This window comes from Membranihabitans marinus (assembly GCF_021729155.1).
Taxonomy (GTDB): Bacteria; Bacteroidota; Bacteroidia; order Chitinophagales; family Saprospiraceae; genus Membranihabitans; species Membranihabitans marinus.
The window spans coordinates 1-57,671 of sequence record NZ_JAJQYA010000014.1 but is presented as its reverse complement, the minus strand read 5'-3'; the positions used below and the strand labels follow the sequence as shown (position 1 = coordinate 57,671).

Genomic DNA, 57,671 nt, shown 5'->3' with positions numbered 1-57,671 from the left:
ACGGCAGCTTCTTCCATGGCCTCGGGACGCTCATGGGCTTCTCTCAAATTCAGGGCTGGGAAACCCAAAATCGAAGACTCCTCCGAGATGGTTCCGCTATCAGACAAGGTTGCTTTGGAGGATTGCTGCAGTCTAACATAATCCAAAAATCCGAGAGGTTTTAACAATCTCACCTTAGAATGAAAAATAAGCCCCAATGCATCGATGCGGTTTTGGGTGCGTGGGTGGGTAGAGACAATGATGGGTAGGTTGTATTCTTCTGCTACCCGATTGATAATACTGGCAATCTTTTTAAATTGATGTTCGGGGTCGACGTTTTCAGCGCGATGACTGGAAACGACAAAATATTGACCAGTCTCTAATTCCAATTTATTTAATATTGTGGATTCTTGAATCCCACTTCGATAGTGGTTTAAAACCTCAAACATGGGGCTGCCGGTCTTTATAACTCTTTCTGGCGCTAGGCCTTCATTGAGTAGATATTCTCGAGCAATAGAACTATAGGTTAGGTTGATGTCGGAGATATGGTCTACGATTTTTCGATTGATTTCTTCGGGCACTCTTTGATCAAAGCAGCGATTGCCGGCCTCCATATGAAAGACGGGAATTTGCATTTTTTTGGCCGGAATGGCGCATAGACAACTGTTGGTATCTCCCAATACCAGAAAGGCATCGGGTTTTTCATCGATCAAAATGGGTTCAACGGCTGCAATGGCATTGCCTATCGTGTGGATGGCGGAATTGCCCGCTGCATTGAGAAAGTGATCGGGGCGTTTTACTCCCAAATCATTGAAAAATATTTCATTTAATTCGTAATCGTAGTTCTGTCCCGTATGAACCAATACATGGTCAATGGCCGAACTGTTTTCAAGAGCAGCAAGTACCCTGGACAATCTGATGATTTCTGGACGGGTTCCTATAACGGTAACAACTTTTAAACGTTTTATATTCATGGTTAATTTTTATACTGGGATAAAGTAAGTGTCTGCATCGGTGGGATCATAACTTTCATTGATCCAAAATAAAGTGGTGAGTATTCCTTCGCCGATATTTTTAATATTATGGGTGTACCAGATGGGCATATCCACAAAAGCGGGCTGATCCCCACTGATAATGTATTCTATGACTTTGTCATCGTCTATCTTTCGGATTTGTATCAATGCCTTGCCATCGATGACGGCAAAACGTTCGATCTTCCTGGTGTGAAAATGATTGCCTCGGGTAATGCCTGGCTTGGTGGTAGAATACGAAAACTGCCCTTTGCCCATACTGCGGACCACTTCAACAAATGCCCCTCTATCATCTTCGTGTTTGGTATAAAAGAAGGGGAAAAAATCTTCGGGAAGATAACTGCGAAAAGTATTGAATAAATCAATTTCAAATGGATCCATTAATTGAGGAAACTCTCCCTTCTCCATATAACATGCCTTAAAGCCTTCAAGCATGGCTAGGGTTTTTGAAACTTTAGCCGTATATCGAGGTCGGATTTCAATTTTCCCCTTGGACTTATTCAAAATAATCTCTGCAATGTCTTTAACCAAGTCATTGACATAGATCAGTGATACATCAGAATCTACAATGATCTCTACTTTCTCGTTGTGAATCAATCGATGACAGAAAGTGGCTATAAAGGAATTGTAATTGGGCCGACCAAAGGGGCCAAAAATATTGGGAATAATGAGGCCTGAAGTCATGGCATTGTTTTTATTAGCCCAGAGCTCTAAGACTTCCCTCCCTTTGAGTTTTGATCTTCCATAGGGATTGTCTTGGTATTCTTGTGTAGAACTCGACATAATAATATGAGGCCGACTGTCCGTATCTTCGCAGGCTCGAACCAATTTTTCTACAAGATCTATATTTATTCTATACAACTCATCGGCATCAGGATGTCTATTGACGGCCGCTAAATGTACAATACTGTCGCAGGATTTGACAAAGGCTTGCAATTGTATCGGTTCTTGAAAATAGGAGGACTCGAATGGGATAATTTCAATGTTCTCATTGAGTTGAAGATAATTGTGGAGATGGCGCCCTAAAAATCCCTTATTTCCGGTAATCCCTACTTTAATCATAATATTTATTTTTTGAAATAATCAATATCGAATCGGTAGTCGTCTTCTGTACTGCCCAGTAAATAATCCCCCATCACCAGTATTTGGGCATGATCTTCCTGGGCTTGTATGGCCGTGGCATAGCCCGCTGGACAATGTAAAACGTCGAGGTGTTCACTGTTGAGTTCAAACTCGAGCACGGAAGGTGTTTTTCCTTCTCGGTCATAGGTCTCAAAACTGTCAAATGGGACTACACTTACAATAAAAGAACCGGAGATGGCAGAAAACCATCTTTGCTCTATTTTATGTGCCTTCCACCCTCTATTGAGGTCGGTATTTATATTTTCAATGACATAGATTCTCCTCACTTGAGATAAATCGTAGTCATTGTTGTAGCGAAGTTTTCCCCTGTGGTCGGTAAATAATTGACCGGGAATGATATGTGGTACAGTCATTATTCTGGATGATAGTCAATGTTGGTTGCCCCGTAGATGTCTTGTTGAATAACGGGCAACTTTTTTAATAAATTTTTGATCCCTTCTACGTCTTGTCGTTCGGTATTGTGAGAATTGTAATCTTCTACTTCATCGATGGCATCACTGCCTTCAAAAAAATATCGGTTGTAATTTAAATCGCGATTGTCGGCTGGAATTCGGTAAAATTCCCCCATATCCTCAGCCTTTAGCATTTCTTCCTTGGTGCACAGAGTCTCATATAGTTTTTCACCATGTCTGGTCCCGATGATCTTCACTTCAGATGGAGAATCGTACATTTCTTTCAAGGCCGTTGCTAAATCGCCAATGGTACCTGCGGGAGCTTTGTTCACAAACAAATCCCCAGAATTTCCGTGTTCAAAGGCAAAGAGGACCAATTCCACCGCTTCTTCTAACGACATCAGGAATCGAGTCATATGGGGATTGGTAATGGTTATGGCATCTCCATTTTTAATTTGATTGATAAAGAGGGGGATGACAGAACCTCTTGAGCCCATAACATTGCCGTATCTGGTCAAACAGACCGAGGTGTCGGTTAGATTACGAGCCGCTGCTACCGCTACTTTTTCCATCAATGCCTTCGAAATGCCCATGGCATTGATGGGATAGGCCGCTTTGTCCGTACTGAGACAGATGACTTTTTTAACCTTGTGGTAGGCAGCCGCATCAATCACATTAGCCGTCCCCATAACATTGGTTTTGGTCGCTTCCAAAGGGAAAAATTCACAGGAAGGTACTTGCTTCAGTGCTGCTGCTTGAAATACATAGTCGACTCCGCGCATGGCTTTTTCTATGCTGTCATAGTCTCTGACATCGCCAATATAAAACTTCAATTTGGGATGATTGTAGCGCTTACGCATATCGTGCTGTTTCTTCTCATCCCTAGAGAAAATTCGGATTTCATTGAAATGATCACTGTCTAAAAACCGATTGAGTACGGCCGTACCGAAGGAACCTGTGCCTCCAGTAATGAGTAAAACTTTGTTTTTAATTTCCATGTTATTTATTATTAAATGCTTTGACCCAATAGATATAATTTTTCAGTCCCAATTCTATATCCACTTTTGGAGTGGAATTAAGGCTTCCCGAGCTTTTGATATATCGGCCAAATTATGTAATACATCACCTTTTCTTAAATTGGTATATTCACTTCTATGGATTGATTCAAAGATTTTTGGATGAATCTCTCCTGTTTAGGAATGATAAATTTACGACAGTTCTTTATCATGGCATAGCAGTAAGTTAACTTAGACAGGGTCAATTGATTTTTAAAACGAACCAAATATCGGAGTGTAGAATCATTGATGCCAAAATTAAGTATGATCAAATAGTACAATATCTATACCGTAATATTAAAGATCCCGCTTTCACTTTTGTCCAAATAGTGGGTAGAAAACGGCGTAAAGATCATGGCTATCATTATAAATAAAGTCAGGTAAGAGAGAATAACACCTGATTTGCGTTGATTTTCGGTATTTAATTGAGTTTTAATTTTAATTGGAAATCATTATTTTTATCAAGGATCTAGTGTATAGATCTGCCCCTTGACTATTTAAGTGATTGGTATCTTGCCAATAATCTCGGTCTGACATGAAACTTAACCATCTTAGATCGTGAGTATTCTCTGTATGTTTATAGTAATTACTATGACAGCCGCCAGCTATGTAATAGATTATTTCGCAGTTATACATTTTTTGGTAAATGGGGATAGATTCTATGAATTTTTGAATTAATTTTTGACTAAAATGATCTGCCTTATCTCCATTTCTTTGTTTTTTAGCCACTTTATATTCGTCCTCAATGAATGGTACGTATTTACGAATTTTTTCGGCTGGAAGATATTTATAGGGTCTCATTCTTATTTTTTGTAACCATTCAATTGAAAGAATGTCCGTAAAGAAGGCCTTTAAGAAATTTAGTTTCTCATCGGAATGACCATATTTCCATATCGTTTTAAGGTATTTCCATTTCGAATTAATTATAATCCAAGATTTTTCTGGATGAACATTTATATTATCCTTTGTTTCAAGTTGAATATAAATTTTTTTACCTCCTAGCAGTTTCCGTTCTCCTAATAGGTGAAGGTAATGTAACGATTCAAGTCCATATTGTGCCCCAGTTGCGACTACATGTACCTGTCTTCCAGTTAAGGATTGATATAGTGAATCGTTTAAATGGTATAATGTGTGTGAACTTCCTATAAATACGTCTTGACTTTTCTTTAGGTTGGTCACATCCTTGTCGGGCAACATTAATATGTTATTGGTTTTATCCCATATAGTCATGAGAAAGATTAGAACCAAGGTATAAATACCGAAATGTAATAGATATTTTAAAAAATGTAGCATTAGAAATTAAAATAGATAAAGGGCGATTTATTTTGAATAAGTGAGAAATAAATAATAATTAAGAAGGTTAGACTATCCACTACTGTCCAATTTTGAAATTCTATTTTTTTATATTTTAACCAATCAAGAATAAATATAATACCACAGGGAAATAGGTATTTAAGAAAATACAATGTGGGAATATCGAAGGTAATTATGATTCGCTTCAAATAATCAAATGCGATAAATAAATTATCCGCCCTAAAGAAAACCCACCCTATGGTGACTAAGAGAAAGGTTAAAAGGATGTTCAATATTTCGAAGGGCCGGGGTAAAAAATGATCCGTTGATATTTTTAAATATTTGCGATTGGTTTTATTTATAAATGCCGGTATAAATAAGACGGTGTGATAAAACCCCCATGCGATAAAAGTCCAATTGGCCCCATGCCAAAATCCACTGACTAAGAAAATAATAAAGATGTTTCGTAGGGCTATAGGTTTGCTCACTTTGGATCCTCCGAGTGGGATATAGAGATAATCTCGAAACCAAGTAGAAAGGCTAATGTGCCAACGTCTCCAAAATTCTCCAATATTTCTTGAAAAATAAGGGAAATTAAAGTTTGTCATTAAGTGGATTCCAAAAAGTTTTGCCACCCCTATTGCGATATCTGAATAACCCGAAAAATCTCCATAAATCTGAAATCCAAAAAAGACAGCACCAAGAACTAAAATGCCTCCATGGTATTGATCATGATGGGCAAAAATATCATTCACTATGGGGGCTAAAGAATCTGCGATTACTACTTTTTTAAATAAACCCCATAGAATTAACCGCATTCCAATGATGGCATGGTCGTAGTTGAATGTCCGTTTATGTAGAATTTGAGGAAGGAGATTTGATGCACGTTCTATGGGACCGGCTACCAATTGTGGGAAAAATGATACAAAAGCGGCAAAACAAAAAAAGTCTTTAGTGGGCTTAAGTTTCTTGTTGTATATGTCCAGAGAGTATGACATGGTCTGAAAGGTGTAAAATGAGATCCCCACAGGAAGTATAATATTGAGAGTCCAAACATAAGTTATAGGAAAACCCATACCTGCCATTAAATCAACCCATGAATCAATAAAAAAATTGAAGTATTTAAAGAAACCAAGGAGGCCAAGATTAAAAAATATAGACAAGATGAGCCATCTTTTAGCAGTCTGGTTGTTTGCAGTGTTAAAGATTTTTAGTCCAACAAAATAGTCAACTATGGTACTCAATAATATAAAACCTAAGAACCTCCAATCCCAATATCCATAGAAAATATAACTGGATATCAATAATAAGAAATTTTGATACTTTAAATTGCGATTGCATACAAACCAATACAGTAAAAAAACCGTTGGTAAAAAGAGTAGAAATTCAAAGGAGTTAAATAGCAATATTTAATTTTTTACAGTTAATATATTTTCGGTTCGAAATTTAAAATTTCTCATAGCAAGGATTTATATCCACATAGAACTTTATTGAATCACATCTATTACCTTTTGGTTTAAAATTATCAGGAAGACCTATTATTTTATTTTTTCCTTATTTTTTTTGTAAAAAGGATATTATAGGTCCTCATAACATTGCTATATATGGTCAAGCAGACTGATCCCTCGGGTCGATTTCGAATCGAAACAATTGCTACTATTTTAACCTAGAGATTAGCGACATCACTAAAATTGGCCATGCCCATTGACTGGCTTTAGTATCTCTAAAAGAAAAAAATCGCAGGAAGGTACTTGCCTCAGTGCTGCTGCTTGAAATACATAGTCGACTCCAAGCTTGGCTTTTTCTATGCTGTCGTAGTCTCTAACATCGCCGATATAAAACTTCAACTTGGGATGATTATACGGTTTACGCATATCGTGCTGCTTCTTCTCATCTCTGTAGAATAATCGTATTTCATTAAAATGAGCGCTATCTAAAAACAGATTTATACGGCCGTACCGAAGGAACCTGTGCCTCCAGTAATGAGTAAAACTTGATTTTTGATTTTCATGTTAATTCTTATTAAATGCTTTAGCCCAATGAATATAATTTTGCAGACCTGTTTCTATATCCACTTTTGGTGAAAAATTCAAGGCTTTTCTGGCTTTTGAAATATCGGCCAAACTATGTAATACATCACCTTTTCTTACATCGGTATATTCTACTTCTATGGATTGATCCATAGATTCTTGGATGAGTTTAACCAATCGATTGATGGTGATCTGGGTCTGAGAAGCACAATTAAATGCACCTGAAATTCCATGGGATTCAAAGGCCTTAATATTCGCTTGTACTACATCGTCGACATGGATAAAATCTCTGGTTTGTTCGCCATCGCCATAAATGGATATTTTTTTATTTTCCAAAGCCAAAAATACAAATTTGGGGATGACATTGCCATAGGCATCAAATCTTTGATTTTTGCCATAGACATTAAAGTATCGCAGGCATATTACTTCCATATCGTATAGGTGACCGTAGGCCAAACACTGCTTCTCCATGCATAATTTACTCGCCGAATAGGGTGATTCCGGATCAATAGGATGGTCCTCTTTAATGGGCACTGTCTTTAGTTCTCCATATATTCCAGCGGAAGATGAAGCTACTATTTTTCTTACTTTATGTTTTCTAGCAGCTTCTAAGATGTTTAAGGTCCCGATAACATTGATTTGTGAGTCTAAAATGGGATGATCGATCGACCTTTTGTTGCCCACAGATGCCGCAAGGTGAAAGATGGTGTCAAAATTTCCATTTCGTATTATCTTTTCCACAGCTTCTCCATTACAAACGTCTTCTTCGAAAAAGGTGACATCCAAATCTCTGATATTGGATTCGTAACCCGAAGATAGGTTATCGATCACTGAGACCGAATGGCCTAAACGGATTAATTTTTCTACAAGATTTGATCCTATAAATCCTGCACCCCCTGTTACCAATAATTTCATGATTGTTTTTTTTGTAATTGAAAATTATGTATAAATTCTTGAAAGGCATCACTGTGATTTCTATAATCAAAGTGGACTTCAGCCGTTTTTCTAGCCGCCTCTCGCATTTTATTTTTTTCTGCTTGCGTACTTTGCAAGGCCAATAAAATGCTTTCTATTAGTGATTCTAGACTTTCATCTTTACAAACAATTCCTTGGTCCATATGGTGGACGTATTTTGAAAGGTTGCTGGTATGATTGAGAATGACTGGTGTGCCTACGGCCATGGATTCCACCAATTTAGTCGGGAAGCCGGCTTGACTTACCTTATTAACTGGTCTTTGCAATAAACTGAAATCAGCATTCCTGGTGATGGCTATGGCTCTTTCTTGTGACACTCTACCTTCACTAATAATAAAATCCGGTATCTCAAGGAGGTTTCTTTTTAGAATGGCCTGAAATTGCATTAGTCGATTCTTTTGAATTCCCGCTATATGTAAGACTAGAGATCTTTCATATGTGGGATGATTTTCTACTATTGCAAAGACGGCTTCTAAGTAGTTGTTGAATAAGTCCTTTCTTCCCGGATTGCCTGTGTAAGACAGGACAAGAATGTTTTCATTAGCATGTAAATTTGGACTAACGTTTTTTGTATCTATTAATGGGGGTAATTTTATTGTGTTTTCAACCTTCTTTCCGTAATATTGGGAAATATAATCACTGATAGCAATAACATTATTACAACGAGGAATTAATCTCCTCATGGCATATTCTATATTCCAATAATAGGGATTTAACCAATGCTTCCATCGATTACTGGCCTGATACCATTCCACCGTATCAAAAGCCAATGGTATACCATTATTTCGACAATAGGGCAATAGCTTTATTAGAAAAGGTGAGTAACCACTGTATAGGATAATGCCTTGAATATGGAGTTCTTTGTGATCATTCATCCATTGAATCGAATGATGGCCTTGCTGGATGTATTGCTGGATCTTTCCTATTTTAGATTTCGTTGCTGTAGAATTAGTTTCTACGGAATAAATATTGATGCCTCGATATGTTATAGGCTGAGAAGAATTTATTTTTTCATTACTTGGACTGCCGAGGATGATGACCTTGTATCCCGCCTTTTGCATACTCATACAGTTGTAGAGCACTCTACTAAACGCAGCACTTGGACTGGGGCAGGGAATGGGACTTATATATAATATGACTTTATCCACCAACAATCTTGGTTTTAAGTTGATTGACTAATTTTTTTATCATGTTCTTTTCTTCCGTATTCATATATATTAGGTAAAGCGTCCATATACATATGGCAATATGTATCCCTATCTTTATAAAAAAAGGAAACCACCGATCGGCTACCATGAAACTCAAACCTATATTGGCAATACCGAGGATAAGTATGGTGGGCAGAATAGCGATCCAAGTTGATAGTATGAAATATTTGATATCGAGAAGTTGTTTGATATGGATATAAGTATTGATAATGATATATCCCAATAAGATACCCACTCCTGTAGAAACAGCAGCTAATACAATACTTTGATGTACTTTAAGAAAGTAAATGGTAAAACCGATATTGATCAGGGAAATAAAAAAGATTAACCTGGCTCGAAACCAATACAATCCTTTGACTTGCAATACCGTATTTCTGATATTGCCCACAACTTCCAGACTCTGTGGTATCATAATAGCCAATAGTACATAGTAGGATAAGGTAAAATCTGGGCCCAACCACAACTGAATAAATTCATAACCATATAAACCTAGGGTCGTCACGATCAATAGTATGCTCATTAATTGAATTCGCCCCACCTTAATGTACAATCGACTGCGTTCTCTAAGGTCTACATTTTGGTCTAATTTATCTATAAAATTGGGAATCATGACCCTAGAAATAGATGTGGAAAAACTTAAGATGTACTTTTGAAAGAAGATGCCGGCAGCATAGATGGCTACCATGGAAGCTCCCAAATACGAACCGATAAGGATATTGTCCAATTTCCAATAAATTTGTTCTACTACGACGACTAAAAATATGGGACTGCTGTAATTTAGCAGTGTCTTTATCGTCTGTGTAGAGTATTGTAATAGAGAATAGGGGAATTTTAATTTTCTCTTTACGTAGTAAATCTTGTAAACAATACCTAGGATATTGATTATAGCAGATATATAGACTACAGCCACTAATTTGTAACCGAGGAGTAGAAATACAACTATTAGGCCAGTGGTTAATAAATAGCTTATGAGCTCTATCCACTTCAATAAGGCAAATTTCTCATAGGCCATTAAGATGGCTGAAAAGGGATTCATTACTATCGAGAATAAAGTACTGACCAAGGCGATTAAGAAAGTGATTTCTAATAAATATATTTCCCTTCCATCCATCGACTGACCAAAGAAGGTATCTAGGTTGAAATAAAGGAGGGTCCCAATGCCTATTATCCCAATACCGATGCTAGAATAGAACAAATTAATTCCAGCTAAGATTTCCTTGCTCTTGGGTAAGTTCAATTGATTCTTAATTTGAACCAAGTATCGAATGGTGGAATCATTGACTCCGAAATCTAAGATAGCCATATAGGATAAGATTGATACGGTTATATTAAAAATACCGTATTCACTTTTGCCCAAACTGTGAATTAAAAAGGGCGTATAGACCATGGCTATCGCTATCTTTATAAACAAAGTAAGATAAGATAGGATAACACCAGATTTTCGTTGGTTCACCATGGTTTATTTAATTTCTAATATGATTAACTTTTTTAATGCGGGACTTTGTTATTTTGTGTAATTGAATTGAAAATAATTATGTTTTTTATAGATTAAAATGTGTTGTTTGTTAAATTATTAATATTGAATGTAATTGTTCTCATTTCTAATAATAAAATCTGATATTAAACTTCGCCCGTGGTTGTTCCAATGTTTATCATATCCAAAATTTGTTTTGTATTTGGATTTTGAAAATATATTAGTAATGTCTAAGACTTTGGCTAAGGAATTTAATTTTTGAATTATTAATGAATCTATTTCACTTGAATCAATAATAAAAATGACCTTTGACCAATCTATATGGCTATTATTAATTAATTGATTGATATTATGTATTTTATAATTAGGTTTGTCTATGTTCTTTGAATGAAATCTAAATTTTTCTTTTATTGTTTTTATATAGCCATTATGATTTAAAAACATAAGGAATTTGAAATTTCTATAAATTGTTGATATTAGTGTATTTGTTCTTTCTTTCTGATGATTGCTTATCGTATAAGTAGACCTATTGAAATCAGAATTGTTTAGGTATATATATATTCTATCTAAAACTTTAAATTTTGATTCATTTGTTTCTATTAAATGAATAATACTTGCAAAATCATATCCAGAAAAACCAAATTCATAGCAAATAATTGGAATTTTATTCATGATTTTAATTCCAATGGATTGATCTACATCTTGATTAAACCCTTCTATATAAGAATCCCCAAATAATCCAATTTTTGTGGTATCACTGTGATTAAAAGAGTAATTTAAAGTTGAATTAAACCCAAAATTATTTATTCTATATTTTGATACTGTTTCTTTTTTTGTGCCAGTATAGAAATAGCCTTCTTGAAAAGGTACCCATTTTTCATTACCATAGTCATCTATCATTCTTAAGGGAACATCATTGTAAAAATGTAATATTCTAATGATAATTTCTAAAAATAATAATAGAAATATAGTAAAACCTAATGTTTTTAATATAAAATATTTCATTTTTAAAATTGAAAATATATAAATGAGACATCTTTATGTTCACTACTTGCAATAAATATAGCAAAAACTAGACTAGCGTATAGGCTATATCGTAGATATTGGTATTTATTGAAATACGTTATGATTTTGTGTTTTTTATGTAAGATATATTCTACAGTTAACATGATTGACACAGCAAAAATATAATCAATCATTCTTCGATTTTCAGGATGGTGATATATTGAAAAATCAAAGTTTAAAATAATTTTTTTAATAATATCGATAGCTATGGAGATATTATCAGCTCTAAAAAACACCCATCCTATAGTTACTAAAAGAAAAGTCGTAATAATGTTAATTAATTCTTTATAATCTGGGAAAAAATGATCTGTGTTAGTGGTTATATACTTTCGGTTCTTTTTATTTAAAAAGGACGGTATAAATAAAGCGGCGTGGTAAAACCCCCATGCAATAAAAGTCCAATTGGCACCATGCCAAAACCCACTGACTAAGAAAATAATAAAGACGTTACGTAGGGCGATAGGTATACTCACTTTTGATCCTCCAAGAGGAATATAAAGATAATCTCGAAACCATGTAGATAAGCTAATGTGCCAACGTCTCCAAAATTCTCCAATATTTCTTGAAAAATAAGGAAAGTTAAAGTTTGTCATTAAATGGATTCCAAAAAGTTTTGCCACACCTATCGCAATATCAGAATATCCTGAAAAATCACCATAAATTTGAAATCCAAAGCAAATAGCACCTAAGAGTAATATACCACCATTGTATTGGTCATAATGGGCAAAAATATCATTCACTATGGGGGCTAGAGAATCTGCGACAACTATTTTTTTAAATAAACCCCATAGAATTAATCGCATTCCAATGATGGCTTGGTCGTAGTTGAATGTCCGTTTATGTAGAATTTGAGGAAGAAGGTTTGATGCACGTTCTATGGGACCGGCTACCAATTGTGGAAAAAATGATACAAAAGCGGCAAAGCCAAAAAAGTCTTTAGTGGGCTTGAGTTTCTTGTTGTAAATGTCAAGAGAATAAGACATGGTCTGAAAGGTGTAAAACGAAATCCCAACAGGAAGAATAATATTGAGAGTCCATGTATAGGTAATAGGAAACCCCATACCTGTCATTAAATCAACCCATGAGTCAATAAAAAAATTGAAATATTTAAAGAAACCAAGGAGACCAAGATTAAAAAATATTGACAAGATGAGCCATTTTTTGGCAGTATTTTTTTTTGCATTGTTAAATATTTTTAGTCCAACAAAATAGTCAACTATGGTACTCAACAATATCAAACCTAAGAATCTCCAATCCCAATATCCATAGAATATATAACTGGATATTAATAGCAGGAGATTTTGATACTTTAAATTGCGATTGCAAACAAACCAATACAGTATAAAAACTGTTGGTAAAAAGAATAGAAAATCAAATGAGTTAAATAGCAATTTTTAAAATCTTTATAGTTTGGACTTTTTAAAATTTATTAAAGAATTGTACAGACTCTTCTATAAATTCATCCTCATAAAAGGGGTTTTTCTTCGCACAATTGGTTTTTAGGCGATTGATATCCTCCGAGGTATATTGGAATACTTTTTCTAAGGAACGAGATATGGTAGTTATCTTATTATCCTGAATTAATATTCCGTTTTCCCCATTCTTAATGTATTTTGACAAATCACCGGTATTGTTGGTGAATATGGGAACCCCCATTTCAAATGCTTCTTTTACCTTGGTAGGAAACCCATATCGACTCACTCGATTGTCCGGTCGAATAAATATTGAAAAATCTCCTTGACTAATGAATTTTATGGTTTCATTGTGGGGAAGTCTACCTAAAAAGCGAATGGAATTCTTGCATTTCTCTATAGCAGACTTTAAGGATGCATCATTTTGTAAAGCGGTTTCCTTATCGATTCCAATGATGGTAAATTCATAATTTTGATATCTATCGTGTAATTTTTCAAAGGCTTTAATGACAAAGTTTATATTTTCCTTGCTAAATTTTCTACCAGGGTAGCCGGCATAGGTAAATTTAATTACATTATTCTTTTTATTGACATTATTCCTTTTACCACTTTTAATGCTAGATACCTGTGGTAATGCTATAATATTGTGATTTGAAAAATTTTTTCTCATGGCATCGACAGCCACTATAGCATTCTTACATTTAGGGGAAATCCTTTTAATTCGCCAATTCGTCAACCACATCCGCAATATTTTCTGTAAGCTTACTTTCCCATCGATTAAATACCATTCTGTAATATCAGGGATTAACACGATGTCTTCTTTTTTACAGTATTGATATAGATTATAAAACGCTAGCGGGGCGTAGTTGTAGGCAATAATGGCTTTAAGATTTTCTTTCCCGATTTCCTCGACTTTGGCAATGATTGGAGTGATTTCACGGTCTCTTTTTATTTTATCTCCATTAATCAGTGAATAGTCCCAATATTTTAAATTGTTATCGATCTTAATTTTATCGACTATTAGTCCCCCTATATGAATGGTATAATTGAGTCGTGAAAATAAATGAGCAATATCTCTAACTCGAATAGCGGAAGCATTTTGATCTGGTAGTCTAAAACCTCCTACATAAATAATTTGATCTTTATTCATGATTTTCAATTATTTGTTCGAGACGATTTATTTTTAAGTTATCGTCTTTGATGATTGCTGGTAAGATATCATTTGTCAATTGTTTGATCAATGTTTGATCTATAAGGAGTTTTCTAAGCCCCTCTATAATGGCTTCTTTATTATTTTCAACAATTAAGCCGTTGACTCCATCGGTGATTTGTTCGTGAATGCCAGAAAATTCGGTGGCGATCACCGGTCTGCCCATAACCTTGGCCTCGTTTACCGCCCCACATAATCCTTCGTACTGAGACAAGGTGGCGGAAATGTCGGCATAGTAGTAAAAGGGATAGGGATTGGATTGGGGACCGAGGAGGATAAAACTTTTCTCAATACCGAGAGATTTTATTTTTTCGGTAATTAGTGCTCGGTCTTTGCCTTCTCCTACGAGAAACCAAAGATGGTTATATCCTTTCTCTAATAATGCTGCATGAACCTCAGCCATTCTGATGAGTCCTTTCGCGGAATCACTTAAACGCCCTACGGAGACTATTTTGGTAAGATTTCCGTAGGATAAATAGGGATTGGCTTGATTTTTTATGGCTGCCAACATCTTGTCAGAATTCAATAAATTGTGAATGACCAGCGCTTTTTCTTCCAGCATAGGGAATTGCCGAATTAAGGCTGCCTTACTTTCCTGAGCCACACAGACATAGTAGTCTATCTCATCATGGTATTGACCGATAGACTGCGCTATCTTTTCTGGATTGTGAATCTTACTAATGTCATTTCTAATCATATGAATTCTGACATTACACTTAATATGTTGCGTAACTATCTTGGGGGATAGTCCCTGTAGAGATACTATGGCCGCTTGAAAGTGGATATGGCGCAATTGTCTGAGTCGGAATTTTTCAATGATTTTACTGTATAGATATAGAAAGGCATCAAAAGTGTATTTTATTTTTTCTATAAGGGTTTTGGCCGATTTAAATTTATTGCCATAGGGCTTGGGCTTGAGATGTATTATATTGACCCTTGGGTCAATAAAAGATTCAAAATCTCCCCCGCCAGCATTGAGCAATAAGGTGACCTGCCAACCTCGATCACAAAGAGCCTTCATCAATTTGGCTGTCGATCGTTCGGCACCCCCAGTATTAAAGATGGAATAATGAAATAGTACGGTTTTAGTCGATTTTATGGACATGGATCTTTAATTTGGTTTTTAGATCTCAACTGAATATTATCTTTTATCGATCCTGCGTAATTTTCATTATAAGCATTAGTTGGCATTAGATTATCGGTGATTTGGTTATTTACACTTTCGATAAGGACTAATCCATAGCGCAATTTTTTTTCTTCAATTAAATTATTGTTTGAAATTATACTATTCTTAGTATATTTTAACATTATTGCCATATCACTTTTTCGACCACAATTCTTAAGGAGATTTCTTGAAATTTGGGTGCATTCAGTTCCTTGTATCTCTATTCCTTCTTCTTGGGCATTTTCTATGTAATTGTCGGTAATTAACGCCTTCTCAGCAGTTATAAAAATGGCCCGGCCCCCGGTATTGTTGCGCAAGGTATTGTGCTGGATGACGGCATTTGCTGTATTGACTAAATTAATACCGCCGTAGCCGCCTTCGATCTTGCAGTTTTTTACGGTGACATTCTTGGCCTGTTCTGCATAGATGCTGGCTCCGTTGTCTATAAAGGTGCAGTTGTCGATCGTTGTACCCTCGATTTCAGACAGCTCGTATTTTCTAAGATAATAGTCTTTGGAAGCCGACAATAAGGTGACGGGATTGGCTCCGTAATTATAAGATAGAGTAATATGGTCTTTGTCGACGACTTCATAGACTCTGAAGGTATATCGATGGTTATTGACCATTTTCTCTTCCGTCTTACGCAATGCGCGCAACATAACAAGGTCGTGTACTTTTAATCCATGGTTTGGAGCATGGATTTGATTGGTTTTTAAGTCAACGGATGTAATGGATACTTTACTCGTTCCCGTCCCGGCCAAGTCGATATTAATGCCCATTTTATTTTTAGTAAAGTTGCAACTTGAAATTAAGGACTTGTTTGCTTTTGCAATTACAATTCCAGCTTGCTCTGTATGGTTGGTAAATCTACAGTTTTTAATTATGGTGTTCTCTACCGTGGTATTTTCATTTTCTTCTAAGTCGATGCCAGCTGCCGGTGGGGCTCCGTGCGTATTGTCGATATGACAGTCTATAATCTGTGTACCAATGGCATCGACTACTGAGATGCCTTGACGCTTCATATTGGAGATCTTACAGCCTTGAATTACGTGGTCTTGTCCCGTACCCGTCGTAGTTCCCGTACCGATATAGATACCGTCCTTGCCCGTACCGTCTAATATCAGGTCTTGGATGATGCATTTGCGTCCACCCAATAGGTAGATCATAGATCTCTGGGAGTCTCTTCGCTGTATAAGTTTGGCTCCATTGCCTTTGATTATGGTGTTTTCGATATCGTCGAATAGAAATATTCCGCCAATGTCGTCGATGGATTGTATAACGATGGCTGGGCTCAATTCAATGACGGTATTAGAGGGTAAGGGAAGTCGCTGATTAATGCGATAGGGCTGTCTGTCTGCTTTGGGCATGATCATTACCTTATTGTTTTTGGCCTGATGAATCATTTGATAAAGGGTGGCTGTATCTTTATTATAAGAATCATCTACCACGGTTAGTGGTGTGTAACAAGATACACAGATGGCGAGGATGAGGATTTTTATATAAGTCATATTATTTATAGTATTGGAGCAATTGTATCCATAGGATGCTTAATCGATACTTCCATTGCTGGATGGAATTTCCGCCGTATATTTTTTGGAAGGAACGTCGAATAATAGGATCTTCTTCTGGCAATTCCAAATGAAAAGGACTGGGTTCTGAGGAGATAGCACTGTTAAAGTGAGCGTATGTTTGGGCTTCGGAAGTATTGGAATGGGTGCCCGATCCGTCCCAGCCTATGTGTTTTAGTCTGGAAATTCGAGGATAAATGGTCATTAGTCCTGAGTTAAATTGGTGAAAACCAAATTTAATCGACCATGAAGTAGAATTCATCTGGATTTGCCGATGGAGTCGCTTAACTCGATCGAGGCCGTAATTTCCAAAAGCCCATTGTTGGGGTAAATTGAGTCGAAAGGCTTGATACTGACGACAATCCCAATCCACAGTCGACCATCGATTACGCCAAGTTCCCCATCCTAGAGAAGAATTTCTATTGGCAATATAAACGTCTTTACTAAATTGTTTTTCGAGGTTGGGGATGGGAGAATATCCGGTGACTGAACCAATATTGGTCTTATCTCGATAATAAATTAAACACTGGTTAATGAAACTTAAAAAATCGACGGCCGTTATTAAATCGTCTTCTAGGACAATGACTTTGTCGTATTGATTAAAAACTTGACTAACGCCGTCTTTAATAGATTGAGCTAAGCCTTTATTGATCGGTGACTCAACAATAATTACCTCCTTAAAGAGATCTTTATTTTTAACCTTGTTGATGAGTTGTCGGACTTCATTTACTTTATTCTCTTGAGCCATGGATTTTGGCCCATCGCTAAAAATATAGAGAATACTATCTTTGGCTAAGTGATTCTTGGCCAAGGCCTCTATCGTCTGCCTACTATGGTCGGGACGATTGTATACAAATAAAATAATGGGGGCTAATATCATATTGGAATTTATTCTAAAATTTGTCGATAACAATGGAGGAGTAGGGCTTTATTCCCTTCTCTATCATGGGTGAGGTTGGCCTTTTGTTGTCCAGCTAGGGATAATTGTTTCGCCAATTCCGGTTGGTTAAATATCCGATGAATTTGATAGGCCAACATGGCGGCATCGTTGCTTCGATAGTAAAGGGCTTCTGTTTCGTTGTCTGCCATAGATTGTATTCCGCCATTGTAACTCACTACGCAGGGCGTGCCTATCATCATGGCTTCGCCTAGTGTATTGGGACTGTTCTCGATAATGGAAGGCAGGACGTAGACATGGGACTTCTGCAAGTAGGACGCCATTTCCGTCTGGTTCAACAGTCCGGTAAAGCTTACATGGTCTTCGAGGTTTAATTTTTTAATCAATCTCAATAAATAGGCGGGATAGCCCCAGATTTTCTTCCAATCTTTAAAACTTTTGGCGTAGGGTTTTTCGCCCGCAATATGTAGTGTAATGTTGGGATATTTTTTCTTTAAAATCGAAAGGGCCTCTATCACAAAGTGGGCCCCTTTTCGAGCTATTTGTGCATTGCCCATAAATAAGGTATAGGGTTGAGTCTTTTCCAACTTCCATTTCTCGGCTTCATAGAAGGCCGGTCTCAATGTTCGCGGGCAGTGAAAGTACTGCGCTTGAGGATTGAGGGCAAAGGCATGACTTTTGTCCCAGATTGTTCGACCTAAGATATAATTTGTATTAGCTATGATTTTTAATTCAGCATTTATTCGTCTTTTTAGGATAATATTTTTATTTATGAAATTTAATAGTGTAAATATTACGTCTTTTATATAATTGGTATTTAAGGTATCAACTTGTCCCATTTCATATTTATTAATTACAGAGATCAATCCTTGAATTGAAACCAATTTTGACCCTTTATAATATTTTAAAAATCTCCATTTAAATGCCATCTCTGAACCCTCGATATGGATTAAATCGGGTTGAAAGCGATGGAGGACTTCTTCTACATCGGCTTGGAGACAATCTCTTTTATCCTTGGGATTTTGAGGAATTAAAAAATACGTAACTTCTGATACACGGTATTCTGCCAAAGTTTTTTCACCCAGACAGACGATTCCTAATTCTAAATCTCCTTCTTGTTTCAAGCTGTTAATGGTTTCATGGACCCATCCACCAAAGACGGATGGAGATAGACCGAGGTGTGTGGATAGGTCGGGTTGGATCTGATTGACAATCCAAAGGATTTTAAATTTTTTTAATGTCATTATGTTGAATATTATCTTGTGTAAGTATTATAGTTAATGGGTATAAAATAAATAGGATAGGAGCAAAATTAAAGACTGCATTATTTAATCCAAATATTAACAATATTGCAATTCCTATAGCAAGTGATAATTTCCCTTTTTTTTCATATCTATAATACTGTAAAACTTGCCAAAATATTATTGTTAGGAATAGTATTCCGCCACCTACCCCAAATTGAGCAAAATGGTCTAATATCATTGAATGTTTACCTAAATCGGCTTTGGATAGTGTCCCAAATATAGGGTTGTGTGAAAAATATTCAATACTTCTTAAATATCGTTCAACTCTATCGGCTAAAGTGCCAGATACCTCGCTAGATTGCAAGCTGACGTTAATATCACGTATTTTTGCATAATAATTAGTTCCAAATGTTAATTCGAGTAATTGGAAATAGTATCGATTAATCAAATAGGGAATACTTATCCCAATCGTTGTCATTAGTACTATAATAATTGAGTTAATTATTATTTTGTTTTTATTGAAAAAAAATAGAATGGTAATTATTGTTGAAATTGATATTATAGCGATGCTATAACCAGATAACAGGATAACGATTGAACTAATTGCAATATTCAGTAGTATACTTGCTATTAGGTATTTACTATGGTTAAGTGGTTTAAGCTTTTCTCTGTTTAAATATAAAATTATAAGACAAGGAAGTAAAAAAACCATGCTATAGGCAAAGCCGTAACCGCCTACGCCGGAAAGGGCCAATTCCTTGGCCGCTCCACTGGACCGGACAATGGTGCGCATGACTTTGGGATCTTGCCATAGAGCGTAAAGTGATCGTAGCGACCATAGGGGATAGCTCAGTAAAATCGTCCACAATATGGGGACGAGGTCATAGACAGAACGCTTAAAATGACCTTGTTGAAAGACTAAAAAAAGTAAGAGGATGTAGATCTGGATATTTTGGACAATGGTGATGCCGTCGTCGACAAAGATCTCGAGGATAGATATATAGGCCAGATAAAAGAAGACCGCTATGCTGGGGTAGGTTGGGTATTTAATAATATTTCTTTGCTGTTGGGTTTCAATGATCAACCACAGCATTAATGCCATAATGGCCAAGAGTCGAAAGACCAAAGCATAGCCCAAGGGCGGAGCCGTACACCATAATGATATATAGATGAGGCAGGCTACTTGAATCTTGGTCCCTGTAATGTTAAAAGGCAAGGCTATTAGTTGTAGTATTGGATATACCATTGAACGAAGTCGTGTACACCGCGATCAATGGAGGTTTGAGGTTTATACTGAATTCGATCCGTCAATGGCTGAATGTCGGCATAGGTCGATACTACATCTCCGGGTTGAATATCTGTATATTCTTTAATGGCCTTGCGACCAATTTCTGCTTCTATGGCATCGATAAATTTGCTAAGTTGTACTGGCTGACTATTGCCAATATTGTATATGCGATAAGGTGCTGAAGAAGTCGCAGGATCTGGGTGTTGACCGTCCCAGTCTTTGTTGGGCTGAGCGGGTGCATCCATTAATCTGACTATACCTTCTACAATGTCGTCGATATAGGTAAAGTCTCTAGACATGGCTCCGTGATTGAATACTTGAATAGGTTTGCCCTCAATTATGGCCTTGGTAAAGAGGAATAATGCCATGTCAGGCCTTCCCCAAGGACCGTAAACGGTAAAGAATCGCAGTCCAGTGGTAGGAAGATTGAATAAGTGACTATAGGTATGGGCCATTAATTCATTGCTTTTCTTACTCGCTGCGTAGAGGGATATCGGATGGTTGACGGCGTCGGCAGTGGATAAGGGCATCTTTTCATTGAGGCCGTATACGCTGGAGCTACTGGCATAGACCAGATGTTGGATCTGATGATGTCTACTCGCCTCCAGTATATTGTTAAATCCAACAATATTACTCTGGATATAGGATGAAGGATTAATCAAGCTGTATCGAACCCCTGCCTGAGCAGCAAGATGACAGACTTGATCGAAGCCTGTATCCTCAAATAAATCATTAACCGCTGGGGCATTAGATAAATCTATTTGGATAAATTGATAATTGGGATATAGGTTACTAGGCAATAATTGTCCCTCTATTATTTGAGGTCTTTCAATCCCACATTGTTTCAGTCGATCGTATTTTAACTCTACATCGTAATAGTCATTGATATTGTCTAAGCCTATCACCTCATGGCCGGCCTTTAAAAGATGCAATACTACATGGTAGCCAATAAATCCTGCTGCGCCGGTGACTAATATTTTCATATAAGTGATTCTGATATTATTTTTTTAACAAAGAAAAATAGGCTGGATAGAATACCGCCTAGGATGAATCCCATTATGGTTTGAGTAATTGGACTTTTCTTACTTCCGGATATGGGGGGAAGGGGGCGGTCGATGACTTGAAAAATGGGCTTTTGATTGTCCAACATAAAGTTGGCCGTTTCATAGTTTTTCACTACTTCGGCATACATGATGGCCAGCACTTGATTTTCTCTATTCATTTTACTGAGTTGGGTCAAATCTTTGTTGAGATATACGCCCAGTGATCGATCTTGCATACTGGCCATATTTGTCTCCGTTCGGTTGAGCAGTAACTCAATAGAGTCTTTGCGTGATTTTAAGACATCAACCGTGGTTTTTTGTTTTTCAATGGATTTGTCGATATAAAATTTACTGAGATTGTCGTAGTGTAATTCCAAACACCGCTGGGTAATATCAGGGTCTTCTGCACTTCCCGTCATGGTGACAATAAAACTTTCGTCGTCGAAGGAAATTTGAACAACCCCAGGTGTTTTGGCCTGATCTTTTAGGATTAAGCAGCCATAGAGTGCCTTTAAGGCTTTGTTGACATTGATCTCATCTTCTGACTGAACCTTGGTTGGAATATAATAATTTCGTAGTTCTTCATTTTCCTTCCATTTCTCGTGGAGGTTGAAATGATCAATTAAGAAATTAGCTAATCGATCCGTTTTTCCCTCTATTTCTGTGGAATCGAGGAGGGTTGCATTCACTATGTTTTGGGATTTGGCAAGGGATACTAGGCGCTCAAAGTTGAGGGTGTTGGAATTGCCCAGGCCCAGTCCCAATTGACTGAGGACAGATGTTGCTGAGGATGTAGATCCACCTTCGTCTTCATTGACCATAAAGGTGAGTTGACTGGTGAATATTTTAGGTTGCATATAAGCGTAAACCCCCATAGCTAAGCCCAATAGAATAGTAAATAGTAAAATATATTTTCTTTGATCCCAGATGTAGAGGGCAAATTCTCGAACCTTGAATATAAGTTCCTTTAAGGTTATCTCGTGGTCCATATTTTCGTTTGCTGCCATATAATGGTTTAAATTTTTAGAGCAAATGGGTGTTTGAGGTGAAGATACTATATTAATATTTCACATTGATTTGGTATCATGAGATATACAATGCGTTTATTATTCTGATGTAGCAAGGTAAAGGGTTATAAAACAGTTTTGCTTAATATTTGACACGGCTTCGCCCTTGATGTGTCCAGCCATCTTACCTATTGTTAAGTTATATGTTTATCTTCCTTATTGAGGATATAGTGGCCTCAATAAGTTTTTATCAATATCGATATTCAGCTGCATGCCCATGGAATGCAATTGAACCGTAAAATATTTTTTATTGACTTGTTCCATCAATATCCCTTGGACCCCAGTGAGGGATCCACCAATAACCTCTACTTTTTTCCCAGGCAGTAGACTGAGTTCCTCTACCTTAACGGGTAAAAGGTCACCGGCAATACGCTTTAAAGTATTGATTTCGGCCTCGGGAATAGAGATTAAGTCTTTCCCATTTTTTAAAAATCCCAAGACGTAATTGGTCTGCAAGACCTTTAAATAGGACTGCCGATCGATATGTACAAATACGTATTGGTGAATTAGGGGCTGTTGAATCATTCTTCTTTTCTGCCCATATTGACGACTCAAGGTCTGCAGTGGAAGATAAGCCTCAATGCCTTTTTTCTGCAATTGGTCGACAATGTATTTTTCCGTCTTATACTTGGTGCGTACGGCAAACCATTTACAACAAGTATTGGATAGGTGATTAATATGGCTTATGGGCAATCTACTCATGTCCTTGTTCCCAGATTAATAAAAAATCTTCTTTATTTCTTTTGTCCATAAAACCCAAAGCTTCCTGGGGTTCTAGAATTAGATATCTGACCTTGCGCTGGATAATTTTTTCGACTTTGGAGATTAAGTGTATTAAATAAACTTCATCAACAGCGCCGATCAATAAGATGTCGATAATGTCGCTGTCTCTGCCCTTGGCAAATTCTCCCAAAACATAGACTTGATTGACCGAGCCCAATTTTTTAACGACATTGGAAATAATCTTATCAATGCCCACTTGTTTGCGGACAATATTATTAATTTCTTTAAAAAGGGGGTGTTGGGTGTTGGCTTGAAATATTTTTTTGTTGCCCTCAAAGAAAGAGGATAGTAGACCAGCACTTTCCAAACGATTGAGCTCTTTTCTAATTCCATTGGACGATTCCTCAAATTCCGATTCCAAGGAACGGAGATAGGAGGAGGTATTGCTGTTGAGAAAAAATTTCAATAACAGCTTAATACGTGTTTTTGATGAAATGAGTGCTTCTATCATCTGTTTCTTATATGGGTACTAAAAGTACTCGATTTATACTAAAACGGAATAATTTTAACGTTTATTTTGAGGCTGAAAATAAAATCAAAAATTAGTTAGACTGAGGGATTATGTTAAATCGGTGTGGAGTCCACATTCCGTTTTATTTTGACCCTGCCATCGACCTTCACGGCCCATTTCGTCGATCCACGATACAGTACAGGGAACACAGCCGATAGATTTATAGCCAGCATCGTGTAGGGGGTGTTTGGGCAAATCAAAGGCATGAATGTAGTCGTATATCATCTTAGAAGTCCAATACAACATGGGATGGTAGCGAATAATGCCGTTGTTGGTTTCCATGACGGGTTCAAATTTGGCCCGAACCTTGGATTGGTCGGCTCGCACCCCATTGATCCATACATCGTATTCTTTGAGTACGCGATCCATAGGCATGACCTTATTTAGATGACAGCAATAGTTGGTGTCGGAGTTGTAGTAAAACAGACCAGTACTGTCCATTTGTTGGGAATGGGGAATATCTGATCTTTCTATCCGTACATTGAGTCCCATTTTCTCAATTAAAGTATCGCGAAAGGCAATGGTCTCGGGAAATAAAAAGCCGGTTTCCAAAAACACTACTTCGATATTGCGATCGTACATGGACAATATATGTAATAAGGGCACAGACTGGGTCTGAAAAGAAGAACTACAGACCATGGAACGGTGGTGGGCCTGAAATGTGGCCAGTTGATTGTGTACCGATTCAATGAGTTGTCTAAAGGCTTCTTGCTTGGTCAACATAATGATATAATTTACTTTAGGTTTTTAACTAACACTATAGTGGTCACTAATGTTGACAAAATAGTGGTCGTAGTCAATGTGGTCTGGAGAACCTGTCCCCAATCTACTTCTTTGCGTTCTCCTTTTACCTTTTCTGGTTTCATATTCATCAGTACCAAACTGCCCGAGGTCACGGTGGGGTATTTTCTAAAGATCCACAATCCCTTTGTCCCTGTTATTTTGCCATTGGGGTAGATGACTTTTAGGGATTTGCGATCTGCCTTGGAGGCAAACCCCCCGGCGTAGTTGCGCACATACCAAGCCGCACTCCTGTGGCCGTCAAAGTTTACATTTATTTTTTCCCTGCTCAGTCCGGCCTCGTTGATAAGTGATTGACTTCGGGTAGCTGTCAAGTCGATGGCCACAAGATTTTCTCGTTTGGGGATGTGAATAATGTCGCCTTTCCGCAGGATAATATTGGAGTTGTGGTGTTTATTGGACATGACCTTATGGAGTGAAATCACGACATCTCCCGTAATATTGCCATCGGTACGGATGAGGGTGGCGGCTTCCGGGAAGGCATCACCCAATAGTCCACCTGCTCTGCGAATCAATTGATCGAGTCGTTCCGGTCGCTGTTCGAGAACATAGGGGCCGGGGTATTTAACTTGGCCAGTGATTTCAACCAATTCCTGATAGCGGAAATCCGGTATGGTTCGGATAATGACGATATCGAAGGGTTCTAGTTGAAAGTTTTTGTCTTCGGCATCGACTAATTCCCCCGATGTATCTAGGGCTATGGTTTTGACCAAGGTTTTTGGACTTTCGCTGCCATTGAATTGGAGGCGAAATACTTCTACTCTTCTCGGGTTGGCACTGAATTCCAAACCTCCAGCCATTAAAAGGGCATCCTTAAGGGATAGGGAAGGGTCGTAGACGTAGTTGCCCGGGATTTTTACCGAACCCACGATTCGAATATCGAATTGATCCTTGTAGGTCTCTGAATTGTATATTCTGATTTCATCCCCCGGCTGTAGATCGAAGGTCTCGTTGCCGGATAGAATGGCGTCGACATCGATCATTTCGTATTGTCGAATGAGGGGATCTTCGATATCTTTTCGTACGACCATACCATATCTATTGGCTTGGGGTAGGAGTCCTCCGGCATCGATGATGATGTCTTGAAAAGTCAGGGACTCATCGTAGACAAAAGTCTGGGGATTGCGGACCATACCCACGATGCTGACATCGTATTGTTCTTCGTAATATTCCACGTTATAGGCCTGGATTTGGTCTCCCGGTTGCAAAACGAGGTTGGCATTGGAGGTAGGAGAACTGATTGCAGCATTGAGATCTAGTGGTATATATTCAATGTCTAGATTGTTGTATATAGATCGTCTGGACAATAGTCCCTTTCCTGTGGCATTGGGCAATAGTCCTCCAGCCATTTCGATAAAATCGGAGAGCCGGATGTTGGATTGACCATCAAAGGATTCGGTAATCGGATGACGAACGGCACCAGATATAGATATGGCTCTGGTCTCATCCATAAATCGACCGAGGCTATAGATATTGATCCGGTCTTTGGCCTGAAGGAGGATGTCGGCTTCTTGTCCAGCTAATATGGCATTGGGATTGAAATAGATCAATTGGGCAGATCCATTGTTTTTGGTTCGAATTAAATAAGCAAAATCTCTGCGCGCATATTCTGCAAACTGTGCTTTTTCCAATACGGTAGACAAATAGGTGTTTGCCGTACTGGCGTAATTGCCGGGAAATAATACGGCCCCATCTATACTGACAAATGATTTTAGTTCATTGGCTTGGGTCTTAATGGATATGTTGTCCCCATCTTGGAGGTTGTAGTCTGCATTGGATTCCAAAAGTTGACCGAGGTCGAGCTCGAGAAGTTGTCGTTGATTTTCACCCTGGCGATTGATGGTGATGAGGTCGGTATAGGCATTGGACAGTAGTCCTCCGGTGAGTTTGATCAATGCTTGTAGACCTTCGTCTTCCTTCAATTCGTAGCGCATGGGGCGTTTTACTCCACCAGATATACTGACGATCTTTTTGCTAAAAGGCACATATATGAGGTCGCCGTTGTCGATGGGATAGTCAAACCGAGTAAGGGGATCAGATAAATACTGGTAGACATCGAGTTCATGGGTTTCTCCATTTTCTTTAACTAAGCGAATTTTACGGATGGATCCATTGGCCTTCGGACCACCACATGCTACCAGTGCATTGAAGGCGGTATTGAGGGCGGAAATGGTATATGATCCGGGTTGGGGAACTTCTCCAAATATGCTTATGGTCACGGTTCGAGCCGTGCTTAGGACGACGGAAAACTGTTCGGGAGTAAAGGAATAGCGCTGGCTAAATCGATTTCGAATTAGGGTGCGCGCTTGTTCAATAGACAGACCTTTTAAGAATATTTTGCCCATTTGACTGGGTTGGATATAGCCATCCTTGCCAATGACGTATTGGAAGTCTGCCTGTGACCGGCCGAAGATGGATATTTTTAATTCGTCACCGGTACCCAATATATAGTTGGGCGGGGTAGGGATATCATCGGTATTTCGGTATAGAGCTAGGTTGGCGTTTGTAAAGATATCGTGTCCGTAGATCTGCGATGGATCGGATTGAGCCGAGGCAATAAAATCCGATTTGGCTTCAGATATCACTTCTTCTACACTGGCATTTTCCTCCTTTTCTTGAAGGTCGGCCTTTATTTTTTCATTGGGACTGGTTGTACCCGGTATTTGACCTATGGCTTCTTCCGGCGAATCTGGTATGGGTTGGGCGATGACTTCAGTAGTTTGATCGGCGGCTTGGGCCGCTTTTTCGCTTTCCATTTCGTCGATCACTTCTTTGAGTGCCGCTTCTAGTGCTGGCATTTGTTCTGGACTGATATTGTTGACGTCGAATCCCTTAGCCTGTAATCGCTGTTGCACTTCGGCTTCGTCTAAACCACGGGAAGCCAATTCTTGTTTGGCCATTTGTTCCGTAGCTAGGGGCACTGGGTTTTGAGCCATGCCGGACCGACACAATACAGAGAAGAATAAGATGATCAATATTTGGTAAAAATTTCGAATCATATGGATAGGTCTTTCTGCACAGTGGGAGAATAATTTCGATACGAGCCATCCATGATGTTTTGCAGCCAGGTTTCATTGTTGAGGTACCAGTCGATGGTCAGTTCAATGCCTTGCTCGAATTGCAGAGAAGGCAACCAATCCAATTCGCGTTGCATCTTGGATGCGTCGATGGCGTATCTCAAGTCGTGGCCGGCTCTATCGGTGACAAAGGAGATCAGAGATCTCGATTGACCGGGCTTGCGGTCGAGTTTTTGATCCATTAGGTCACAGAGTAGGTGAATGAGGTCGATGTTGGTCCATTCGTTGTGGCCGCCGATGTTGTAGGTTTCTCCAATCTTTCCGCGATGCAATATGGTGTCAATGGCTCGAGCATGATCTTCCACATAGAGCCAATCTCGTACATTCTCGCCTTTGCCATAAACGGGAAGGGCCAGATTGTTTTTGATATTGTGAATAAAGAGAGGAATTAATTTTTCCGGAAATTGATGAGATCCATAATTGTTGGAACAATTGGATACTACGACGGGTAGTTTGAAAGTGTGGTACCACGCTCTCACCAGGTGATCGGCACTGGCCTTGGAAGCAGAATAAGGACTGCGGGGGTCATAGGCCGTATCTTCGGTAAACATGGTATTGTCCATTTCAAGGGCGCCGTATACCTCATCGGTAGATACTTGATAAAATAAATGGTCTTGACGCGAAGTCGTATCCCAGTATTCTTTGGCCGCCTGCAATAGATTGGCGGTGCCGAGGATATTGGTGTTTAAGAAGACCAGTGGATTGGATATAGAACGATCAACATGGGATTCTGCGGCCAAGTGGATAATGTGGCTGATGTCGCAATCTTTGATGGTCTGTCGCATAAGGTCTAGATCACAGATGTCGCGTTGTAAAAAAGTGTAATTATCCTTTCCCTCTATATCGGTTATGTTGTATAGATTGCCGGCGTAGGTTAAGGCATCGAGGTTGTAGATGTGGTATTCGGGATATTTATTGACCAATAGCCGAACCACATGGGATCCTATAAAGCCTGCTCCTCCGGTAATTAATATGTTTTTCTTCGTATCCAAGGTATAATGTAATTAAATGAGTATTATATATTTATTTATAAGCCAAAGCTATTTAATTTTTATCAATCTATTGATACTAGGTTTCGTTATGGCTTTGTAAAGAACTACCTAATTAACGGATTTATTTTATACTATCCAAATATTGTCCATAGCCACTTTTCTTTAAAGGTTCTGCCAATGCGGACAACTGATTTTTATCGATAAATCCCATGCGAAAGGCGATTTCTTCGATACATCCTATTTTGTGATTTTGTCGTTTTTCGATGACGCGTACAAATTCTGATGCATCGTGAAGGGATTCAAAGGTGCCGGTATCCAGCCAAGCCGTACCTCTAGTCATCATGGCCACTTGAAGTTTGCCCATTTCCAAATAGGCTTTGTTGACATCGGTGATTTCGTATTCCCCTCTACTGGAGGGTTTAAGGTTTTTGGCGATTTCTACTACACGATTGTCGTAGAAATACAGACCGGGAACGGCATAATTGGATTTGGGTTTTTGGGGTTTTTCCTCTATAGAAATGACTTTGTGATTGTCGTCAAATTCTACTACGCCGTAGCGTTCAGGGTCTTTGACCCCATAGGCAAAAACAAATCCACCATTTACATCCCTACAGGATTGGAGTAAACGACTGAGACCATTTCCATAAAATATATTGTCTCCCAAGATGAGTGCGACAGGGTCTTGTCCGATAAAGTCGGCTCCAATAACGAAGGCTTGAGCCAATCCATTGGGCACTTCTTGTGCGGCGTATTCAAACTTACAACCCAGTGATTGGCCATCTCCCAATAACCGTTGGAAGGAGGATTGGTCTTCCGGTGTGGTGATGATGAGGATCTCCCGAATGCCGGCCAACATAAGGATGGACAGGGGATAATATATCATAGGTTTGTCGTAAATAGGCATTAATTGCTTCGAGATAGCTTTGGTTATCGGATAGAGCCGAGTACCTGATCCACCGGCCAATATGATTCCTTTCATTGCTTAGGTTGTTTGATTTGTACGAAGATAATATTTCTATTTTGACCAAAGATAAAATGCTTAATTATACTCAGTGAATTCAAGGTTAACGACTATGGTTAATTACTCTTTTTTTCAAAGTTAGCATCATAAAATGCATGGAGTATTAGTCTTGTGAAAACGATATTTTAGGCAATAGTTTCCTGGCTTTTAGGTGTAGAATTGCGGTGAATAGAATGGTCGTCATAATGAGGATGAAAAATAGAAGATTTATATTGAGATGTTGAAGCATGAGGGTCAGATAGATGATAAAGGCATTGAATAGGGTTAGGGTGACGGCAGCTTCCATGTGGGAAAGGCCGGCGTCGATGGCCAAATGATGGATGTGGAGTCGATCTGCAGAAAAGGGTGACCGACCTCGGATAATGCGAATAGAAAATACTCTTAAGGTATCAAATATAGGCAATGAAAGTATGCTGATGGCCACTACTGGTGAATTTTGAATAAAAAATCTCGATTGGTCAAGTGTTTTATTGATTTCGATAAATTCCAAAGCCAGAATAGCAGAGATCAATCCGATAAAGAGGGCTCCGGTATCTCCCATAAATATTTTGGCCGGTGTCATATTGTAGTATAAGAAGGCAAAGCAGGCTCCAGTGGTAGCAAAGGATATAAGGGATAGTGCGTGCTGATCTACTAAGAAAAACCAAGCGGAAAAGAAGGTCGTAATTAAGATGGTGACCAAAGCGGTAAATCCATTGATGCCGTCGATGAGGTTAAAGGCATTGATAATCATAAGGATGGTGGTGATACTGACGATATAGCTCAGCCATAATGGTATTTCATAGATGCCGAATAATCCGTGGAAACTGGTAATATTGATTTTGGAGAAAAACACTAAGATGAGGGAAGCTAGGAGTTGTCCGGCGAATTTTCTCGATGGGCTCATGGGTAGGATGTCGTCCTTGACGCCGATTAGAAATATGATAATAAAGGAACATAGGATGTATTGGAGGTCGCCAAATAATTGGAATGGCGTCCAAAAGGCAATGGAGAACAGCACGCCGGCGAAGATGGCAATGCCTCCCAGTGAAGGGGTACGTTCGCTATGGCTGGTTCGCTCTCCGGGTTCATCCATGAGGTGTTTGACTCTAGCTACTCTTATAATAGAAGGTATGGCAAAGAAGGTAAGGACGAGTGAGGTAATAAAACTGAGTATAATATCGTACATAGAGACAATTTCTATAGAGAACCAATATCCATAGTTTTTTGGTATTGAGGTTCAACTTTTGTTTGAAATATTTTACTTCTCAAGGGGGGTAGGTGCAATATCGGGATTTTTTTTTGTAGATGTAAATTTTGTAGTGTAATGTTTGTGAAAATAAAGGAATTACATTGAGCTGCTATTTCTTGCCCTTTGTCTGAACAGGATTAATACCAAATACGTTTTATGATGTCGGTTAAGATTTTTGAATGACTGAATGTAGTTGCCCTTTAGGGCAACCAAAGGTCGTAAATCGACCTTTGATGAAGATGACCGAGCGAGGTTGCTCCTCAGAGCAACCAAATGTCCTTAATGGACATTTGGCGAGGGAACCGGAGCCACTGTGCTCCGGGTTGGGTGTCCGCGTTTCGGGTGGGTAAGCCGGCATAGCACCAGTACCGCTGTCTACATTACGTCTCTATTCAAAATAATTTAGATGCAATGCATTGCAACTCTACAATAAATCGAAATATAACCGACAATTATAAACGTATTTGGTATAAATAAAATAAAAGGATGGTCAAGATAATCTTTGAGGTCGCTGCACTGAGCGAAGTCGAAGTGAAGGATATAACTATTCCCAAACGTAGGGCTCCTTGTAATTTAATTTATACTTTTTTAAAAAAGTAATATATTCTTGTTTGAAGTTCATCTTTAAATGATGTTGCTCTAATGTCCCCCGCTGGCGGGACTGCCTGAAAGGCGGGGGTGGATATAATAGAATTGGTACCCGTAATAATTGTTCGAATGTCAGAAATCAAAATTTTAATAAATTATATTCCAATCACGCCTCGGTGAACGAGCAAAGTGGTCTGAACAGGATTGGTAAGATAGAATGATCGGCACGATAGCCTATGCAGCATTCCAATTAGGTGAGGCTAAGTTCTTGATTCGAAGTTTTATCGAAGTAGGACAAATCCTCCACAGGACTGATAATATTGAACAAGATGCTGTCTATGATTTGGGGCTCGTATGATCTTGAATATCACAACATCTTTTCCATCATGTTCTGACAACTAATACGACGAATGAAGTTGCTCTAATGTCCCCCGTTGGCGGGACTGCCTGAAAGGCGGGGGTGGATATAATAGAATTGGTACCCGTAATAATTGTTCGAATGTCAGAAATCAAAATTTTAATAAATTATATTCCAATCACGCCTCGGTGAACGAGCACAGTGGTCTGAACAGGATTAATAAGATAAAAGGATGGTCTAGATAATCTTTGAGGTCGCTGCACAGGACTTTGTAGAAGGTCTTGATCTTAAGTTTTATCGAAGTAGGACGAATCCTCCACAGAACTGATAAGAGAGAACAAGATGCTGTCTATGATTTGGGGCTCGTATGATCTTGAATATCATAACATGTTTTCCATCGTGTTTTGACAATTATACTTCGTATTTCGCTCGTTCACACGCCGGAGCCCTTTGTCTGAACAGGATTAATAAGATAGAATGATGGTCAAGATGATTTTTGAAGCCACCGAACAGATGGATGTCGAAGTAGAGCGAATACTCCACAGGACTGATAATATTGAACAAGATGCTGTCTATGATTTGGGGCTCGTATGATCTTGAATATCACAACATCTTTTCCATCATGTTCTGACAACTAATACGACGAATGAAGTTGCTCTAATGTCCCCCGTTGGCGGGACTGCCTGAAAGGCGGGGGTGGATAAAATAGAATTGGTACCCGTAATAATTGTTAGAATGTCAGAAATCAAAATTTTGATAAATTATATTCTTATCACGCCTCGGCACGGTGGCCTACCCACCCACGACACAGTGGTCGTGGTTCCCTCATCGTAGACCTATTTAAGGTCTACGGTTCTTCGAACTACATTCGGTCGTGTCGTCAAAATTAATTAGAAGATAACGCCTCCGTAATTCGCTTACGACATACGGTGCAACCACGCCGAAGCCCTTTGTCTGAACAGGATTAATAAGATAAAAGGATGGTCAAGATAATCTTTGAGGTCGCTGCACAGAACTTTGTAGAAGGTCTTGATCCTAAGTTTTATCGAAGTAGGACAAATCCTCCACAGGACTGATAATATTGAACAAGATGCTGTCTATGATTTGGGCTAGGATTATCTTGAATATCACAACATCTTTTCCATCGTGTTCTGACAATTCCGTAGAGACGCAATGCCTTGCGTCTAAATCTAATTTTCATAAATCGAAATTTTTATCCATTGATGCCAATAAAGATTATCATGAAATTTTATTAATATCACGCCGGACCGAACAAATGTACTTCGTATTATTTCCAGAGTTTCAACAGGGGCAATAAGAAGTGGGGGCGGGTAATCAGGTGTTGAAAGTAGGTGGATTCACTGCCTCCCATTCGTCGATTGAAGTCGGCCACGCCGGGGAGGGAGGAGCCACAGAGGTCGATATCGCATTGTCGTTGATGGCCTTGTTGAATAAGATGCCAGTACAGACCTTCCATAATGCCGGGTTGATTTTTCGAATAGTTTTTACCACCGGCCACGGCATATAGTATATGTTGGTGTTCTATGGCTATCATGGAGCCAAGAATACGATTGTCCACGTCCTTGATAATAAAGCCAATGATGTTGTCAAAAATATCGAACCACCGCTGTAATGTAGTGGATTGGAGTAGGGGAATGTATTGACGGTCGAAGCTTTCCTTCATTCCCGATAGCAATTCACGGGGATTGGATGTTGCTGTAATGGTGTAAGTATTTAAGGCTTTTCTAATCAAACTGCGTTTTCTCGGTTGGATGGCTTCCATGTAGTCGTCGAGGTTGGGTCGATAGACGATGGATTGGCGACGCTTGATGATTTGTTGACCCCAAGAAGGGGTAGTTAATGGTTGTAGTTGATTGATTTTGATCAATGATAGGTAGGGTATGGTTTTCATCAACTGCTGCAGGATGGCTGTTTCGGCTTTTTTATCAAATATGATGATGTCGTTGTAGGCGCTGTATGGGGCGGGATTTAGCCGATGAATTCCCAATTTGTGTTGATGGGTAAAAGGCCATGCGGCCAGTATTTTATCGTGGTCGTCGTATATAATATAGGCAGACCAGTTGGATTGACCCAGACTGGCATCCAGCCAAACTGGTTGTAAAAACAGATGTTTTTGTTGGATGGTTAGATTTCTATATATTTTTTGGTCTTTGGTGATATGCAAGACGATGATTTAGATTGAAATTTATAAAATTAATTGAAAAAATCAAATTTGATGATATTCTATTTTAGGGGGATATAAAATCGGGATATATCCAAGATTTAACTCCTAGTGGTTTTCATTAATCAGAGGTTTTACCCATTTGACATTATTCGGTATTCACCACGGAGGACACAAAGATGTACACTAAGGTCACAAAGGATTTGGTAAAAACCTAATTAAAGGACAAGTGATAAATCAAAATCTTGATAAATTGTATTCAAATCACGCCTCGGCATGGTGGCTAAAAACCTGACAAATTACGTTGCAGTCAAGCCGGAGCCCTTTGTCTGAACAGGATTAATACCAAATACGTTTTATGATGTCGGTTAAGATTTTGAAAGTATTTGAAGTTAGACGAGGCAAAAAACACAGGCATAGCCGTAGCTACGGTGAGTATTTTTAACGATGTAAAACTTCAAATAAATCGAAATATAACCGACAATTATAAACGTATTTGGTATAAATAAAATAAAAGGATGTTCAAGATAATCTTTGAGGTCGCTGCACTGAGCGAAGTCGAAGTGAAGGATATAACTATTCCCAAACGTAGGGCTCCTTGTAAATTAATTTATACTTTTTTAAAAAAGTAATATATTCTTGTTTGAAGTTCATCTTTGAATGATGTTGCTTCTGATTTTTTATGTAATCAATCGTATCTTTTATTTCATCTGGAGATACAGAAAAGGCTCCATATCCATCTTGCCAGTAAAAATTATCAAGAGATTTATATTTCGATTTAATCCATTTAGAAGAATTAGACTTTATTTTTTGAATGAAGCTCATTAAAGCCACCTTTTTTGATAACATGCATAAGATATGTATATGATCTATATGACCCCCTACTATTAATACAGGACACTCAAATTTGTTACAGAGTCCTCCTAAATAACGATGAAGTTCATTATCAAAAGGAGGTTTTATGAAAGGCTGTCTATGTTCGGTACTAAATATAATATGAACATAGTTTTTTACAAGCGATTGTCCCATATATTATGTCACCCTTTCAGGGTTTATTAATTGCAAACAAACTTTACGATGGAATGCTTCCATCGCTAACATATGTCGTCTCCTTCGGGACTTATCCTCTCAATATAAGATTATTGTTTAATTACAAGTGTCTATATGAAAACGAATGTAAAGAATTGTTTTATTGTGTATTATCAAAATTTTTCGATCAATGATTCAATCAGATTTTAAGTTTATTTTATTCTATGAAAAGGAAATTTATAGATATTAACAGTTCGTATTTATTCATAGAAAAGTCCTGAAAGGACGTAATATGTCAGGGCAGGACGAAGTCCTGTCTTAGGATATGGTATAAATACAAGTCCTGAAAGGACGACATAATAAATTAAGGCGAAATCCTTGCGACATACTGTGCAACCATGACGCAGCCCTTTGTCTGAACAGGATTAATATGATAAAAGGATGGTCAAGATAATCTTTGAGGTCGCTGCACAGAACTTTGTAGAAGGTCTTGATCCTAAGTTTTATCGAAGTGGGACGAATCCTCCACAGGACTGATAAGAGTGAACAAGATGCTGTCTATGATTTGGGCTAGGATTATCTTGAATATCACAACATGTTTTCCATCATGTTCTGACAATTATACTACGTATTTTGCTCGTTCACACGCCGGGGTGAACGAGCAAAGTGCGCAGCACCAGAGCCCGTAAATCGGGCTCTGGCGAGAGAAGTCGCAGCCACTGCGCTGCGACGAGATTCCATGAAATCCTATCGACATACGGTGCAACCACGCCGAAGCAAAGTGGTCTGAACAGGATTGGTAAGATAGAATGATCAGCACGATAGCCTATGCAGCATTCCAATTAGGTGAGGCTAAGTTCTTGATTCGAAGTTTTATCGAAGTGGGACGAATCCTCCACAGGACTGATAAGAGTGAACAAGATGCTGTCTATGATTTGGGCTAGGATTATCTTGAATATCACAACATGTTTTCCATCATGTTCTGACAATTATACTTCGTATTTCGCTCGTTCACACCCACGACACAGTGGTCGTGGCTCCCTCATCGTAGACCTATTTAAGGTCTACGGTTCTTCGAACTACATTCGGTCGTGTCATCAAAAATAATTAGAAGATAACGCCTCGGTAATTTGCTATCAACCTACGGTGCGATCAAGCCGGAAATGCTGACTGGTATATCACAAAAAAATGTGCATTGATTTTGTGTCGACAATCAATGCACATCAAGATGGGAATAATTATGAAAAAGTATATAAAAAATACTTGAATAGGAATTCTTGTTTTTACTCGTTGGGTGATATAAAATTATAAACGACTCCCGCTATCACCGCCCCTATGATGGGTGCAATCCAAAACAACCATAATTGTCCCAAGGCCCAATCTCCTGCAAAAATAGCCTGACTTGTACTACGGGCTGGATTCACTGAGGTGTTGGTGACAGGTATACTGATAAGGTGGATTAGGGTAAGTCCGAGTCCAATGGCTAAGCCAGCCATTCCTTGGGGTGCTTTGGGGTGTGTGGCGCCTAATATGATAATAAGAAAGAAAAAGGTCATGGTGATTTCTGTGACCAGTGCAGAAGTCATAGAATAGCCATCGGGGGAGTGCTCTCCATAGCCGTTGGAGGCAAAGCCACCAATCTCAAATCCGGCTTTCCCACTGACTATAAGGTATAGTATGGCCGCCCCCGCGATTCCTCCTAAGACCTGGGCAATGATATATGGAATAAGATCTTTTTTGTCAAATCGTCCCCCTATCCATAGTCCGATAGATACCGCCGGATTGAGGTGGCAACCGGAAATATGACCTATGGCATAGACCATGGTCAATACAGTAAGACCAAATGCCAAGGCTACTCCTGCGAACCCTATACCCAGTTCGGGGTAAGCTGCAGCCAATACCGCACTGCCACATCCCCCCAATACCAACCACAGGGTTCCAATAAATTCAGCAATAAATTTTTTCATTGTATGCGTGTTATGATTTGTGAATAAATAAAAACATCGTGATGGCCTCTATTAACTTTTGTCTATGTTCAATGGATGGTAATGAATGTGTTCATTAAGGATAATTTTCTTTAAATTATTGGTTTGAAATCTCCTCGTGTTTATTCAAACTATGTGATACTCTAAGAATATTTACCAGCGTTATTTCTAGATGTTAATCGGTATTGAGACTATAACTAAGTCCCCTCGTCACAGGTGAATGCCTTATTTTTTGTATTTTAATGAAAAAAATACTTTATCAAATCAAAATAAATGTAAGTATGATGTAGAGTAGGCGGTGTTTGTGGGGAATTTACACTATTGTATATTTTTTTACTGTAATCATTGATCTGGGTATGAAATTTATCGTCTATTGAGCCGAAATAATTAACTGTGAATGGCATAACTCAAAAAGGAATACTATTTTTGCGAAATAAATTTAAAATATCATGGGAAGAGCATTTGAATATAGAAAGGCAACCAAATTTGCAAGATGGGACAAGATGGCCAAGCAATTTTCTAAGGCTGGCAGACAGATTACAATCGCTGTAAAGCAAGGTGGACCTGATCCCGATTCCAATATTCAACTCAAGCGAGCCATCCAGAATGCCAAGTCCGTTCAAATGCCAAAGGACAAGGTGGAAGCCGCTATTAAAAAAGCAACAGATAAGGATACCTCGGGATATGAAGAGATCACATACGAAGGCATGGGACCACACGGTGTGGCCATCGTCGTAGAAACAGCCACCGACAATCCCCAGCGAACCGTAGCCAATGTAAGGGCTTGTTTTAATAAAAAAGGTGGATCCTTGGGGACTTCAGGAATGCACGATTTTATTTTTGATCGCAAAGGAGTTTTTTACATTAAAGAGGAAGAAATATCAGACGTCGAAGAAGCTGAATTGCAGTTAATCGATTATGGATTGGAAAAATTGGAGCTAGAAGAGACGGAAGAAGGTCAATTTTATAAAGCCTATGTGGCGTTTACCGATTTCGGTACTATGCAGTCGGGATTAGAAGAAGTGGGCTACGCCGTAGAGAAATCGGAATTGGAGAGAATTCCTTCATTTACCAAAGAATTGTCCGAAGCCGAGGTCGATGAGGTATTGGAATTGATCGATCGTTTGGAACAAGACGACGATGTACAAAGTGTTTTTCATAACCTAGAATAAGTAAGTGTCGTGTTCATAGAAGACATTAAAGAATATCCTATGTCGTTGTTGAATAGCTGTGTAGAAAATATTTTCTTTTCAATGTCAAAAATAAAGTGAACTTTGCGGTGTAAAGGTTTGTGATAGAATGCTGGATGAAGTGTTTCTGGAATTAGTTTATTATTTTCGCGTCAAATCCCAAGATGGATCATTTGGAATTAAAAAATAGGATAAAAGATAACCCACTGCCCAAACATGTTGCCGTAATAATGGATGGCAATGGTAGGTGGGCCAAAAATATGGGAAAAACCAGGATTTTTGGCCATAGAAATGGTGTGCGGGCCGTAAGAGCCATCTCCGAAGCAGGGGCAGAAATAGGTGTGAAATATTTGACTCTATACGCTTTCTCTACCGAAAATTGGTCGCGACCCAAGATCGAAGTCAATGCCTTGATGTCATTATTGGTAGAGACGATTCACCGCGAAATAGAAACCCTAAACAAAAACAATATTCGACTGCGAGCAATAGGCGATTTGAGTCAATTGCCTTCCAAAACATATGATGCCTTGATGTCTGGGATAGAAGATACCAAAGAAAATAGTCATATGGATTTGACTCTGGCACTCAATTATAGCGGTAGATGGGAAATCAAAAATGCCATACAATCTATGGTAGCAGATGCCGTAGATGATAAAATTAAACCAGAAGATATAACAGAATCAATGATTTCTAATTACCTTGCGACCCATTTTATGCCTGATCCCGAATTATTGATTCGGACCAGTGGTGAAATGCGTTTAAGTAATTTTTTGTTGTGGCAGTGTGCATATACTGAATTTTTCTTTACAGAAAAGATGTGGCCTCAGTTTACGAAGGAAGACTTTTTTGAAGCAATTATAGCTTTTCAAAACAGGGAGAGGCGATTTGGAAAAACCGGGGAGCAGATTGTTTAAGAATATGTTAAATGTACAACAAACTAAAAAAAAGCGGAATACATGTTTCGTTTTAACGTGAAGTAAAGCACTTATTTATATGAAATTCGACACTAAGAAGATACATTTTTTAACTCTCCTATTGGCTTTTATCTTGATGATATGGTCGCCATTGACTGGTTATAGTCAAGCATTGGAAGAAGGTGAGCGTTATGAAGTTGGGGAAGTAACCATCGTTGGATCAGAGCATACCGATCCCAAGGCCCTCAAAGTAGTAGCTGGCATAAAAGAAGGAGGAAAATTGAATCTCCCCGACGATGTCCAAGAAGCATTCAACAACCTATGGGAATTGAATTTGTTTTCAGATATTCAAATTGTTCAGCGAAAGGTCATAGATAAGGTAATCTTTTTAGAAATTCGAGTGACGGAGAAACCGAGATTGACTCGATTTGATTTTGTAGGCATTAAAAAATCTCAGGAAGATGACCTCAAAGAGGCCGTGGAGCCTTTCTTAGTCAAAGGAGGAATTGTGACCCAAAGTGCTACAACTAAGGCCTCAAGTGCCATTAAAAGATATTATACGGAGAAAGGTTTCTTGGATGCAGAAGTCGAAATGGTCCAAGTCAAAGAAGAAAAATTGGAAAATGGAGTGCAACTGAAGATCAATGTCGATCGGGGCAGTAAAGTGAAAATCCAAGATATCAATTTTAAAGGCAATTCCTTGGTGTCCGATAGAAAACTCCGTAAACAATTGGAGGATACCAAAACCAAAAGAAAATTGTTTGCTTCTTCCAAGTGGATAAAAAGAAAGTACGAAGACGATAAAAAGAAAATCATCACCTATTACCAATCTCTTGGTTTTAGAGATGCAAAAATATTGAGCGATTCCATCAGTCGAGAGCCAGATGGCGATATGGTCATTGATATTGAAGTAGAAGAAGGCAATCAGTATTATATCCGTCAAATTGGATGGAAGGGGAATACCCTTTACAGTACCGATCAATTGAGCCGTGTGCTGGGAATGAAAAAGGGAGACCTTTACAATCTCGAAGAATTGACCAAGAGGTTGAGCTTCTCCTTGGATGGAAATGACGTGTCTGCATTGTATATGGATGACGGTTATTTGTTTTTCTCTGCCAATCCTATCGAAACAGCGGTAGAGCAAGATTCGGTAGATATAGAGATTCGAATTTTTGAAGGACCTCAAGCAACCATTGACAAAGTAGTGATTACTGGAAATGACAGAACTCACGAACACGTAATCAGAAGAGAATTGACCACTTTGCCAGGCAAAAAATTTAGTCGATCTGATATTATTCGATCACAAAGAAAGGTCTTGGCCTTGGGCTATTTTAATCAAGAGACCATGGGTATCAATACCCCGGTTAATGAGCAGCGAGGTACAGTGGATATAGAATACGATGTCGAGGAACAATCTTCTGACCAATTGGAATTGTCGGCCGGTTACCAGCCTGCAGATCAGTACTACGGTACTAGTGGGGGGTTGATTGGTACTTTAGGTCTGACCTTTAACAACTTTTCACTGCGGAATATCTTCAACAAAGAAGCATGGCATCCTCTCCCTACTGGTGATGGACAAAAGCTGAGTGTGAGAGCACAATCCAATGGTAATTATTACCAGTCTTATAATTTTTCATTTACCGAACCATGGATGGGGGGTAAGCGTCCCAATTCTTTTACATTGGCGGCCTACCATACCAAATATTCAAGTGTACTTCAGATCAGTCAATACTTGACCATGTCCCAGTTGACCTTGGGATTGGGATCTCCGTTGAAATGGCCGGATGAAAACTTTATTATCAACAATACCCTGAATTATCAGAAGATCAACATCAATAACTACGGTTCGGTCTTTAGATTGTTGGACGGAACTTCGGTTTCCAATGGGGAATACAACAACGTATATCTAGAAACCACTATCGCTAGAAGTACTATATATGAACCCATTTTCCCTACAGAGGGTGCAACCTTTAGTTTGGCCATTCAGTTGACTCCGCCTTATAGTTTGTTAAATGACAAAACTTATGCGGGACTGGAACCTCAAGATAAATACAAATGGGTAGAGTATCACAAGTGGAATATAAAGGCAGAATGGTATAGACAAGTCTTTGGAAAATTTGTTGTCAAAGCTAGTGCAAAACTAGGTTTTGTAGGTCATTATAATAGTGAAATTGGGGATTCTCCATTTGAGAGATTCGATTTTGGTGCAGAACCATTGTCGTCCAATTATGTAATTACCGGACAAGATCGTGTGAATATGAGGGGGTATGAATCCAGTAATTTCCCCGCGGTAACCTTAGATGGTTCTACCATTACCGGATCTAGTGTGTACAATAAATATACCTTGGAATTGAGATATCCATTCTCACTTAATCCGAGTTCTACCATTTATGCCTTGGCCTTTTTGGAAGGGGGTAATGCCTTTAATAGTTTTACTGCTTTCAATCCATTTAATATTAAACGATCTACAGGTTTGGGACTTCGTGTCTTCTTGCCAATGTTTGGTTTGATTGGATTTGATTACGGTATTGGTTGGGATAAACCGAATTTACAAGCTACCGATGCCAAGTTTACAGATTTTGGAAAATTCCAGATCTTGTTAGGGTTTGAGCCTGAGTAGATGGTATAACTGCAATTAGATTTTTTCTCTGGATTGCTGTATATTGGTTTGTTGAATATAGTAGATACATGACCCAGTCCACAGCTTATCCTTTAGTATCCATCATTATACCGACCTGGAATAGGAAGGAATTGTTGCGGCAGACCCTGACGTCTGTCCGAGAACAAACCTATGTGTATTGGGAGTGCATTGTTGTGGATGATGGTTCCGAAGATGAGGTATTTGCCTCAATTCAGTCATTTGTCGCCGATGATGACAGATTTAAGTTGTACAAGAGAGCACGTCAACCCAAGGGCAGTAATACTTGTCGCAATATTGGGTTGAATCTTGCCCAAGGCGATTATGTGATTTTCTTAGATTCTGACGATTTATTGTTGCCTCATTGTTTAATGAATCGCATTGCATTTGTACAAGATCATGCCGATTGTGATGCTTGGATGTTTTCTTCAGCTCTTTTTCGGGAGAATATAGACAATATAACTATGATGGCTAAGGTTGACTATGGTCGACAAGAAGAATATTTTGGATTTTTGCTTCAGAATTTGTGGACTGTGAATGGAGGATTTATTCGGAATATCTGGAGAAATGGAAATGGCATATGGTTTAGAGAATCTATGCCTCGTTGGCAAGAATGGGATTTTTATATTCGGTATATGATGGCTGGATATAAGGTCAAATGCGCTAGCGATCGACCACATGATGTAATGTATCGCATTCACGATGAAACCAATAGAATCAGCAAGTCCAAAGTGTTGACCTCGGAAGAAATAGACATCATGTATCAAACACTACAGGAGATTTATGACAATATGGATGTGAAAAATTCTTTTTTGATCCATAGTTATACTTATCGATTGTTTTATTTTTTCGCCTATCTGTTGAGTCGCAATCAAGGTCGGGCCATCGAGCGGGGCCATGGGTTTTGTACCTCCCACGATCTTCCTTTAACGCCAGCCATGAAAGTGTTTTTAGGGATTTGGCCTATTTTTGTCACTACCTCTTTGGGGCAAAAGATCTTGGGCAAGGCATTGAGTTATGTACTGGCGTCGAGATTTAGATTCCTAAATCGAAAATTAAAAGAAATATGAGGGCAGATGGCGGAAATCTAACCCTAGCCATAGTAGTGTCCTATAACGGTGAGCAGTATATAGAGGCCTGTATTTCCTCGTTATTGGACATGGAAGGCTGTGATGTTTTAGTTGTCGACAATCATTCAACAGACCGTACCTTGTCCATTCTTCAAACTTTTGGCAAGGACATCGAATTGTTATCCAATGTTGAAAATCTGGGTTTTGGACAGGCCAATAACCAGGGATTGCGATATGCGCGAGATAATGCATATGAAGCCGTCCTGTTGGTCAATCAAGATACGGTATCCACTCCAACAATGTTGACCGGTTTGCGACAAACATCTCTGCAATATCCCGATATAGGAGTACTGTCTCCTATGCATTACAGCGATGGAGAAACTTTGGATGTATATTTCGAGTCCTATATTCGTCGGGCGTTGGATGAAAATAGGTATTACCGTGATCACCATCATCTTTTGTTGGTTCAATTTGTCAATGCTGCTTTTTGGTATTTACCAATGGCTACCATTCGCAGAGTAGGGGGATTTGATCCTCTCTTTTTCCTCTATGGTGAGGACAATGATTATATTCACCGCCTTCACCATGCCGGTCTATCCGTTGTGGTCAATACGTCTGTCAAGGGGTATCATTTGGATCGTCATTCACGTCAGAAGGTTGAATCACCCCAAGACTATGAGCGTTATTTTATGGTGGGATTAAAAAATGTCAATGATGGATGGATAAAGGCCGTATTGAAGTTCGGTTATGATGTGGTTAAAGTATTGATAGGGAGTCTTCGTCGAGGTCAGGTCAAAGAGATCAGATATTTATGTATAGCAGTCACGAGAATGATGGTTAAATATCCTCGAATATACAGAAGCCGGAAACAGAAGGGGGAGTTTCAATATTTGGATTAGTCTGTGGTTTTTTTGAAAATCCATGGAAATTGAGATGACTGAGCATGACTGAATTCACCCCCTGAGGCATGACGAGGTATCATTATAGTATGTTAAATTATTGTTGTTTTAAACCCAGGTTAGACTTATTTAAATCGCAAGATTAGAGGCAATTGTGAGTTTGTATCGTATGAAAAACGACGATATTTATTTCCTCTATAGAAGGTATTGTAAAAAATAAAATTATTAAAAGACTTCTATTGAATTGTTTAGGATAGTGTATCTTCGTTTGAAATTGATAACTATTAGAATATGAATATTTTAGTAACAGGAGGGGCTGGATATATAGGGACATCCTTGGTTGAAGCCCTGCATCAAAATCCAGAAGTTAAGCGTATTGTGATATACGATAACATGTCGCACAACAATATTCGTTTTTTCTTTAACGGAGTTAAATTAGATAAAGTGGAGTTTGTTCAAGGCGACATTCTCAATCACATTGAGTTAATGCGAGTGCTCCAGGACATAGATGCTATTTACCATTTGGCCGGGGTGGTAAAGTCACCATACAGTCATGAAGATAGTTTGAAGTACGAGCAGATCAACCTTTGGGGGACGGCCAATTTGGTTCAGTGTTTAGAGAAAAATACTCGAGTTCAAAAATTTATCTTTTTGAGTACAGCCTCTGTGTATGGTTTTCACCATGTGGAAAATGAATTGATGGAACCCAATCCTATGAATGCTTATGGTCGATCGAAGCGGGAAGCAGAAAAATTTATTCAATTATTGGCCAATCGGATGATCGTCGATGTATTGAGGATAGGGAATGTTTACGGCTACAACAGAGCGGTGAGATTGGATTCTGTTATCAATCGATTTATATTTGAAGCCCTGTGTTATGGGAAAATAAAGATCTATGGAGATGGGGAACAAAAGCGACCATTTATCCATATCGATTCACTGTCAAAAGCCTTGATGAATACATTGCCAACGGGTAAAAAACCCGGATACGGTTTGAAAATTCACAACCTAGTAGATTTTAATATTAGCATTAATCAAATACGATTTATATTAAGAGAAATTATCCCCAATTTGGAGTATATTCATATTAATCAAGGCCAAAAAGTGCCTAGCTTGGAAGTAAATGATGCTCGGTTATTGACTGAGAATAAAATTGAGGAAGCGCTGATTAATGAAGTGTATACTTTTTCTAATCATTTTATACTAAACAACCAAGAACTCCTCGTTCCTTCCAGTAATAAATAAAAATTATATGTTGAAAATTGGAATTATTGGTTTGGGCTACGTCGGCTTGCCCTTGGCAGTGGAATTTGCCAAAAAATATCCTGTTGTCGGTTTTGATATTCAATCATCGCGCGTAGCTGAGTTAAATGGATTTCATGATAGTACCATGGAAGTGGAGGAAGAAGAGCTTCGAGAAGTCCTGGGAAGTGAGGCTGAGGAAAGTGGGTTGACTTTGACTTGTGAGCTCAATGATATCGGGGATTGCAATTTTTATATTATCACCGTACCTACACCAGTGGATTCTAATAAAAAACCCAATTTCGGCCCATTGATTTCGGCTTCCACTACGGTAGGCCAGGTCTTGAAGCAAGGAGATATAGTGGTCTATGAATCGACGGTATATCCAGGAGCAACAGAGGAAAAATGTGTTCCGATATTGAGTGTGGAATCGGGATTAGAGTTCAATAAAGATTTCTTTGTAGGGTATAGTCCAGAAAGAATCAACCCGGGGGATAAACAACATACGTTGACCAAAATCGTCAAAATCACAGCGGGATCCACGCCGGAAGTAGCAGAGAAGATCGATGAAGTCTATCGCTCCATTATTACCGCAGGTACATATCGAGCGGCTTCCATTCGAGTGGCCGAGGCGGCCAAAGTCATTGAAAATTGTCAGAGAGACATCAATATTGCCTTTGTCAATGAATTGGCCAAGATATTTAATAAGCTAAATATCGATACCATTGAAGTCCTAGAGGCCGCTGGGAGTAAATGGAATTTCTTGCCATTTAGACCGGGTTTGGTCGGCGGACATTGTATAGGAGTAGATCCATATTATTTGGCACAAAAAGCTCAGGAAGTAGGGTATCATCCTGAAATGATATTGGCTGGACGACGCATTAACGATGGAATGGGGAGTTTTGTAGCCCAGGAAATCATAAAGTTGATGGTGAAAAATGACCTTTCGCTTAAAAACTCAAAAATATTGCAATTGGGGATTACGTTTAAAGAAAACTGTCCCGATATAAGAAATACAAGGGCTGTAGATATTTATCGTGAATTGGCCGATTATGATTTGGCCATCGACGTCTATGACCCTTGGGCTGATCCAAGTCAAGTATCACAAGAGCTGGCTATAGATTTGTTGGAGGACTTGCCGGATTTGAACCACTACGATTGTATTGTGTTGTGTGTTTCACACCGGGCATTTGAATCTATTGATCCTATCTCCCTAAACGGAAATACCTTGATATATGACGTGAAAGGGTTTTGGGATAAAAAATTAAGTCAGGCAAGATTGTAATTATAAACGATTAGTACAATATTAAAAAATCAACGATATTTCGATATGAAAATAATTATTACAGGCGGTGCGGGTTTTATTGGATCCAATATCGCGCGTGCCTTATTGCGTAGAGAGGATGTAGAAAAAGTAACTGTTTTGGACAACCTCTTGACGGGAAATATCGAAAATCTAGCCGATATATTAGACGATCATCGTTTGGAATTTGTCGAAGGAGATATTAGAAATATGGATACTTGTCTTAAGGTATTCAGCGGAGGAGATGCCATATGTCATCAAGCTGCACTGGGATCGGTGCCTAGATCGATTAAAAATCCGGTGTTGACCAACGATCACAATATTACTGGTACTTTAAATGTATTTACGGCGGCCAGAGACTTGGACATTAAGCGAGTGGTATATGCTTCTAGTTCTTCTGTCTACGGAGATGAAGCCAATATGCCCAAGGTAGAAAGTAGGGTAGGACGACCATTGTCCCCATACGCGGTTACCAAAAAAGTGTCTGAACTATATGCCGACAACTTCGGTGCTCTTTACGATATGGAGATGTTTGGTCTGCGTTATTTTAATATTTTCGGCCCCTATCAAAGTCCCAAAGGTGCCTATGCAGCTGTGATCCCTTTATTCGTTCAGGCCGCCTTGTCCGGTCAGCCTGCAACCATTAATGGCGACGGCAGTTTTAGTAGGGATTTCACTTATGTGGACAATGCCGTGCAGGCCAATATCAATGCTTTGTTTTCAAAAGAATCTACGGCATATAATCAAGTGTACAATGTGGCTTGTGGATATAGGACGAATCTCAACGAATTGTGGGCCATGATCAATACTGTTTTGGGGACAAATATCGAAGTGCAATATGGGCCTGAGAGACCTGGGGATATCCCCCATAGTTTGGCCGATATTTCTAAGGCTGAAACCCTATTGGATTATTCACCAAGTGTGGATATCGAAACTGGGTTGAAATTGACGGTAGCCTATTTAAAGAATTATTTTTCAAAAGTAAATTAAGGTGTTCACACAAAGGACATTTCTCTTATAAAAAATTAACTGTTTATTGTAATATGAATATAGCTGTAGTAGGAACTGGATATGTAGGATTGGTTACAGGTACTTGTTTTGCTGAGACTGGGAATCAAGTGGTATGTATTGATGTAAATGAAGATAAAGTCAATCGAATGAAGAATGGGGAAGTACCCATTTACGAACCGGGTTTAGAGTTGCTATTCGAGAGAAATTCTAGGCAAAAGCGATTGAGTTTTACTACTGACTTGGCCACAGGTATCCAGAATGCCGATGTTATTTTTCTGGCATTGCCTACACCTCCTGGAGAGGACGGTTCAGCGGATTTGTCCTATATTTTGGGTGTGGCCGAAGAATTGTCTCATTTAATTACCAGTTATTCTGTAATTATCGATAAGAGTACTGTGCCAGTGGGTACGGCTGATGAAGTGCACAAAGCCTTGGCAAAGAATTTGGATACGAACTTGTTTGACGTAGTGTCCAATCCCGAGTTTTTGAGGGAAGGGGTAGCTGTAGAAGATTTTTTGCGTCCAGAAAGGGTTATCATCGGTACCAAGTCGGAAAGAGCCAAGAAAATTATGGAACGACTGTACAAGCCATTTGTGCGACAGGGGAATCCCATTTATTTTATGGATGAACGATCGGCTGAAATGACTAAATACGCAGCCAATAGTTTCTTGGCTACCAAGATATCGTTTATGAATGAAATCGCGAATCTCTGTGAGAAAGTAGGAGCTAATGTAGATCAGGTTCGCATAGGGATAGGGTCGGACTCTAGAATAGGGAAAAGATTCCTATTCCCTGGAGTGGGCTACGGTGGATCGTGTTTCCCTAAAGACGTTCAAGCTTTGGCCAAGACTGCTGAGGTCAACGAATACGATTTCCAGATCCTCAATGCCGTTATGGATGTCAATAAAAGACAAAAACAGGTGTTGGTCGATAAAATTGTAGACTATTTCGGCGGCGATATTACCGGTAAGACTATAGCAGTATGGGGATTGGCATTTAAACCCAATACCGATGACATCAGAGAAGCTCCAGCCATTTATATTATTGAAAAATTGTTGGCATTGGGAGCTGGAGTTAAAGTTTATGATCCAGAAGCTATGGACAATGTCAAAAAGATATTTGGGGATAAAATTAGTTTTTGTTCCGACCAATACGAAGCCTTGATCGAAGCCGATGCCCTAGCGATTGTCACGGAATGGAGTGTGTTTAGAACGCCTAGTTTCTCGGTGATCAAACAATTGTTGAAATCTCCAGTGATTTTCGATGGTAGAAATCTATATGAAGTTGATTTTATGCGCGAAATGGGGATACACTACGAGAGTATTGGACGGTCGACGACCTAGCAGCCCGATATGTAGAGGATAGGATCGATAATGGTTTATACGAATTACAAGTTTTTGCTGTAATACCAAATGAATTTTTAATTGTCGGTTATATTTACGTAGAGCCTAGGCTTTTTTTCTGCTTTAAAAAAAAGTAATAATGTCTAGACAAAAAAGAATATTAATCACAGGAGGCGCAGGATTTTTGGGCTCTCACCTCTGTGATTATTTCTCGGAGGCAGGGTATTACGTAATCGCCATGGACAATCTGGTGACTGGAAGTGTAGACAACATAGCTCATTTGTTTTCCGAAGTCAATTTTGATTTTTACGAGCAGGATGTTTCCAAGTACGTACATGTAGCTGGCGATCTCGATGTGATATTGCACTTTGCCTCTCCAGCAAGTCCCATAGATTACTTGGAAATGCCCATTCAGACCTTAAAGGTAGGATCACTTGGGACCCATAATTTACTGGGGCTGGCCAGGGCCAAAGGAGCGCGATTTATGATTGCCTCTACTTCAGAAATATACGGAGACCCATTGGTTCATCCCCAGACTGAAGAATATTGGGGCAATGTCAATCCTATTGGGCCGAGGGGAGTCTACGATGAAGCCAAACGGTTTCAAGAATCCATGACCATGGCCTACCACAAAGTACACAAGATCGACTGCCGAATCGCTCGGATATTCAACACCTATGGACCGAGGATGAGGGTGAAAGATGGCAGGGCCCTACCTAGTTTTTTGGCTCAGGCATTGTTGGGAGAATCCTTGACCATCTATGGCAATGGAGAACAGACGAGGTCTTTTTGTTATGTCGACGATTTGATTCGAGGGGTGGTTCGTTTGTTGGAAGTGCCGTATAATCTGCCGATTAATCTCGGCAATCCCGATGAAATTACCATAATAGAATTGGCTCGTAAAATACGCTCTTTATCCCCCAACTCCTCTTCTGACATCGTGCATTTACCTTTGCCCGAAGACGATCCCCAACGCCGTAGACCAGATATTAGTAAAGCTAATGAAATTCTAAATTGGTGGCCGAGAATTGGATTGGATGAAGGGTTACAGTATACTTTATCTTATTTTAGAGACAAAATTTTTATGTAAAATTGTAATGTGTCGCTGAAAAAACAAAGCATTTCTAGTCTGTTATTTGTCCTCCTGGAGCAATTTTTCAACAGGGGGTTTAGATTTGTTTTAAATATTGTCTTGGCGCGATTGTTATTGCCCGAAGATTTTGGTTTAATTGCTATCGTAATCATTATTGTGGAAATTGGTCAGAGTTTAGTAGGATCGGGGATGACGGCTTCTTTGATCCGGTCAACAGAGGTCAATGAACGCGATTATTCTACGGTTTTTGTAATCAATCTTGTATCCAGTATCTTTCTCTATGGATTACTCTTTGTTGCTTCTCCTTGGATAGCTGATTTTTTTAATGCTGAAGAGCTCACTTTGATTATTCGATTGTTGGGGACGTCACTGATTATCGGATCCCTCTACAGTGTTCATTGGACCATCTGGATAAAGGAACTTCAATTCAAGACCTTGTTTGTGGTGCAATCTCCAGCTCTGGTCATCAGTGGCGGTGTCGGTGTAATAATGGCCTACAATGATTATGGACTGTGGTCCCTGTTGTATATGTATCTCACACAATCGATTTTGACTGCTGTGTTTGTCTATCTCTGGTCGGATTGGCGACCGAGATTCATCATTGACGGGGAAAGGGGAAGACAGCACTTCGATTTTGGTTATAAGTTGGCTTTGTCCTCCTTGTTACAGACATTTTTTAAGTATATCTATGATTTAATGATAGGCAAAATGTACTTGGCCTCGGTATTGGGATTGTACAATAGGGCTTATGCGATGCAAAATTTTCTGCCCAGTTTATTGGTGTCGAGTACGAATAAGATAATTTTTCCCTTGTTTTCCAAGATGCAGTCAGATGATGAATTCCTAAAACAAAATTATAAGAAATTATTATCCATGGTCTATTTGATTCTGACTCCAGCATTGGTTTTCGTGTATATTATGGCAGAAAATTTATTTGTCTTTTTGTTGACCGATAAATGGTTGGCGGCAGTGCCTTATTTTCAATTGCTCTGTGTGGTGGGCTTATTGCAACCTTTGCAGGCCTATAACATGACCTTGTTAAAGGTCTTCGGTCGCAGTGATTTATATTTGCGATTGGAGGTGATTAAGAAAATTTTATTGGTTCTGGGCTTGTTGATTATTTTTCCCTACGGCATCTACGGCTTGTTGTATTTTCAGATTGGGTATGGGGTTATAGAATTGTATCTAAATGCTTTTTACAGTAGACGGTTTATAAAGTATGCCTTGTTTCAACAATTTCAAGACATAATTGTGGTTATTATTATGCCTATTGTAATTGGTGTTCTATGTTACGGCTTTTATAAGTTCTTTATTTACGATGTAATTCCCTCACCTTTGTTACACTGTTTAGTGTTTGGGATGGGGTATGGACTACTGGTAGCTACAGTGGCCTGGATAGGGATGCCGAGATTGGTAGGCGAGATTAGATCAATGGCAATATCCATGGTGAATCAAGTTCTAATGAGAATTGATTAACCATTCAATTTTGAGGAGTAATACGAATTACATTTATAATTAACGGAAATCTTTCGATCTATTGTAGAGCCGCAATGCATTGCGGCTTAAATATTGTGGATTAAGACGTAATGCTATACTGGTAGTATCTTAACAAGGAATTCCAGGGCAATCACGCCTCGGCACAGTGGCCTCGGTTCCTTCGTCAAAGGTCGATTTACGACCTTTGGTTGCCATTCTGGCAACTTTACTCAATCACACCGTAGCTACGGCTATGCCTGTGTTTTTTGCCTCGTCTATCTTCAAATATTTTCAAAATCTTTTCCGTTATCATAAAATGTAAATCGTATAATTTATACTAAATACATTTATAATTGTCGGCTATATTATGATTTAATGTAGAGGCATGATTGAATGAAGTACAAATTATCCAATCCATATTTTATGGATTGGGTACTTCGTACAGCTTTCGGTCGTTCTCACCGAAGGTCGATTAACGATCTTCGATGCTTTACATTTCGATCGGACATTCAAAATCCTAAAAGGCATTATAAAATACATATGTTATTAATTCTTCGATTAATTGAATTTGGTTTATAATGTTGATATTAAATGAATTATGGATAATTTTGAGACTTATTTATTGAAAATTAAATAATTTGATAAGAATGGTTAAGTAAGACTCAATTATTCCTTTATTTTTGCATTTTTAAGCATGTATTTCAAACGATTATGGAGCACATATATCCGATTTATAATAATTCTGTACCAAGAGAAGAAAAAGAAAACTTCCTTGGGCAGCGGGGTACAGTATTTTGGCTGACCGGACTGTCGGGTAGTGGCAAGAGTACGCTAGCGCTAAAATTGGAGAAATCCCTGCTTAAATTGAATCATTTGTCCACCATATTGGATGGAGATAATGTGAGAAGTGGATTGTGTAAGGACTTGACCTTTATTGAAGCAGATCGCGAAGAAAATGTTCGACGTATCTCGGAATTGGCCAAACTTTTTGTACGCAATGGCATTGTGACCATTTGTTCCTTTGTCAGCCCTCTTCAATCCATGCGTCAGTTGGCCAAAGAAACCATTGGGGCATCAGATTTTCATTTGATTCATGTAAAAGCGAGTGTAGAAACCTGTATCCAACGGGATACTAAAGGACTTTATAAAATGGCATTGGGAGGTGAATTGAAAAATTTTACTGGGATTGACGCTCCTTTTGATTTGCCAGAAAACCCTGATTTGGTTTTGGATACCGAAGAAGAATCCGAGGAATCTAATATCCAAATATTATTAAATTACGTGTTAAAATACATTAAGTTATAATGGATTATCATCTTAATCATTTAAAAGAACTGGAGTCGGAATCAATTTTTGTTTTGCGAGAAGTAGCTGCGCAATTTCAAAATCCGGTATTGTTATTCAGCGGTGGAAAGGATAGTATTTTAATGGTCTATCTAGCGGTTAAAGCATTTTATCCGGCTCGAGTACCCTTTACTTTACTACACATCGATACTGGACATAACTTTCCAGAGACCCTTAAATTTAGGGATGACTTGGTTGCTAAATATAACCTTAACCTAAAAGTGGGCAGTGTACAAGCAGCCATCGATGAAGGAAAAATAGTAGAAGAAAGAGGTGTGAACGCCAGTAGAAATTTATTGCAAACCTCGGTATTGTTGGAGTCCTTAGAGGAAGGTAAATACGATGCCGCCTTGGGTGGTGGTCGTAGAGATGAGGAAAAAGCCAGAGCCAAGGAAAGATTTTTCTCACACAGAGATGAATTTGGACAGTGGGATCCCAAAAATCAAAGACCTGAGCTTTGGAATATTTTCAATGGCAAGAAACACATGGGCGAGCATTTCAGAGTATTTCCTATTTCTAACTGGACGGAATTGGATGTTTGGCAGTATTTGGCTATAGAAAATGTGCCATTGCCCAACTTGTATTTTGCACACAAACGTCAAGTCTTTATGCGTGATGGTGTGTTGTTGGCAGATTCGGAATATATCGAGAAAAAGCCCAATGAAGAAGTTGTGGAGCAGGTGGTGCGTTGCAGAACCATAGGAGATATGACATGTACTGGAGTGTGGGCATCTGAAGCCTCAACAGTGGAAGAAATTATTGAAGAAGTAGCCACTACTCGAATGACAGAGCGAGGAGGAAGAACCGATGACAAACGTTCGGAGACGGCCATGGAGGATCGCAAGAAACAAGGATACTTTTAGTCAATTGTCCATTTACTTTTTAATCATCGCATCGAAATTAAGGATGCTTTCAAATAGCTATACGTGAATAATAATAACAATAATACCAATCATAACTTACAACAGGAATACGAAGACACTGAATTGTTGAGATTTACCACCGCGGGTTCCGTGGATGACGGTAAGTCTACCCTAATCGGTCGACTTTTGTATGATAGTAAATCAATCTTCGAAGATCAATATGATGCAGTCAAATCCGCCAGTGAGCGCAGAGGAGAGACATCAGTGAACTTGGCTTTGCTTACCGATGGTCTTAAGTCAGAGAGAGAGCAGGGGATCACCATCGATGTGGCTTACCGATATTTCTCTACGCCTAAGCGAAAGTTTATCATAGCGGATACTCCAGGACATATTCAGTATACTAGAAATATGGTGACTGGTGCATCTACAGCCAATGTGGCTTTGATATTGATAGATGCTCGTAATGGTGTGGTAGAGCAAACTCGTAGACACGCCATCATTGCTTCGTTGTTGCAGATTCCCCATTTGTTGGTATGTATCAACAAGATGGACTTGATGGATTATAGCGAGTCTGTATATGAAAGCATCAAAGAATCATTTGAAAAATTTTCTTCGAAGTTGGATGTATCAGATGTCAACTATATTCCTATCTCAGCATTGAATGGAGACAATGTAGTGACGCGATCTACCAATATGGATTGGTATGAAGGTTCTACTTTAATGTATTATCTAGAGAATGTCCACATAGCCAGCGATCACAATTTTATCGATAGCAGGTTCCCTGTTCAGCAGGTATTGAGACCATACAATGACGAATTTCACGATTATAGAGGATATGCCGGTCGAGTAGCTGGTGGGGTATTTAAGAAAGGAGATGAGGTAATGTTGTTGCCCAGTGGATTTACGACCAAAATTGCGAAGATAGATAGTTTTGACGGTGAATTGGATTGTGCATTCCCACCCCAATCAGTGTCTATATTGTTGGAAGACGATATGGATTTGGGAAGAGGTGATATGATTGTCCGTCCCAATAATCAACCGACGGTATCACAAGATGTTGAGGTGATGCTTTGCTGGTTTGACAGCAATCAACCCTTGCGTGCTAAAGGCAAATACATTATTCAGCATACGACGAATGAAGCGCGTTGTTTGGTGAAAGAAATCAGATATAAATTGGATATCAATACCCTGCATAGAGATCAGGAGAATCCCGAATTGAAAATGAATGATATAGGTAGAGTAGTATTGCGTACTACGAAGCCAATATTTTATGACTCATATCGCAAGAATAGAAGTACAGGAAGTATAATCTTAATCGACGAAGGAAATAATAATACCGTAGCCGCAGGTATGATAATATAATGGGGGCTAAGCTTCAATAGCTTGATTTTTAGAATGTCTTTTTGATTGTCTGCATAACCGTGGATTATGGCTGAAAAACCCAAGGATGATTTTTTTGTACATTCGTCTGCCTTTGTAGATGGTGGTGTACATATCGGTGCGGGAAGCAAAGTTTGGCATTTTTGCCACATTATGTCCGGTGCACGGTTGGGGGAAAATTGCATATTGGGTCAAAATGTCTTTGTGGGACCTGGTGTGGAAATGGGCCAGGGTTGTAAGATTCAGAATAATGTATCTCTCTATGCCGGACTCCGTCTCGAAGATCATGTCTTTGTGGGACCATCGGTAGTTTTTACCAATGTGACCAGACCCCGTGCTTTTATAGAGCAAAAGAATAATTTTGCACCTACCCATATCGGCCTAGGAGCTACTATTGGTGCCAATGCCACCATCGTTTGTGGTCATAGTATAGGTAGGTATGCCATGGTAGCTGCAGGAGGTTTGGTGACTCGGGATGTTCCAGATTATGCCTTGGTCATCGGTCAACCAGCTCGCTTTGCCGCTTGGATATGCCAATGTGGTCAAAACCTAGAACAGAGCACAGAAGATGAATATCACTGCCCTCATTGTGAGAGAAAATACCACTTGGTGGCTGACCAGATAAAGCCCAAGATATGAAACAGTTTGCCTTAATGGGTGCGGCGGGATATGTTGCACCTAAACATATGAAAGCCATTCGCGATACTGGTCACGAGTTGGTCGCTGCCTTGGATACCTTTGATTCTGTGGGTATCTTGGATCGGTATTTCCCAAATACTTCATTTTTTACAGAATTTGAGCGATTTGATCGGCATTTGGAGAAGTTAAAAAGACTGGGAAGGGCCATTGATTATATTGTTATTTGCACGCCCAATTATTTACACGATGCCCATATTAGATTCGGCTTGCGGTATGGAGCTGATGTGATTTGTGAAAAACCAACTGTCCTCAATCCATGGAATATGGATGCTTTAATTGAAATAGAGCAACAAGTCGATGTAAGGGCTTACACTATATTACAATTGCGCTGGCATCCGGTAATTTTACAGTTAAAACAAACTTTGTCCCTCGATAGAGGTCGGAAAAAGCAGAAAATCAACTTGACCTATATTGCTCCTAGAGGAAAGTGGTATTATGCCAGTTGGAAGGGAGAGGAAAACAAGTCAGGAGGGATAGCGACCAATATAGGAATTCATTTTTTCGATATGTTAATATGGGTTTTTGGCGAGGTGATTGAACACAAGGTCTTTGTGAGGAGCCACGATAGAGTGGGGGGGCAATTGGAATTGAAAAACGCCAGTGTACAATATTTTCTCAGTATCAATCCCAGTCATATAGATGCGGTGGCTTCTGAGGGGAGTCAACATTCTTATCGTTCGCTGGAAATCGATGGACAAGTTGTGGATTTTAGCAATGGGTTTGAAGATCTGCACACGGTATCCTACGAAAAGATATTGTCTGGCCAAGGTTTTGGTCTTACCGATGCCCAACCATCGATCAATCTAGTCCATAGTATCCGCAACATTGAGTTGTCAAAATTGGAGAATGGACGGGCAAATCATCCTCTATGGCAGCTACCCAACAGTCCTCATCCATTTTCTGTATAGTAGAAATGGAGGAGATTACCCTCGGTATAGATTTCAAAATATCAAGCGGATGCTTATTTTCTTTAATCTAATTCCTATTTTTGCGTTATGGCCAGAATAATGAGTATAGATTATGGTAGCAAAAAGACGGGATTGGCTGTGACTGATCCATTGCAAATCATTGTTACACCATTGATTACAGTGGAAACCAAAGATTTGATGTCTTATTTGACCGAGTATTTTAAGAATGAAGAAGTGGAGCTTGTAGTGGTAGGAGAACCATTTATGGCCGATGGACAGACTCCAGCTCAACATCATGTAAAGGTCATGGAATTTGTTAAAAATTTTGCAAAGACTTTTCCTCAATTGCCTTATTTGTTACAAGATGAGACCTTTAGCTCCCGTAGAGCGAGAGAGGTCGTGTATCAAGTGGCGGGATCTAGGAAGAAAAGACGGGACAAGACATTGGTGGACAAGGTGGCCGCTGCCATTATATTACAGGAGTATTTAAAACATATTTAGGGAATGATATTAGAGATTTTTGCCTACGGGCAGCCAGTATTAAAAAAAGTAGGACGTCGGATTGAGGAGATGGATGAAGTAACGGAGCGATTGATTGCCAATATGTGGGAAACCATGTACAATGCTTCAGGTGTTGGTTTGGCCGCCCCTCAAGTGGGACAAGGTTTGAGACTGTTTATTGTAGATACGGTTCAAATAATGGAAGAAGGAAAGGAGGCCGAAGGAATAAAAAAAGTATTTATCAATGCCGAGAAATTGGAGGAGTATGGTGAAGAATTCAGTTATGAAGAGGGCTGTCTAAGTATTCCCGATATACGCGCCGATGTTATGAGGCCTAGAAAACTAAAGATAAAGTATCTCAATGAAGATATGGAAGAGGTGATAGAAGAGTTTGAAGGTGTCAACGCCAGAGTTATCCAGCACGAATACGACCATATCGATGGAGTATTGTTTATTGAAAAGATCAATCCCTTAAAGCGCAATATTTTGCGAAGGAAATTGGATAAAATCCGAAAGGGAAAAATCAGTGTGGACTACAAGATGAAATTTGTATAAGGACTGAGGTCTATTTCTCCATTCTATGGATTGTGATTTGGTAGATAGAGTAGTTATACGAATTACGTTTATAATTTATAAGCTCAGTCATACCTCGGCACAGTGGCCTCGGTTCCATCGTCAAATGCCGATTTACGGCATTTG

50 protein-coding genes and 1 pseudogene (1 of these 51 running past the window's edge) are annotated in these 57,671 nt (G+C 39.0%); 20 read left to right on the top strand and 31 right to left on the bottom strand.

The window, feature by feature from the left end:
* From wecB to LVD51_RS10535, 18 genes and pseudogenes are all read right to left on the bottom strand, one after another.
* A protein-coding gene (wecB, locus tag LVD51_RS10620; RefSeq protein WP_394803169.1) for a non-hydrolyzing UDP-N-acetylglucosamine 2-epimerase crosses the window boundary here: on the bottom strand, positions 1-947 show its 5' portion. Its footprint begins 193 nt before the window's first position; 947 of the gene's 1,140 nt are visible here — the first part of the coding sequence; it begins with the start codon at positions 945-947; its stop codon lies beyond the left edge, outside the window.
* Between the two features lie 15 nt (positions 948-962).
* A complete protein-coding gene (locus LVD51_RS10615; RefSeq protein WP_236971211.1) occupies positions 963-2,072 on the bottom strand; it encodes a polysaccharide biosynthesis C-terminal domain-containing protein in 1,110 nt (369 codons plus the stop codon).
* 5 nt (positions 2,073-2,077) lie between these two features.
* On the bottom strand, positions 2,078-2,506 hold the full coding sequence (locus LVD51_RS10610; RefSeq protein WP_236971210.1) for a WxcM-like domain-containing protein: 429 nt from the start codon (positions 2,504-2,506) through the stop codon (positions 2,078-2,080).
* Positions 2,506-3,543 carry a polysaccharide biosynthesis protein gene (locus tag LVD51_RS10605; protein ID WP_236971209.1) on the bottom strand — a complete coding sequence of 346 codons (1,038 nt, stop codon included), beginning with the start codon at positions 3,541-3,543 and terminating at the stop codon, positions 2,506-2,508. Before LVD51_RS10605 ends, LVD51_RS10610 begins: the two co-directional genes overlap by 1 nt.
* A 495-nt stretch (positions 3,544-4,038) precedes the next feature.
* Positions 4,039-4,830 carry a hypothetical protein gene (locus tag LVD51_RS10600; RefSeq protein ID WP_236971208.1) on the bottom strand — a complete coding sequence of 264 codons (792 nt, stop codon included), beginning with the start codon at positions 4,828-4,830 and terminating at the stop codon, positions 4,039-4,041.
* 62 nt (positions 4,831-4,892) lie between these two features.
* On the bottom strand, positions 4,893-6,056 hold the full coding sequence (locus LVD51_RS10595; RefSeq protein ID WP_236971207.1) for an MBOAT family O-acyltransferase: 1,164 nt from the start codon (positions 6,054-6,056) through the stop codon (positions 4,893-4,895).
* A 549-nt stretch (positions 6,057-6,605) separates the two neighbouring features.
* Positions 6,606-6,904: pseudogene (locus tag LVD51_RS10590) on the bottom strand (polysaccharide biosynthesis protein); the annotation flags it as partial.
* A 1-nt stretch (position 6,905) separates the two neighbouring features.
* Positions 6,906-7,838, bottom strand: coding sequence for a GDP-mannose 4,6-dehydratase (locus LVD51_RS10585; RefSeq protein WP_236971206.1), 933 nt, complete (start codon positions 7,836-7,838; stop codon positions 6,906-6,908).
* Positions 7,835-9,046: a glycosyltransferase gene (locus tag LVD51_RS20130; RefSeq protein WP_236971205.1), complete on the bottom strand. Its 1,212-nt coding sequence runs from the start codon at positions 9,044-9,046 to the stop codon at positions 7,835-7,837. The genes LVD51_RS10585 and LVD51_RS20130 overlap by 4 nt, the downstream gene beginning before the upstream one ends.
* A complete protein-coding gene (locus tag LVD51_RS10575; RefSeq protein WP_236971204.1) occupies positions 9,039-10,562 on the bottom strand; it encodes an oligosaccharide flippase family protein in 1,524 nt (507 codons plus the stop codon). The genes LVD51_RS20130 and LVD51_RS10575 overlap by 8 nt, the downstream gene beginning before the upstream one ends.
* Before the next feature lie 117 nt (positions 10,563-10,679).
* Entirely contained in the window at positions 10,680-11,585 is a 906-nt protein-coding gene (locus tag LVD51_RS10570; RefSeq protein WP_236971203.1) for a hypothetical protein, read from the bottom strand.
* A 2-nt stretch (positions 11,586-11,587) separates the two neighbouring features.
* Positions 11,588-12,793, bottom strand: coding sequence for an MBOAT family O-acyltransferase (locus tag LVD51_RS10565; RefSeq protein ID WP_262912760.1), 1,206 nt, complete (start codon positions 12,791-12,793; stop codon positions 11,588-11,590).
* Between the two features lie 271 nt (positions 12,794-13,064).
* Positions 13,065-14,207 carry a glycosyltransferase family 4 protein gene (locus tag LVD51_RS10560; RefSeq protein WP_236971201.1) on the bottom strand — a complete coding sequence of 381 codons (1,143 nt, stop codon included), beginning with the start codon at positions 14,205-14,207 and terminating at the stop codon, positions 13,065-13,067.
* On the bottom strand, positions 14,200-15,372 hold the full coding sequence (locus LVD51_RS10555) for a glycosyltransferase (protein WP_236971200.1): 1,173 nt from the start codon (positions 15,370-15,372) through the stop codon (positions 14,200-14,202). Before LVD51_RS10555 ends, LVD51_RS10560 begins: the two co-directional genes overlap by 8 nt.
* Entirely contained in the window at positions 15,363-16,940 is a 1,578-nt protein-coding gene (locus tag LVD51_RS10550) for a right-handed parallel beta-helix repeat-containing protein (RefSeq protein ID WP_236971199.1), read from the bottom strand. The genes LVD51_RS10555 and LVD51_RS10550 overlap by 10 nt, the downstream gene beginning before the upstream one ends.
* Before the next feature lies 1 nt (position 16,941).
* On the bottom strand, positions 16,942-17,880 hold the full coding sequence (locus LVD51_RS10545; protein ID WP_236971198.1) for a glycosyltransferase family protein: 939 nt from the start codon (positions 17,878-17,880) through the stop codon (positions 16,942-16,944).
* An 8-nt stretch (positions 17,881-17,888) separates the two neighbouring features.
* Positions 17,889-19,142 (bottom strand): glycosyltransferase family 4 protein, encoded by a 1,254-nt coding sequence (locus LVD51_RS10540; RefSeq protein ID WP_236971197.1) that lies wholly within the window; start codon positions 19,140-19,142, stop codon positions 17,889-17,891.
* A complete protein-coding gene (locus LVD51_RS10535) occupies positions 19,123-19,935 on the bottom strand; it encodes a hypothetical protein (protein WP_236971196.1) in 813 nt (270 codons plus the stop codon). The genes LVD51_RS10540 and LVD51_RS10535 overlap by 20 nt, the downstream gene beginning before the upstream one ends.
* Positions 19,936-20,094: 159 nt before the next feature.
* Between LVD51_RS10535 and LVD51_RS10530 the strand changes: the two genes are divergently transcribed.
* On the top strand, positions 20,095-20,238 hold the full coding sequence (locus LVD51_RS10530) for a hypothetical protein (protein ID WP_236971195.1): 144 nt from the start codon (positions 20,095-20,097) through the stop codon (positions 20,236-20,238).
* Positions 20,239-20,363: 125 nt separating this feature from the next.
* Here LVD51_RS10530 and LVD51_RS10525 read toward each other — a convergent pair whose 3' ends face one another.
* The 12 genes from LVD51_RS10525 to tnpA all read right to left on the bottom strand — a co-directional run bounded on the left by LVD51_RS10525 (position 20,364) and on the right by tnpA (position 35,113).
* Complete coding sequence (locus tag LVD51_RS10525; RefSeq protein ID WP_236971194.1) at positions 20,364-21,413, bottom strand: NAD-dependent epimerase; 1,050 nt, start codon at positions 21,411-21,413, stop codon at positions 20,364-20,366.
* On the bottom strand, positions 21,410-22,480 hold the full coding sequence (locus LVD51_RS10520; RefSeq protein ID WP_236971193.1) for a Wzz/FepE/Etk N-terminal domain-containing protein: 1,071 nt from the start codon (positions 22,478-22,480) through the stop codon (positions 21,410-21,412). Before LVD51_RS10520 ends, LVD51_RS10525 begins: the two co-directional genes overlap by 4 nt.
* Before the next feature lie 216 nt (positions 22,481-22,696).
* Positions 22,697-23,242 carry a UpxY family transcription antiterminator gene (locus LVD51_RS10515; protein ID WP_236971192.1) on the bottom strand — a complete coding sequence of 182 codons (546 nt, stop codon included), beginning with the start codon at positions 23,240-23,242 and terminating at the stop codon, positions 22,697-22,699.
* Positions 23,235-23,774 carry an ArsR family transcriptional regulator gene (locus tag LVD51_RS10510; protein ID WP_236971191.1) on the bottom strand — a complete coding sequence of 180 codons (540 nt, stop codon included), beginning with the start codon at positions 23,772-23,774 and terminating at the stop codon, positions 23,235-23,237. The genes LVD51_RS10515 and LVD51_RS10510 overlap by 8 nt, the downstream gene beginning before the upstream one ends.
* Before the next feature lie 108 nt (positions 23,775-23,882).
* On the bottom strand, positions 23,883-24,557 hold the full coding sequence (locus tag LVD51_RS10505; protein WP_236971190.1) for a phosphoadenylyl-sulfate reductase: 675 nt from the start codon (positions 24,555-24,557) through the stop codon (positions 23,883-23,885).
* Positions 24,558-24,568: 11 nt separating this feature from the next.
* Positions 24,569-27,634, bottom strand: a complete 3,066-nt coding sequence (locus tag LVD51_RS10500) for an SLBB domain-containing protein (RefSeq protein ID WP_236971189.1) — start codon at positions 27,632-27,634, stop codon at positions 24,569-24,571.
* Positions 27,631-28,704 carry a dTDP-glucose 4,6-dehydratase gene (gene rfbB / locus LVD51_RS10495; RefSeq protein ID WP_236971188.1) on the bottom strand — a complete coding sequence of 358 codons (1,074 nt, stop codon included), beginning with the start codon at positions 28,702-28,704 and terminating at the stop codon, positions 27,631-27,633. The genes LVD51_RS10500 and rfbB overlap by 4 nt, the downstream gene beginning before the upstream one ends.
* A gap of 121 nt (positions 28,705-28,825) precedes the next feature.
* On the bottom strand, positions 28,826-29,683 hold the full coding sequence (rfbA, locus tag LVD51_RS10490) for a glucose-1-phosphate thymidylyltransferase RfbA (protein ID WP_236971187.1): 858 nt from the start codon (positions 29,681-29,683) through the stop codon (positions 28,826-28,828).
* Between the two features lie 145 nt (positions 29,684-29,828).
* The gene (locus tag LVD51_RS10485) at positions 29,829-30,893 is read right to left on the bottom strand and encodes a glycosyltransferase family 4 protein (RefSeq protein ID WP_236971186.1); all 1,065 of its coding nucleotides are present in this window, start codon (positions 30,891-30,893) and stop codon (positions 29,829-29,831) included.
* 2,051 nt (positions 30,894-32,944) lie between these two features.
* Positions 32,945-33,103 (bottom strand): hypothetical protein, encoded by a 159-nt coding sequence (locus tag LVD51_RS10480; protein WP_236971185.1) that lies wholly within the window; start codon positions 33,101-33,103, stop codon positions 32,945-32,947.
* An 87-nt stretch (positions 33,104-33,190) separates the two neighbouring features.
* Complete coding sequence (locus tag LVD51_RS10475; RefSeq protein ID WP_236971184.1) at positions 33,191-34,087, bottom strand: hypothetical protein; 897 nt, start codon at positions 34,085-34,087, stop codon at positions 33,191-33,193.
* A 573-nt stretch (positions 34,088-34,660) separates the two neighbouring features.
* On the bottom strand, positions 34,661-35,113 hold the full coding sequence (gene tnpA, locus LVD51_RS10470; RefSeq protein WP_236971183.1) for an IS200/IS605 family transposase: 453 nt from the start codon (positions 35,111-35,113) through the stop codon (positions 34,661-34,663).
* Positions 35,114-35,922: 809 nt separating this feature from the next.
* On the opposite strand from tnpA, the gene LVD51_RS19995 reads away from it, so the two are divergent.
* Positions 35,923-36,057, top strand: a complete 135-nt coding sequence (locus LVD51_RS19995; RefSeq protein WP_262912759.1) for a hypothetical protein — start codon at positions 35,923-35,925, stop codon at positions 36,055-36,057.
* Between the two features lie 339 nt (positions 36,058-36,396).
* Here LVD51_RS19995 and aqpZ read toward each other — a convergent pair whose 3' ends face one another.
* Positions 36,397-37,080, bottom strand: a complete 684-nt coding sequence (gene aqpZ / locus LVD51_RS10465) for an aquaporin Z (RefSeq protein WP_236971182.1) — start codon at positions 37,078-37,080, stop codon at positions 36,397-36,399.
* 467 nt (positions 37,081-37,547) lie between these two features.
* Here aqpZ and LVD51_RS10460 point away from each other — a divergent pair, with 467 nt between their 5' ends.
* The 18 genes from LVD51_RS10460 (at position 37,548) to def (ending at position 57,527) form a co-directional block, all read left to right on the top strand.
* Entirely contained in the window at positions 37,548-38,270 is a 723-nt protein-coding gene (locus LVD51_RS10460; RefSeq protein ID WP_236971181.1) for a YebC/PmpR family DNA-binding transcriptional regulator, read from the top strand.
* 182 nt (positions 38,271-38,452) lie between these two features.
* The gene (locus LVD51_RS10455; RefSeq protein ID WP_236971180.1) at positions 38,453-39,202 is read left to right on the top strand and encodes an isoprenyl transferase; all 750 of its coding nucleotides are present in this window, start codon (positions 38,453-38,455) and stop codon (positions 39,200-39,202) included.
* Between the two features lie 79 nt (positions 39,203-39,281).
* A complete protein-coding gene (gene bamA / locus LVD51_RS10450) occupies positions 39,282-41,822 on the top strand; it encodes an outer membrane protein assembly factor BamA (RefSeq protein ID WP_236971179.1) in 2,541 nt (846 codons plus the stop codon).
* Between the two features lie 68 nt (positions 41,823-41,890).
* Positions 41,891-42,910, top strand: coding sequence for a glycosyltransferase family A protein (locus LVD51_RS10445; protein WP_236971178.1), 1,020 nt, complete (start codon positions 41,891-41,893; stop codon positions 42,908-42,910).
* Positions 42,907-43,809 (top strand): glycosyltransferase family 2 protein, encoded by a 903-nt coding sequence (locus LVD51_RS10440; RefSeq protein ID WP_236971177.1) that lies wholly within the window; start codon positions 42,907-42,909, stop codon positions 43,807-43,809. The genes LVD51_RS10445 and LVD51_RS10440 overlap by 4 nt, the downstream gene beginning before the upstream one ends.
* A 291-nt stretch (positions 43,810-44,100) precedes the next feature.
* Positions 44,101-45,054, top strand: a complete 954-nt coding sequence (locus tag LVD51_RS10435) for an NAD-dependent epimerase/dehydratase family protein (RefSeq protein WP_236971176.1) — start codon at positions 44,101-44,103, stop codon at positions 45,052-45,054.
* Between the two features lie 7 nt (positions 45,055-45,061).
* Positions 45,062-46,336, top strand: a complete 1,275-nt coding sequence (locus LVD51_RS10430; protein ID WP_262912758.1) for a nucleotide sugar dehydrogenase — start codon at positions 45,062-45,064, stop codon at positions 46,334-46,336.
* A 45-nt stretch (positions 46,337-46,381) separates the two neighbouring features.
* Positions 46,382-47,344 (top strand): SDR family oxidoreductase, encoded by a 963-nt coding sequence (locus LVD51_RS10425; protein ID WP_236971175.1) that lies wholly within the window; start codon positions 46,382-46,384, stop codon positions 47,342-47,344.
* Positions 47,345-47,397: 53 nt separating this feature from the next.
* On the top strand, positions 47,398-48,708 hold the full coding sequence (locus LVD51_RS10420; RefSeq protein WP_236971174.1) for a UDP-glucose dehydrogenase family protein: 1,311 nt from the start codon (positions 47,398-47,400) through the stop codon (positions 48,706-48,708).
* 139 nt (positions 48,709-48,847) lie between these two features.
* Positions 48,848-49,798, top strand: coding sequence for a UDP-glucuronic acid decarboxylase family protein (locus LVD51_RS10415; RefSeq protein WP_236971173.1), 951 nt, complete (start codon positions 48,848-48,850; stop codon positions 49,796-49,798).
* Between the two features lie 9 nt (positions 49,799-49,807).
* Complete coding sequence (locus tag LVD51_RS10410) at positions 49,808-51,277, top strand: lipopolysaccharide biosynthesis protein (protein WP_236971172.1); 1,470 nt, start codon at positions 49,808-49,810, stop codon at positions 51,275-51,277.
* 711 nt (positions 51,278-51,988) lie between these two features.
* Entirely contained in the window at positions 51,989-52,582 is a 594-nt protein-coding gene (cysC, locus tag LVD51_RS10405) for an adenylyl-sulfate kinase (protein WP_236971171.1), read from the top strand.
* Positions 52,582-53,484: a sulfate adenylyltransferase subunit CysD gene (gene cysD / locus LVD51_RS10400; RefSeq protein WP_236971170.1), complete on the top strand. Its 903-nt coding sequence runs from the start codon at positions 52,582-52,584 to the stop codon at positions 53,482-53,484. The genes cysC and cysD overlap by 1 nt, the downstream gene beginning before the upstream one ends.
* A 63-nt stretch (positions 53,485-53,547) precedes the next feature.
* On the top strand, positions 53,548-54,846 hold the full coding sequence (locus tag LVD51_RS10395; protein WP_236971169.1) for a sulfate adenylyltransferase subunit 1: 1,299 nt from the start codon (positions 53,548-53,550) through the stop codon (positions 54,844-54,846).
* A 66-nt stretch (positions 54,847-54,912) separates the two neighbouring features.
* Positions 54,913-55,503, top strand: coding sequence for an acyltransferase (locus tag LVD51_RS10390; RefSeq protein ID WP_236971168.1), 591 nt, complete (start codon positions 54,913-54,915; stop codon positions 55,501-55,503).
* Positions 55,500-56,471, top strand: a complete 972-nt coding sequence (locus LVD51_RS10385) for a Gfo/Idh/MocA family oxidoreductase (protein ID WP_236971167.1) — start codon at positions 55,500-55,502, stop codon at positions 56,469-56,471. Before LVD51_RS10390 ends, LVD51_RS10385 begins: the two co-directional genes overlap by 4 nt.
* Before the next feature lie 87 nt (positions 56,472-56,558).
* On the top strand, positions 56,559-56,972 hold the full coding sequence (ruvX, locus tag LVD51_RS10380) for a Holliday junction resolvase RuvX (protein WP_236971166.1): 414 nt from the start codon (positions 56,559-56,561) through the stop codon (positions 56,970-56,972).
* 3 nt (positions 56,973-56,975) lie between these two features.
* On the top strand, positions 56,976-57,527 hold the full coding sequence (gene def / locus LVD51_RS10375) for a peptide deformylase (protein ID WP_236971165.1): 552 nt from the start codon (positions 56,976-56,978) through the stop codon (positions 57,525-57,527).
* Positions 57,528-57,671 lie beyond the last annotated feature (144 nt).

Excerpts from the sequence above, each read along its gene's own strand:
- LVD51_RS10525 (WP_236971194.1), bottom strand. The coding sequence starts at position 21,413 with ATGAAAATATTAGTCACCGGCGCAGCAGGATTTATTGGCTACCATGTA.
- LVD51_RS10445 (WP_236971178.1), top strand. The coding sequence starts at position 41,891 with ATGACCCAGTCCACAGCTTATCCTTTAGTATCCATCATTATACCGACC.
- LVD51_RS10420 (WP_236971174.1), top strand. The coding sequence starts at position 47,398 with ATGAATATAGCTGTAGTAGGAACTGGATATGTAGGATTGGTTACAGGT.
- LVD51_RS10610 (WP_236971210.1), bottom strand. The coding sequence starts at position 2,506 with ATGACTGTACCACATATCATTCCCGGTCAATTATTTACCGACCACAGG.
- cysD (WP_236971170.1), top strand. The coding sequence starts at position 52,582 with ATGGATTATCATCTTAATCATTTAAAAGAACTGGAGTCGGAATCAATT.
- LVD51_RS10390 (WP_236971168.1), top strand. The coding sequence starts at position 54,913 with ATGGCTGAAAAACCCAAGGATGATTTTTTTGTACATTCGTCTGCCTTT.
- LVD51_RS10555 (WP_236971200.1), bottom strand. The coding sequence starts at position 15,372 with ATGTCCATAAAATCGACTAAAACCGTACTATTTCATTATTCCATCTTT.
- LVD51_RS19995 (WP_262912759.1), top strand. The coding sequence starts at position 35,923 with ATGATCAGCACGATAGCCTATGCAGCATTCCAATTAGGTGAGGCTAAG.
- LVD51_RS10560 (WP_236971201.1), bottom strand. The coding sequence starts at position 14,207 with ATGAATAAAGATCAAATTATTTATGTAGGAGGTTTTAGACTACCAGAT.
- LVD51_RS10545 (WP_236971198.1), bottom strand. The coding sequence starts at position 17,880 with ATGATATTAGCCCCCATTATTTTATTTGTATACAATCGTCCCGACCAT.
- LVD51_RS10430 (WP_262912758.1), top strand. The coding sequence starts at position 45,062 with ATGTTGAAAATTGGAATTATTGGTTTGGGCTACGTCGGCTTGCCCTTG.
- ruvX (WP_236971166.1), top strand. The coding sequence starts at position 56,559 with ATGGCCAGAATAATGAGTATAGATTATGGTAGCAAAAAGACGGGATTG.
- rfbA (WP_236971187.1), bottom strand. The coding sequence starts at position 29,683 with ATGAAAGGAATCATATTGGCCGGTGGATCAGGTACTCGGCTCTATCCG.
- LVD51_RS10485 (WP_236971186.1), bottom strand. The coding sequence starts at position 30,893 with ATGTACGATATTATACTCAGTTTTATTACCTCACTCGTCCTTACCTTC.
- LVD51_RS10515 (WP_236971192.1), bottom strand. The coding sequence starts at position 23,242 with ATGAGTAGATTGCCCATAAGCCATATTAATCACCTATCCAATACTTGT.
- LVD51_RS10505 (WP_236971190.1), bottom strand. The coding sequence starts at position 24,557 with ATGTTGACCAAGCAAGAAGCCTTTAGACAACTCATTGAATCGGTACAC.
- aqpZ (WP_236971182.1), bottom strand. The coding sequence starts at position 37,080 with ATGAAAAAATTTATTGCTGAATTTATTGGAACCCTGTGGTTGGTATTG.
- LVD51_RS10550 (WP_236971199.1), bottom strand. The coding sequence starts at position 16,940 with ATGACTTATATAAAAATCCTCATCCTCGCCATCTGTGTATCTTGTTAC.
- LVD51_RS10605 (WP_236971209.1), bottom strand. The coding sequence starts at position 3,543 with ATGGAAATTAAAAACAAAGTTTTACTCATTACTGGAGGCACAGGTTCC.
- LVD51_RS10440 (WP_236971177.1), top strand. The coding sequence starts at position 42,907 with ATGAGGGCAGATGGCGGAAATCTAACCCTAGCCATAGTAGTGTCCTAT.
- LVD51_RS10435 (WP_236971176.1), top strand. The coding sequence starts at position 44,101 with ATGAATATTTTAGTAACAGGAGGGGCTGGATATATAGGGACATCCTTG.
- LVD51_RS10520 (WP_236971193.1), bottom strand. The coding sequence starts at position 22,480 with ATGGCAGCAAACGAAAATATGGACCACGAGATAACCTTAAAGGAACTT.
- LVD51_RS10455 (WP_236971180.1), top strand. The coding sequence starts at position 38,453 with ATGGATCATTTGGAATTAAAAAATAGGATAAAAGATAACCCACTGCCC.
- tnpA (WP_236971183.1), bottom strand. The coding sequence starts at position 35,113 with ATGGGACAATCGCTTGTAAAAAACTATGTTCATATTATATTTAGTACC.
- LVD51_RS10415 (WP_236971173.1), top strand. The coding sequence starts at position 48,848 with ATGTCTAGACAAAAAAGAATATTAATCACAGGAGGCGCAGGATTTTTG.
- LVD51_RS10600 (WP_236971208.1), bottom strand. The coding sequence starts at position 4,830 with ATGACTATATGGGATAAAACCAATAACATATTAATGTTGCCCGACAAG.
- LVD51_RS10510 (WP_236971191.1), bottom strand. The coding sequence starts at position 23,774 with ATGATAGAAGCACTCATTTCATCAAAAACACGTATTAAGCTGTTATTG.
- LVD51_RS10500 (WP_236971189.1), bottom strand. The coding sequence starts at position 27,634 with ATGATTCGAAATTTTTACCAAATATTGATCATCTTATTCTTCTCTGTA.
- LVD51_RS10540 (WP_236971197.1), bottom strand. The coding sequence starts at position 19,142 with ATGACATTAAAAAAATTTAAAATCCTTTGGATTGTCAATCAGATCCAA.
- LVD51_RS10535 (WP_236971196.1), bottom strand. The coding sequence starts at position 19,935 with ATGCGCACCATTGTCCGGTCCAGTGGAGCGGCCAAGGAATTGGCCCTT.
- LVD51_RS10480 (WP_236971185.1), bottom strand. The coding sequence starts at position 33,103 with ATGAAAATTAGATTTAGACGCAAGGCATTGCGTCTCTACGGAATTGTC.
- LVD51_RS10425 (WP_236971175.1), top strand. The coding sequence starts at position 46,382 with ATGAAAATAATTATTACAGGCGGTGCGGGTTTTATTGGATCCAATATC.
- LVD51_RS10575 (WP_236971204.1), bottom strand. The coding sequence starts at position 10,562 with ATGGTGAACCAACGAAAATCTGGTGTTATCCTATCTTATCTTACTTTG.
- LVD51_RS10585 (WP_236971206.1), bottom strand. The coding sequence starts at position 7,838 with ATGAAATTATTGGTAACAGGGGGTGCAGGATTTATAGGATCAAATCTT.
- bamA (WP_236971179.1), top strand. The coding sequence starts at position 39,282 with ATGAAATTCGACACTAAGAAGATACATTTTTTAACTCTCCTATTGGCT.
- LVD51_RS10570 (WP_236971203.1), bottom strand. The coding sequence starts at position 11,585 with ATGAAATATTTTATATTAAAAACATTAGGTTTTACTATATTTCTATTA.
- def (WP_236971165.1), top strand. The coding sequence starts at position 56,976 with ATGATATTAGAGATTTTTGCCTACGGGCAGCCAGTATTAAAAAAAGTA.
- LVD51_RS10615 (WP_236971211.1), bottom strand. The coding sequence starts at position 2,072 with ATGATTAAAGTAGGGATTACCGGAAATAAGGGATTTTTAGGGCGCCAT.
- cysC (WP_236971171.1), top strand. The coding sequence starts at position 51,989 with ATGGAGCACATATATCCGATTTATAATAATTCTGTACCAAGAGAAGAA.
- LVD51_RS10460 (WP_236971181.1), top strand. The coding sequence starts at position 37,548 with ATGGGAAGAGCATTTGAATATAGAAAGGCAACCAAATTTGCAAGATGG.
- LVD51_RS10385 (WP_236971167.1), top strand. The coding sequence starts at position 55,500 with ATGAAACAGTTTGCCTTAATGGGTGCGGCGGGATATGTTGCACCTAAA.